The following is a 41,139-nucleotide window of genomic DNA, read 5'->3' on the forward strand; positions in this document are numbered from 1 at the left end:
CAACATGGCGGCGGCCGATGCGCTGACCCCGGAGAGAAGCAAGAGCTCCGCAGGCTCCTTCATCCCTCATCCACTCAGGCCAGGAGCAGCAAATGAGGAGTTGCGCCATGCGCCCCGAATAGAGAAGAAGTTTCCCTGCGCAGCCTCTTTCAGGATCTGCTTGTCGAGCGTCAGCTCCGCCACCGCCCACTTCAACCGCGCATTCTCTCGCTCAAGGTCCTTCAGCCGACGCGCCTGGTCCACCTTCAGGCCACCGTACTCAGATCGCCAGCGGTAGAACGTCGCCTCCGATACCTCGAGCCGGCGGCAGATCTCCCCCACCGTCCGACCCTGCGCAAACTCCACCTCAGCCTGCCGCAGCAGCCCGATGATCTGCTCCGCCGTGTGACGCTTCCTTGGCATCACTGCCCCCTTCCAAGGAGGCCAACTCTCTCATCACAGATGGATCCCAGGCAGGGGGGAAGGTCACTTGGCCGCGGCGAATTGGCCGAGGCCGAAGCCGCGCTGGCGCAGCTCGACCCCGCCGCCCGGCGGAACGAGGTGCCGGCGACCGTCGCCGCCATGCTGCAGCTGGCGCGGCTGCAGTTCACCGAGGCCCGGGCAGGCTTCGAAGCGGTGCTGCGGCAATATCCGGAGAGCGTCAGCGCCCGCATCGGCCTGGCGCGGGTCGGCTTGACCCAGGGCACCGAGGGCGAGCCGGAGCGGCTGCTGGGCGAGGTGCTGCGGCGCCAGCCGGCCCAGCCCGAGGCGCTGTCACGGCTGACCGCGCTGGCGACATCGGGCGGGCCGCGCGCCGTGACCGCAAGGGTGGCGCTGACGGCGGCCCAGGAGGCCTCGCCCGGCGAGCCCGCCCTGGCGCTGGCCCTTGCCCAGGTCCTGCAAGATGCCGGTGACGCCGCCGGCGCGGTGGCGGTGCTGGAGACCGAGCCGCTGCTCACCCCGGGCCGTGGGGCGGCGCTGCCGCTGGCCCGGGCGCGGGCCTATGCCGCCATGGAGAAATGGTCGGAGGCGGAGGCGGCCAGTCGGGCCGCATTGGCCGAGAGTCCGGAGAATGCGGTGGCGCGGCGCCAGCTGGCCTCGCTACTGGTGCGCGGCGGCGACCCTCGCGGCGCGGAGGCGCTGCTGCGGGAAGGGCTGCGCAGCCGCCCCGCCGATCCGATGCTGCAACAGGGCCTGATCGGCCTGGTCAACGAGACCCGCGGCCTGGATGCGGCGCTGGCCGTCGCCGACCAGCTGGCGCAGCAGCCTGAGGCACAGCCGAACGGACGATTGCTGCGCGGCGACCTGCTGCTCGCCAGCCGGCGGCCGGCGGATGCGGCCCGGGCCTATGCCGCCGCCCATGCCGCCGCACCCTCGGCGGGCCTCGCCCTGCGCACCGCCGGGGCCTGGCTCGCCGCCGACCAGCGGGCGGAGGCGGAGAAGGTGCTGAACGCCTGGCTGCAGCGCGTCCCCGAGGAGGTCGAGGTGCTGAACACGCTGGCGCAGTTCGACATCCAGGCCGGCCGGACCCCGCAGGCGGTGCAGCGGCTGACCACGTTGCTGCAGCGCGCGCCGAACAATGCCGTGGCGCTGAACAACCTGGCTTGGCTAACCTCGCAGGAGCCGAACCCGGCAGCCCTGGAGCGGGCGCGGGAACTGTCCGAACGGGCGTATTTCCTGCTGCCCAGCCCGGAAACGGCGGACACGCTCGGCTGGATCCTGGCCCGCCTCGGCCAGACGCAGCGGGCGCTGCCGCTGCTGCGCGCCGCCGTCTCGGCCAGCCGCCGTAACAGCGCGCCGGATTTCGGCGGCGCCTATCGCCTGGCCTTCACCTTGCGGGCGGCAGGCGAGCGCGCCGAAGCGCAGCGGATCATCGACCAGGTCCTGGCCAATGGCGGCGCCTTCCGCGAGCGCCCCGAGGCCGAGCGGCTTCAGGCGGAGTTGCGTGCCGGGCGCTGAAGGCGCCGCAGAGCAGATCGCTGGAAGGCTGTTGGCGTAAATCTGCTCTGAAAGGAAAAGGTTGGAGCGGATCGCGGTCCCGACGGACCGCGATACCCACTGGCAGGCCCGTTCCCGGTGGAAGCCCGGCCCCCCGAGCACATTCCGGCAGGAAATCCGGCACCGAGAGGTACCGCTCGCCGGTGTCATAGTTGAAGCCGAGCACCCGTGCCCCTGGCGACAGCGCCGGCAGCGTCTGGGCGATCGCCGCCAGGGTGGCGCCGGAGGAGATGCCGACCAGCAGCCCTTCCTCTCGGGCCGAGCGCCGGGCGTATTCCTTCGCGTCATCGCCCGAGACCTGGATGGTGCCGTCCAGCAGCGCGACATGCAGGTTGGCCGGGACGAAGCCGGCGCCGATGCCCTGGATCGGATGCGGCGTATGGGTGCCGCCGGAGATGACCGGGGAGGCGCTGGGCTCCACCGCGAAGACTTTCAGCCCCGGCCACGCCGACTTCAGCACCTGGGCGCAGCCGGTGATATGCCCACCGGTGCCGACACCGGTGATCAGCGCATCCAGCCCTTCCGGGAAATCCGCCAGGATCTCCCGCGCCGTCGTCTCCGCATGGATGGCGATATTGGCCGGATTCTCGAACTGCATCGGAATCCAGGCGCCCGGGGTGGTGGCGGCCAGGGCCTCGGCCCTGGCGATGGAGCCCTTCATGCCCCCGGCCCGCGGCGTCAGCTCGAAGCTTGCGCCATAGGCCTGCATCAGCCGCCGCCGCTCGATCGACATGCTGTCGGGCATGACGAGGATCAGCCGGTAGCCCTTCACCGCCGCCGCCATGGCGAGGCCGATGCCGGTGTTGCCCGAGGTCGGCTCGATGATGGTGCCGCCGGGCTTCAGGCGGCCGGCCTTCTCCGCCGCCTCGATCATCGCCAGGCCGATGCGGTCCTTGATCGAGCCGCCGGGGTTCGCCCGCTCCGACTTCACCCAGACCTCGGCCTGGGGGAACAGGCGGCCGAGGCGGATATGCGGCGTATTGCCGATGGTATCGAGGACGCTCTGGGCCTTCATGCGATGTCTCCTGGTGCTTCTCTGTGCGGCGAAGGATCGCTAGCACGACAAGACGCCGGTGTATCGGGTCCGGTGGAACGCCCTGGTGGTGGTCAGAAGGCGATCCGCGTCCCCACGAACAAGCTGCGGCCCTCGCCCGGGTAGAAGACCGTGGTGTTGGTGCCCGGCACCCTGGCATCGGCGATGGTGCCAAGGTCGGAGACATAGCGCTTGTTGGTCAGGTTGCGCGCATCGAGGAAGACCGAGACGCCGGGCGCCAGGGTCAGCCCCACCTCCAGCCCCAGCTTCACATAGCTGTTGGCCCGCAGGGTATTGGCGTAATCCGCCCAGGCGCCCTGCGGCACCCAGTCCAGCACCGGGGTGATGAAGCCCTCCGGCCGCGCATAGGTCAGCGAGGTCCGCAGCACATGCGGCGGCAGGCCGGCGATGCGGTTGTCGCCGAAGCGCGCATCGCCACGGAAGCGGAAGTCGTTCCAGGTCCAAACCTGGCCGAGTGTGACCCGGTCGCCCTCGGCCAGCACGTCGCGCAGCAGATCGACCCGGCCGGCCAGTTCGACCCCCTGGTTCACCGTCTGCCCGGCATTCTGCACCGCGGTCAGCCCGGTGTCCGGGTTGATCAGGAACTGCAGCAGCTGACCGCGGATGTTGGAGCGGAACAGGGTCAGATCCCAGCCGAAGCGGTCCAGCCGGCCGCGGGTGCCGACCTCCACCGTCCAGGCGCGCTGCGCCTGCATCGGCACGAAGCCGGTGTTGATGGCGGTGCTCTGCACCAGATCGGAGAAATCCGGCACGTCGGTGCTGCGGGTGATGTTGGCGAAGGCCTGGATCTCCGGCCGCGGCTGCCACAGTACGCCGATGCGCGGGTTGAAGCCGTCGTAGGTGCGGCCGAGCGTCACCGCGCCGCGGCTGTTCTGCAGGCCCCGGCCGTTGTCCTGATAGTCGCGCTCGCTGCGGAACAGCTTGGCGCCGGTGACCAATGCCCATTCCGGGCGGAGCCACAGCCGGTTCTCGGCGAACAGCTCGTAATTCTGCGCCCGCTGCACCGAGCTCAGCGTCTGCCGGCCGCGTGAGCCGCGGTTGTTGAGGTACTGGTCGGCGTCGTTGGTGCCGGCGAAGTAGCGCGCCCCCACCACCAGTTCGCTGCGCAGCCCGGCCAGGTCGAAGCTGCCGGACCAGCGCGGCGCCACGCCCCAGGTCAGCCCGTCCTGGTCGATCACCTGAAAGATTGGGTGGTACAGCCGCTTGTGGATTAGCCAACTGTCGACGTCGATCTGCCCGACCTCCAGCCGCATGGTGGTGCGGTTGGCGATGCGCTCGGCCCAGACATTGCGTGCCTGGTTGCCGCTGAGCGCCTGGGGATTGGCCATGCGCGGCCGGTTCAGCGCATCCGACAGGCTGAGCGCGCCGGGCAGCTGCTGGCGGACAATATAGGCGCCGGCGAAGAACCGCGTTTCGATATTGTCCGAAATGCGGTAGCCGACATTGGCGTTGAACTGCTCGTATTGGCTGCGGCTGTGCTGCCGCCAGCCATCGGCATGCGCCACCGAGGCGCTGCCCAGCACATCCCAGTCGCCGAACACCCGTGATGCCTGGCCGGAGAGCCGCCAGGTGCCGAAGGTGCCGCCCTCGGCGCGGAGGATATTCTCCGCCTCCGCCGTACGGGCCGTGGGGGTGATGAAATCCACCGCGCCGCCGAGGGTGGAGGTGCCGAAGCGCAGGGCGTTGCCGCCCGGGTAGACCGCGGCGGCGCGCACCGCCAGCGGGTCGATCTGGTAGAAATCGCCGCTGCCATCGGCGAGGTTTACCGGGATGCCGTCCTGCAGCACCTCCACCCCGCGCAGGTGGAAGCCGCGGGAGATGCCGGAGCCGCGGATCGACAGCCGCAGCTCCTGGCCATAGCGGTTCTGCGCGAAGACACCCGGCGTGTCGGCCAGCATGTCGCGCAGGGTGAAGGCGTAGCGGTTGCGGAAATCCTCGCCCTCGATGAAGCGGACCGCCGCCGGGGCCTGCTCCAACGCCCGGCGCTGCTCGGCGATGGACGGGGCGGTGAGGGAGCCGGGCGCCTGGGCCTCCACCTCGATGGGGGGCAAGGTGGCGACAGGCTGAGCGAGGGCGGCGGCCGGCAGCAGGGCCAGCAGGGCGGCGCCGCGGCGGGCGCGCGAAGGCGTGGACATGATGAGCTCCTGACGATTCGGGACCGCGCCGGCGGGATGCGCGGCGCCTTGGCTTCGTCAGGCGAGGGGTGGGGCTCTCGGTTGCTGCGGCGGGGCGCGGGCCGGGGCCGGAGGCAGACCGGCGACCAGCGCCGGCAGGACCCGCGCATAGGCGACCGGCGCCGCCGGCAGCGCCGGGGCCGCGGGTTGCAGCGCCATAGCGCCGGGATGGAGAGGGCAGCTGTCGTGCTGGACGGCGCCGGGGGGCTGCTCCTGCCCCTGGTCATCCAGATGCAGGGTGCGGAGCCCCTCGGCGGTGCAGATTTCCGTGGTCAGCCCGCTGCCGCCGAGTCCCGCCAGGCAATGGCCGAAGGCCGCGGCCCATTGCAGCGCCAGCAGCACGGCAACCAGCGGACCGAGATGCAGGGCGCGGCGGGACATTCAACTGCTATGCCGCAACATTATCGCTGCGTCACCGGCCGCGCGGCAAATTGACCGCAACGCCCCGCCGGGGGAGTGTTCCGCCATGTCCACCGTGACCTCCGGCGACCAGCCCTTGCCCTCCTCCCTCCTCGACCGCCTGGCGGCGGTGCTCGGCCCGCGCGGCATCCTGACCGGGACCGCCGATGTCGAGCCCTACCTGGCCGATTGGCGCGCGCTGTACCACGGCCGCACCCCCTGCGTGCTGCGCCCGGCCAGCACCGCGGAACTGGCGGAACTCGTGAAGCTTTGCGCCGCCGCGGGCGTGCCGCTGGTGCCGCAGGGCGGCAACACCTCGATGGTCGGCGGCGCGACGCCGGATGAGGGCGGGCGGCAGGTCGTCGTCTCCCTTGCCCGGATGAACCGGGTGCGGGACATCGACCCGCTCGACATGACGATGACCGCCGAGGCCGGCGTCATCGTGAAGGCGGCGCAAGAGGCGGCGGAGTCCGCGGGCTGCCTCTTCCCGCTGTCGTTCGGCGGGGAGGGGACGGCGACGGTGGGCGGCGTGCTCTCGACCAATGCCGGCGGCAACACCACCGTGCGCTACGGCAATGCGCGGGAGCTGATGCTGGGCCTCGAGGTGGTGCTGCCGGACGGGCAGGTATGGAACGGCCTGCGGCGGCTGCGCAAGGACAACACCGGCTACGCGCTGCGGCATCTGTTCGTCGGCGCCGAGGGCACTCTGGGCTTCATCACCGCCGCCGTGCTGCGGCTGTTCCCTCGGGCGCGGGAGACCGAGGTCGCCTTCTGCGCGGTGCGCGACGAGGATGCCGCGCTGGCGCTGTTCCGCCGGTTCCGGGACCGCGACGAGGCGGCGGTGCGGGCGTTCGAATACATGTCGGGCACCGGCGTCGGCCTCTACCGGACCCAGATCGAGGGCGGCAATGTGCCGCTGGACGGCGCCGACCACTACGTGCTGGTCGACCTCGCCTCCTCCCGCCCCGATGCCGGTCTGCGCACCCTGCTGGAGGCGGTGCTGGAGGAGGCGCTGGAGGCGGGCGAGGTGCTGGACGCCGCCGTTGCCGAGAGCGAGGCCCAGCGCGCCGCCATCTGGCGCATCCGCGAGGAGCACCCGGAGGCGCAGAAGCGCGAGGGGGCGAGCGTGAAGAACGATGTCTCGGTGCCCGTCAGCCGGACGCCGGAGCTGATGCGGCGGTCCTCCGCCGCGCTGCGGGCGCTGATCCCCGGCAGCCGGCCGGTGCCCTTCGGCCATCTGGGCGACGGCAACATCCACATGAACCTGCAGCAGCCGCCGGAAATGGACCCGGCCGCCTTCCTGGCGCGCAGCCACGACATCATGGATGCGGTGAACGAGATCGTCCGCGACCTGGGCGGCAGCTTCTCCGCCGAGCACGGCATCGGCCGGCTGAAGACCGACATGATGGAGGGCTGGCGCGGCGGCGCCGAGCTCGACGTCATGCGCCGGGTGAAGGCGGCGCTCGACCCGGCGGGGCTGATGAATCCGGGGAAGGTGCTGCCGTAGCTGGCCGCGGCGGGATCTGTCGGGGACGGAGGCCAGCCCGCATGAACGCGCTGCCGCGGCCTGTCCCCGGCCGGATGACCGCCGACGCGTTCATCGCCTGGGCCATCGAGCATGACGCCGGACTGGTGGAGGGCAAGGTCTAGGGCATGGCGCCGGGGCGCGATGCCCAGGCCAAGGGTCGCGCCTACCGCGCCTTCGGCGATGCGATCCGGACCCCGCGGCTCGGTTGCGAGGCGCTGGTGAATGGCATGCTGGTGCGGATCGACGACGGCACCGTCTGTCAGCCGTGCGGGCCGGTCCGCTGCGGCCGCCATTGCCGCCCGATGCGGTGGAGGTGGCCGACCTCGTCATCCTGGTTGAAATCCTGCCGCCCGCCACCCAGGCGATCGATGCCAGCGCCAAGCTCGCCGGCTACTTCCGCCTTCCGTGTGGCATTCCCCAATCCTGCGGCCGGGGAGGGGACCCCTCATCCACCACGCCCGCGGCGGCGATGGCGCCCCACCCGCATCCCGCGGGAGGGCAGCTGACCTGGGGAGGGCCAATCGATCCGCCGACCGGCGCTTTCGCCCCCGGCTCCCCGCCGCTAGGGTGCCGCCGGCACCAGATGACCCGAATCGACACCTACATCTTCCGCCAGCTCGCCCTTGCCCTGCTCGCCGTCACCATCGGCCTGGCGGCGCTGGTCTGGCTGACCCAGTCGCTTCGCTTCATCGAGCTGGTGCTCGACCGCGGGCTGTCGTTCCTGGTGTTCATCGAGCTCACCGGCCTGCTGCTGCCGAGCTTCTTCGCCGTCATCCTGCCGATCACCACCTTCGTGGTGACGCTCTTCGTCTATGTCCGCCTTGCCGCGGACCGGGAGCTGGTGGTGATGCGCGCCGCCGGGCTGTCGCAATGGCGGCTGTCCCGCCCGGCCCTTGGCCTGGCGCTGCTGACGGCGGCGCTGTGCTACTGGTTGAACCTCTCCGTGGTGCCGGCGACCCAGGCTGCCTTCCGAGCCTGGCAGTTCGAGATCCGCAACGAGCTGGCGGCGATCCTGCTGCAGGAAGGCGTGTTCAGCTCGGTCGGCGACGACCTCACCGTCTATGCCCGCTACCGCGACAAGGATGGCACCTTGCGCGGCATCCTGGTGCATGACGCGCGGGAGCGCGGCGCGCCCACCACCATCCTGGCCGAGGCCGGCCGCATCACCCCCACCCCCACCGGGCCCCGTGTGACGCTGGAGAACGGCCAGCGCCAGCAGGTGGAGCGGGTGCCGCCGCCGCCCGGCGCGCCGCCTGGCACCCCGGCGACCACCCGGCTTTCGGTGCTGTCCTTCACCGAGAACAGCGTCGACCTGGCCCGCACCGCTCGGGGCGAAACCGACAGCCGCTACCGCAACGCCCAGGAGCGCACGCTGGGTGAGCTGCTGCACCCCGATCCCGCGGAACGCATCCCCGACCGCGACCTGAAGCGCTTCCGGGCGGAGGCGCATCAGCGGCTGACCAGCCCGCTGAACGCCATCTCCTACTGCCTGGTGGCGCTGGCGACGGCGCTGACCGGGCAGTTTCGCCGGCATGGCGGCGGCCTGCGGCTGTTCACCGGCATTGCCGTGGTGGTGGTGTTGCTGGCCGCCGGGCTGATCACCGGCAACCTCGCCGCCCGGCAGAATGCGATGATCCCGCTGCTCTGGGTGAATGCGGTGCTGCCCGGGGTGCTGGCCGTCTGGGCGATCGCCGGCCTGCCCGGCCTGCCGCGGGGCCGCCGCCGGCCCCTGCCGGGCCCGCGGTAATGCCAGGCATCCCGGCATGACCCTGGCGACCACGCTGACCATCTACGTCGCCCGCCGCTTCCTTGGCGCGACCTTCGCCATGCTGGCCGGGCTGACCCTGCTGGTGGCGCTGTTCGACTTCATCGAGCTGCTGCGCCGGGCGGCGACCCGGCCGGATGCCGGCTTTGCCCTGGTGGCGCAGATCGCCGGGCTGCGCGTGCCCTTCGTGGCGCTGCAGATCCTGCCCTTCGCCATCCTGCTCGGCGGGTTGCTGGCGTTCTGGCGGCTGACCCGCTCCTCCGAGCTGGTGGTGGCGCGGGCGGCGGGGATTTCCGCCTGGGGGTTCCTGTCGGGGCCGGTGCTGGTGGCCTTTGCCTTCGGCCTGCTGGGCACGGTGGCGATCTCGCCGCTGTCCTCCGCCATGCTGGCCCGGGCGGAGCGGCTGGACTACGCCTATCTGCGGGCCAGCGCCGGCATCACCGCGCTGGCCGGCGGCCGGCTCTGGCTGCGCCAGGCGGATCGGGGGCTGGAGCCGCAGGGGGTGGCGATCCTGTCCGGCCGGCCGGTGTCGGAGCGTGCCACCGGCCGGGTCGCCGTCTTCGCCATGACCGATGTCAGCCTGTGGCGGCTGTCCGCCAACGACCGGCCACTGGCGCGGATCGAGGCGCCGCGCGCCCGGCTGCTGCCCGGCCGCTGGGTGCTGGAGGATGCCGTGACCTTCAACGCCGACCGCACCGCCGGGCCGCGCCAGGAGCTGAGCTTCCCCACCGACCTGACCCCCGCCCGCATCGAGTACAGCTTCGCCTCGCCGGATACGCTGAGCTTCTGGGCGCTGCCGGGGTTCATCGCGGTGCTGGAGCAGGCCGGCTTCTCGGCGGTGCGCCACCAGCTGCATTTCCAGACCCTGCTCTCCCTGCCGGTGCTGGCCATCGCCATGGCGCTGCTGGCGGCCGGCTTCTCCATGCGCTCCTCCCGCCGCGGCGGCACGGCGCAGATGATCGCCGCGGGGGTCGCCGCCGGCTTCGCGCTTTTCGTCCTGGACAAGATCAGCGGCGAATTCGGCGAAGCGGGAACGCTGCCTGTGCAACTGGCCGCCTGGGCGCCTACCATTGCCGGTCTGCTGCTCGCCCTCGCCCTGCTGCTGCACCTGGAGGATGGATGAGACGTCACGCCCCGTGCGGCCTGCCGGTGCTGGCCCTGGCCGGCCTGTTCGGCCTGGTCCTGGCGCCGGGCACGGCCCGGGCGCAGATCGACCAACCGTCGCTGACCCCGCGCGACGCGGGCCCCGGCCTTGCCACCACGCCGCAGCGGCAGGAGCCGCTGGGCGGCATCGGCGGCGGGCCGCAGCAGGATCCCAACGCGCCGGTGACCTTCACCGCCGATGAGGTGGAGTACGACCGCGACCGCGGCCTGGTGATCGCCCGCGGCCGGGTCGAGGCCTGGCAGGGCGAACGCCTGCTCCGCGCCGATGAATTCACCTATGACCGCAACACCGGGGTCGCCACCGCCCGCGGCAATGTCCAGCTTCTGGAGGCCGACGGCACCGTGCTCTTCGCCGATGAGGCGGAGCTGAAGGACCGCTTCCGCGACGGCGTGCTGACCGGGGTGCGGGCGCTGCTCGCGGCCAATGCCCGGCTGGCGGCCAATGGCGCGCGGCGCACCGGCGGCACCATCAACGAGCTGGGCCGGGTGGTCTATTCGGCCTGCGATCTCTGCGAGGACGACCCGACCGCGCCGCCGCTGTGGCAGGTTCAGGCGCGCCGCGCCATCCAGGACAAGGACGCCCGGCGGATCACCTACCGCGACGCGACGGTGCGCTTCGCCGGCGTGCCGCTGCTGTACACGCCCTACCTCTCGCACCCCGAGCCCGGCACGCCGCGCGCCTCGGGCTTCCTGTTCCCCACCATGGGGATCACCCGGTTCCTCGGCGCCTTCGTCGGCTTCCCTTACTACTGGGCGATCGACGACAGTTCCGACCTGATGATCACGCCGATGTTCTCGGCCCGGCAGTACCCGAACCTCGGCCTGGAATACCGCCGGCGCCTGAACAGCGGCGAGATCATCGGCAGCGCCTCAATCGGCGGCTTCAACGGCAACGACACCGGCGGCAAGGACGATATTGCGGGCCACGTCTTCCTGAAGGGCCGCTTCACCGTCGACGAGAATTGGCGCGCCGGCTTCGACCTCAACCGCGCCAGTAACGAGCTGTACCTGCGCACCTTCCGCTACGAATACCGCCGGGTGCTGACCAGCCAAGTCTATACCGAGGGCTTCTTCGGCACCGAGGGCTACGCCCGCGCCGATGCCCGCGCCTATCAGGGGCTGCGCAGCTCGGACGACACCAGGCAGGTGCCCTATGTCCTGCCGAACCTCTATTACGAGCACGCGCCGCACGGGAAGGTGCTGGGCGGCTTCGTGACCGCCGACGTCAACGCGCTGGGCATCTACCGCGACATCGGCAGCATGAGCCAGCGGCTGGCCACGCGGGTCACCTGGGAGCGGCCGGAGGTCGGCCCGCTCGGCGATCTCTGGACCTTCCGGCTGCAGGGCGACGCGCTCGGCTACCGCGCCAGCGGCCAGCAGGAGCCGCCGACGAACCTGCCCGACGCCAATGGCAACAACGCCGTCGGCAACATCCGCGCCGCCATCGACTGGCGGATGCCCTTCGTGCGTTCGGCCGGCGAATGGGGCAGCCAGACGATCGAGCCGCGGGTGCAGTTCGTCACCGGCCCGCGCATGGGCCCGCAGCGCCGCATCCCGAATGAGGACAGCGTCGATTTCGAGTTCACCGACGCCAACCTGTTCCAACTCAACCGCTTCACCGGGCGGGACCGGCAGGAAGGCGGGACGCGGGTCGATACCGCCATCCGCGCCGCCTGGGACTTCCCGAACGGCGGTCAGGTGGAGGGGCTGGTCGGCCGCTCCTTCCGCTTCGACGACAACAGCTTCAACCCCTATCCGGGCTCCGGCCTCGATCGCCGTGCCTCGGATTACGTGGCGCGGCTGCGGGTGGCGCCGACCAGCTGGTTCGAGGTGCTGGGGCGGGTGCGGACGGATAGCGAGAACCCGTTCGACCGACGGCTGGTCGATACCGTGGCGACCCTCGGCCTTGGCAATGTGACGCTGAATGCCGGCTATCTCTATTCGCCGCCGCTGCCCTACCTCCTCCCAGTGCGGGCGCGGGACGAGGTCTCGGTCGGCGTCTCCGCTCGGATCGGCGAGTACTGGCGGGCGAATATCTCCGGCCGCTACGACCTCGGCATCGAGCGCCCGGTGCTGATCGCCGGCAGCGTGGGGTACGAGGATGAGTGCTTCATTCTGGAGGGCCGCTTCATCAAGCGTTTTGCCCAGGATCCGACGACCCAGAGCAATTATCCGGCCGATACCGTGGTGCTGGTGCGGATCGGGCTGAAGACGATCGGCGACTACTTCCTCCGGGCGATCTGAGCCAGGCGATGGCCGCCGATCGCGTGATCGACGGCCAGGCGATCAGCGCGGCGGGCGGGCGAAGCCGCGCGGCTTCGGCAGCGGCTTCGGGCCCATCACCGCGTCGATCTCCGCCTTGGCCCGGTTGAGCGTGTCCGCCAGGGTCACCGTCAGCGAATCCCGCGTCACCTCACGCGGCGCACCGCGGTTGGCCGGCGGATGGATCACCACGCTGAAGCCGGCCTTGCCGTTATCGACCACTTCCATCCGATGCAGGCGGTATTCCCGCACCTGGACCACCATGAGGTTGGGCATGCCATGCTCCGTCTTTTCGGAGCGGTTTCCGTTCGCCTCGGCGCACGGAAGCCGCTTCAGCCTTCTGTTTGGGCGATAAACTCCGATCCAGCGCTTCCGCCTGACCGGAGTTTGCTCTGGGCATGGTTTAGGGCATCCATGCTGCAATGCAACATGAGCGTGGCGGAGCGCCGCACGCTTCCACCCTTCGGGGCGGGTTGTGGTTGCGGGCGAATACCCTGACGATACGACAGAAGCCGGTCGCGGCAGATTGGCATGGGCCGCGTCACCAGACGCCGGATCTGCATGCGTCCGGATCGAATCACAGGGAGAGAGTTCAAGGCAGACCCACAGCTTCGGCCGCCGCGCCGCCCTCGCGCTCGGCCTGCTTCCCGCGCTTGGCCCACTGGCGCGCCCGGCAGTCGCCCAGGCGGGCTTCCCCAACTGGCCGATCCGGCTGGTGGTGCCCTGGCTGCCCGGCGGCTCCTCCGACACCCATCCGCGGGTGCTGGCCGACATCGCCGACCGTAAGCTCGGCCAACCGGTGATCACCGAGAACCGCCCCGGCGCCACCGGCACCCTGGGCGCGCTGATGATGGCGCAGGAAGCCAAGGGCGACGGCCACTTGGTCGGGCAGATGCCGATCAGCGTGTTCCGCATCCCGGCCATGTCACGCCGGCCGACCTTCGACCCGGCCACCGACTTCAGCTGGATCATCCACCTGACCGGCTATGTCTTCGGCGTGGTGGTCCGCGCCGACCAGCCCTGGAAGAGCTGGCAGGAGCTCATCGCCTTCGCCAAGGCGAATCCCGGTAAGGTCACCTACGGCACCCCCGGCGTCGGCAGCACGCTGCACATCACCATGGAGCGCATTGCCCAACAGCTTGGCATCGAATGGCTGCACGTGCCGTTCCGCGGCGGCGCCGACAACATCCAGGCGGTGCTCTCCGGCCAGACCATGGTGAACACCGACAGCACCGGCTAGGCGCCGCTGGTGGATGACGGGCGGCTGCGGCTGCTGGTGGTCTGGACCGCGGAGCGCGCCAAGCGCTTCCCCAACGTGCCCACCCTGCGCGAGGTCGGGATCGATATCGTCGCCGACAGCCCCTTCGGGCTCGGCGGGCCAAAGGGCATCGACCCCGGCGTGGTGCGGGTCCTGCACGACGCCTTCAAGGAGGCGCTGTTCGACCCGAAGCATGTCGAGACGCTGGATCGCTTCGACATGCCGCTGCGCTACATGGGCAGCGAGGAGTACGCCACCTTCGCGCAGCGACTCTACGCAGAGGAGAGCGCCATCATCCGCAAGCTGGGGCTGCGAATGGATTGATGGCTGCGACGGGCGCAGCCCGGCCGGGGCCGCGGCCCGCTTCCATGGCCGCGCCGTCAGGAGGGCAGGCCGGCGCCATGGCGCGGGCTGGAGGCCCGCCCCGCGGTTTCCGATGCGGCCGGCAGGCCCCTGCTGCGGCTGGCGCGGCGGCACGGTCGAGGGCATGCTTTCCGGCAGATCGGCTTCCCAAGCCGGCACGTCCGAGGAGGTAACCATGCCGAAACCTGGCTTCCACCGCCGCAGACTGCTCGCCGCCGCCGCCCTGGCGCCGCTAGGCCGGCCCGCCCTGGCCCAGCCGCGCTTCCCGGACCGGCCGATCCGCGTCTTCGTGCCCTGGACCCCAGGCGGGGCCACCGATGTACAGATGCGCTCGGTCTGCGAGATCGCCCAGCGCCACCTCGGCCAGCCGGTGGTGGTGGAGAACCGCCCGGGCGCCAGCGGCACCATGGGGGCGATGGCGATCAAGGAGGCGAAGCCGGACGGCTACACCCTGTCGCAGATGCCGAACGGCGTGTTCCGGATGCCGGCGATGCAGGCCCGGCCGCAATGGGACCCGGTAAAGGACTTCACCTGGATCGTCCGGCTGGTCGGCTACATGGGTGGCGTGGTGGTGCGGCCCGACGCGCCGTGGAAGACCCTGCCGGAACTGGTGGAACACGCCCGTGCCAACCCCGGCAAGCTGAGCTACGGCACCCCCGGCGCCAATACCACCGAGGTTCAGATGCAGCGGCTGGCCAAGGCCGCCGGCATCGACTGGGTGCCGGTGGCGTTCCGCGGCGCGGCGCCCAACCTGCAGGCGCTGCTGTCGGGCGACATCCATTTCTCCGCCGAGACCTCCGCCTGGTCCGACATGGCGCTGGAGGGGCGGCTGCGGCCGCTGGCGGTCTGGATGAGCGAGCGGGCGAAGCGCTTCCCCGATGTGCCGACCTTCCGCGAATGCGGCTACGACGTGCTGGGCGAGAGCACCTACGGCATCGCCGGCCCGCGCGGCATGGACCCCGAAGTGGTGCGTACCATTCATGACGCATTCAAGGAGGCGGTGCACGATCCGGCGCATCTGGCGGTGCTGGCGCGCTTCGACATGCCGGTGCGCTACATGGATTCCGAGGATTTCGCCAATGACGCGGCGGCACTGGTCGAGGAGGCAAGGCGAATCGTCCAGGAACTCGGGCTGCGTATCGGCTGATGCAGCCGCGGCTGCACCTGCGCTGCGGCGACGATCTGCGGGTGCCGTTGCAGCGCGCCGGCATCGCCGGCGAATACCTCTGCTTCTCCGACCCCGTCTGCCAGGGGCCGGCGCGGGACGAAGGCGACCTGATGGCCTGGCTCGGCCTCCGGGCGCGCTTCGTCGCGCTGCATGCCGGCCAGGATGTCGGTGCGGTGCGGCTGCGGCTGGGCCGCGAATACACCGCGCTCTCGGCGCTGCACCGGCATGACGCGGTGTGGCTGTGGTTCGAGCACGACCTCTGGGACCAGGCGGCGCTGATCCGGGTGCTGTCGCTGCTGGCGGAGAAGCGGCTGCTGCGGGGCCGGCTCTGGCTGCTGCCGGCGGATGGGGTGCGCTGCTTCCCGGAGCTGTCGGACGTGGAACTCGGCCGGCTGCAGCCGGCGCCGCTCACCGAATTGCAGATCGAGCAGGCGGCCGAGGCCTGGGCCGCCTATTCGGCGCCGGATCCGACCGCGCTGGATGCCCTCAGCCGGCGGGAGCTGGCGCTGCCCTTCCTCGGCGCCGCGCTGCGCCGCCACCTGCGCGACCTGCCCTGGACCACGGATGGGCTGGCGGAAACCGAGCGGCTGGTGCTGCGCGCGGTGGCCGAAGGCGTCACCGATGAGGCCGGGCTGCTGCGCGCGCTGCGCACCGCCGATGCGGTGTTCCACCAGACCGACCTGATCCTGCGGGATGTGGTGGGGCGGCTGCGGCTGGGGCCGCGGCGGCTGCTGCACCAGGCGGAGCCACTGGGCCTGACCCCGCGCGGGGCGGCGGTGCTGGCGGGGCGGGAGAGGCATCGGCCGCCGCCGCGCAGCGAAGGCGGTGTCAGCGTGCTGCCCGACCCGCCCTGGCTGTACGATCCGGCACGGGCCGGGGTGGTGCGTGGCGCCGAGCCGGGCGAGCGTCGGACCTAGAGCCCGACCGCTTTGGCCTGAAGCGATCGGGCTCCACGGCGGAGTGCGTTCATGTCCGAACGCCGATCCGCTGTAGGCTGCTGTGTGTGGAGTGGCTTCACGCTTCAGCCGCATCGGATGGCCGCGTGATCGCCCTCTGGTGCTCCAACCTTGGGCGATCACACCCTTCAGCCGTGCGGCTGCAGCGTAACGCGCTCCGCCATGACCGGCGTGGCGGGCGCGGCTCGGTAGACCACCTCGGCGTTCTCGCCGCCGCCCACCAGCGCGGCGGCCGGGGCGCGCAGCGCACTCACCGTGCCGTAGCTGTAGCTGCGGTCCAGCCCGCCGCCGGTAACCTGGGCGACGCCGCCGCCCACGACATTCTGCGGCGTGCCGGCATAGGCGATCGCCACATCCTCGCCGCCGCCGATGAGGCGGGCCGAGGATTCCGCCCGGGCCGCGCCGGCGGCGCCGAGGACGAGGACGGAAGCGAGGATGATGTTGCGGACCATGGTGTGTCTCCTTCGGGGTGTTGCAGTGCGCCGCTAGATGCCAGCGCCGTGACCCGAAGTATGTGCGCCACGTCACAACACGCCCAATGCTGGGTACGGATGCAGCCGATCCGTCTGATGGATTACGCCGCTGGCGCTGCAATGCCGGAGCAACCGGCGGATGGCGCAGTCGCGGCGGCGGCGCAAGCCTGCGGGCCGATGAGGGAGCCCGCCATGACCGCCTTTCGCTGCATCGCCATCCCGACCGCAACCGCCGAACGCTTCCGCCGCACCGGCCGCGATGACCGCGGCCAGACGCTGCACCGCCGCGTGGTGGATGGCCCCGGTTTTCCCTGCCGCCACTGCCTGCAACTCGGCGAGCCGGGCGAGGTGATGCTGCTCGGCAGCTACGATCTGCCGCATCCGCAGGGTGTCTACTGGACGCCGAGCCCGATCTTCCTGCACGAGCGCGACTGCGCCCGCTTCGCTGCGACGGACAGCATCGCGCCCATTGTCCTGGCGAACGGCATGGTGTCGGTCCGCGCCTATGATGCCGAGGAGATGTGCCTCTACGACCTCGGTGCGGTGAGCGAGGGCGGCGCGGTGGCGCCGCTGCTGCAGCGCGCGCTGGAGGATCCGCGGGCGCGCTACGTCAACATCCATACCGCGCGGCCGGGCTGCCTGCTGACGGCGGTGGAAAGGCTGTGAGAGGTGCCGCGTCTCCGTCATGCGCGGGCACGTCCACGCATCCAGACATCCGGTGAACAGGGGCGGCCAGATGGCCGGATCAGGTCCGGCCGTGACGAAGGGGCGGTGCTACGGGGCCGCTTGCGACGCCATCGGCCTCAGGCGGCTTCCAGCTTCTCCTGCAACTCTAACCATTCGGCTTCGAGCGTCGGCAGCACCTTGCCGATGACGGCGCGCCGCGTGGTGGCGCGGTTGATCAGGTCGGATTTGTTGCCGGCGTAGAGGCGCGGGTCGGCCAGCGCCTTGTCGATGGTCGCCGCCTCGTCCTGCAGCTTGGCGATCTGCGCCTCGATCTGCTTCGCGCGCTCCTTCAGCGGCGCCAGCGCGGCACGGCTTTCGGCCTTGCCGCGGCGGTCGTTGCCGCGCGGCGCGGTGCCCGGCTCGTTGCGCGCAGCGCGGCGGTTGCCGCCGCCGAGCAGGGCGCGGTAGTCGTCCAGGTCGCCATCGAAATTGGTCACCGCGCCATTGCCGACCAGCCACAGCCGATCCGCCACCAGCTCCACCAGATGCGGGTCATGGCTGATGAGGATGACCGCGCCATTGTAGTCGGCCAGCGCCTTCACCAGCGCGTCGCGCGCATCGATGTCGAGGTGGTTGGTCGGCTCGTCGAGGATCAGCAGCTGCGGCGCCTCCCGCGTGCAGAGCGCCAGCAGCAGCCGCGCCTTCTCGCCGCCCGAGCAGGCCGAGATCTTCGTCGTCGCCCGCTCGACGTCGAGGCCGAAGCGGGCGAGCTGGGCGCGGCATTGCGTCACCGTCGCCTGCGGCAGCGCCGCCTGCATATGGCTCAACGGCGTGCCGTCCATGTCCAGCTCATCGGTCTGGTGCTGGGCGAAGTAGCCGACCTTCAGCTTCGGCGAGCGGAATTGCGTGCCTGACATCAGCGGCAGCCGCCTGGCGAAGAGTTTTGCCAGGGTCGATTTTCCGTTGCCATTGGCGCCGAGCAGGGCGATGCGGTCGTCCTGGTCCAGCCGCAGGTCGAGACCCTTCAGCACTACCCGCTTGTCGTAGCCGATGCTGCCGCCCGAGATCGACAGCACCGGCGGCGCCAGCTCGGCCGGCTCGGGGAAGGCGAAGCGGGTGGCGTGGTCTTCCACCACGCTCTCGATCGCCGGCATCCGTTCCAGCGCCTTGATCCGCGACTGCGCCTGGCGGGCCTTGCTGGCCTTGGCGCGGAACCGGTCCACGAAGGACTGGATATGCGCCCGTTCGGCAGCGAGCTTCTCGTTCTGCGCCTGCTGCTGCGCCTGGCGCTCGGTGCGGACGCGGACGAAATTGTCGAAGGCGCCGGGGTAGAGCGTCAGCTTGCCGCGGTCGAGATGGGCAATGGCGTCGACGCAGCGTTCCAGCAGCCCACGGTCGTGGCTGACCACGATGGCGGCGCCGGAGAAGCGCTGCAGCCAGCCCTCCAGCCACATCGTCGCTTCAAGATCGAGGTGGTTGGTCGGCTCGTCCAGCAGCAGCAGCTCGGGCTCGAGGAACAGCACCCGCGCCAGCGCCACGCGCATCCGCCAGCCGCCGGAGAACTCGGTGCTCGGCCGCGCCTGGGCGGCGGCGTCGAAGCCGAGGCCGGCCAGGATGGTGGCGGCGCGGGAGGGCGCGCTGTCAGCCTGGATGGCGATCAGCCGCTCATGGATCTCGGCCATGCGGTGGGAGTCGGGGTGGCCCTCGGCCTCGGCCAGCAGCGCCGCGCGCTCGGTATCGGCGGCGAGCACCGTCTCCAGCAGCGTCTCCGGCCCGCCCGGGGCTTCCTGCGCCACATGGCCCATGCGGGCGCGGGCGGCGAGGCGGATCTCACCGCCATCCGGCTGGATCTCCCCGGTGATGGCCTTCAGCAGGGTGGATTTCCCGGCGCCGTTGCGGCCGACCAGCCCGACCTTGCGGCCGGGGTCGACCACCAGGTCGGCGCCTTCCAGCAGGGCGCGGCCGGCGATGCGGAGCGTGAGGTCGCGGATGGTGAGGACGGTCATGGCGGGGCTTTCCTAGCCCCTGGAGGCGCCCGCCGCCACCGCTTTGCTGCGGTTGCTCAGCCCGCCGGGCGTTCAGGCTCCGGCGGGGGGTCGCCCGTCCATTCATCGGTCACCATGCCCTGCTGGCTGCTGATCAGGTCGATGTCGGCCTGGGTCGGCGGGCGTGGGACGCCGGGCGGCAGGGGGGTGCCCTCGGGCTTCGGTTCGGGTTTGGTCATCCTGGCGCTCCTGGCATGGTATGGACGCCAACGCCCGGGCCGTCACCGGGTTGGGCTTGCATCCGGCCCGCGCCCCGCCTATCCGGCCGCAACCGTCACGCCCCCCTTCGCAAAGGAATGCCCCATGGCCGTCGAGCGCACCCTCTCCATCATCAAGCCGGATGCCACCCGCCGGAACCTCACCGGCAAGATCAACGCGAAATTCGAGGAGGCCGGGCTGCGCATCGTCGCCCAGAAGCGGCTGCAGCTCTCCGAGGCCCAGGCCGGCGCCTTCTACGCGGTGCATGCGGCGCGGCCGTTCTACAAGGATCTGGTCAGCTTCATGATCAGCGGCCCGGTGGTGGTGCAGGTGCTGGAAGGCGAGGGCGCCGTCCAGAAGAACCGTGACATCATGGGCGCCACCAACCCGGCCAATGCGGCGCCGGGCACCATCCGCAAGGAATTCGCCGAGAGCATCGAGGCGAACAGCGTCCACGGCTCGGACAGCGCCGAGAATGCCGCCACGGAGATCGCCTTCTTCTTCGCCGGGACCGAGATCGTCGGCTGAAGCTGCCCGGCAGCCTGCCGGAGGCGGCGTCGTAGCGCCGCCTCCCCGTCCTGGCCGGGCTTGACCCGGCCATCCCTAACTTGCTGTTTTTGCTGGGGGCGAGATGCGCGGGTCAAGCCCGCGCATGACGAGAGGACGGATGCGCGTTCCCGGCTCTCCTCAGCCCTCCGCCAGGATCGTGTCAGCCATCTTCTCCGCCGTCATCAGCACCGGGAAATTGGTGTTGGCGCAGGGCACCACCGGGAAGATCGAGGCATCCACCACCCTGAGCCCGGCGACGCCGCGCACCCGGCTGCTGGTGTCGACCACCGCCATCGGGTCGTCCTCCCGGCCCATGCGGCAGGAGCAGGAGGCATGCCAGACGCCGATCGTTGCCTTGCGGATGAAGGCCTCCAGCGCCTCGTCATCCTGCATCACCTGCTGGAAGGTGAAGCCTTCCACCACGTAGCGATCGATCAGCCAAGACCGCAGCGCCTGCGGCCCGTCGAGCATCGTGGCGATCGCCCGGGTCAGCCAGCGGTTCTTCTCGTTTACCACGCCGATCTGCCGCACCTTGTCGCTGTAGCTGGCGGGGAAGGGGTCGGTGGTGACGGCCGCCAGCGGCGGGCTCATCTGCATCGCCGCCATCATCTTGAAGCAGTTCATCAGCCGGTCGAGGTCGCGGCGGTCGCTCAGCAGGTTGAACTCGACGACCGGTTCTGATCGCCAGTCGCGGGAGGCGAGCCGTACCTGGCCGGTCTCGGAATAGGTCTTGTTCACGAAGGCCAGCATCGAGGCGATCTGCACCCCCACCGCATGCCAGGCGGATTTGCTGGCGACGGCGACGAACATGTCGCCCTTCGGCGCTTCCGGCAGATTCGAGGAATAGCGCAGCCCGACCAGGATGTGCCGGCGCGACGGGTCGCTGTCGCGCATCCGCGCCGAGCGGCGGATGAAGGACGACAGCGAGATGGAGGGGTGGTCCATCAGCCGCTGCCCGACCCCTTCCACCGCCGCCAGCACCGGGATGCCCATGTCGCGCAGATGCCCCACCGGGCCGATGCCGGCGCGCAGCAGATGCGCCGGGCTGTGGATGGCGCCGCAGGAGAGGATGACCTCCTTCGCCCGGAATTCCTGTTCCTGCCCGTCCACCACGGCGACCACGCCAACGCAGCGGGTGCCCTCGAAGACCAGCGACTTTGCCTGGGTATTGGTGGAGATGGTGAGATTCCGGCGCGCCCGCGTCGCGGCATCGAGGTAGCCGAGGGCGGCCGAGACGCGCTTCTCCTCGGCGTTCGAGATGGTGACGGGGAAGTAGCCGTCGGTGAACTCGCCGTTCTGGTCGGGCAGGTACTTGAAGCCGGCCAGCTCGAAAGCCGCGGCGGCGGCCTTGGCGTGCGCGTTCCAGTGCTGCTGCGGGATGCGGCGGACCGGGATGCGGCCCTCCTTCCCGTGCCACTCGTCCTCGAAGTCGAGATCGCGCTCGACCTTCTTGAAATAGGGCAGGACGTTCTTCCAGGACCAGCCCTCGGCGCCGCGGGCCTCCCATTCGTCGTAGTCGGTCGGGGCGCCACGATTGGCCATCTGGCCGTTGATCGAGGAGCCGCCGCCCAGCACCCGCGCCTGCTCGTACTTGCGGAGCGGCGGGCGCTCGGCATCCGGGTTGTTGTGGGAGACGATCTGGGTGTGGACCTTGAGGTCGGTCCAGTGGAAGCGCGGGTCGAAATAAGCGGTGCCGGGATAGGTGTCGGAAATCTCCTTCGGCACATTGTCAGGCGGCGTGTCCTGCCCGGCTTCCAGCAGCAGGACGCGGTGGGCGCTGCGGGCCGAAAGACGGTTGGCGAGGACCGAGCCGGCCGAGCCACCGCCGACGATGATGGTGTCGTAGTCCAAGGATTCTCCCCCCAGGGATGCTTTGCGACACAGCCTGCGGGAAAATCCGCCAGGGCGGAAGCCCACCGTGGGCGCTGGCTTCGTCCGGCGGGCGCCTCTATGCTTGCCGCCGCATGCCACCGGCCCCGGCCGCCCGCGCCCGCCGCCGCCCCGCCCCCCCCGCGGAGCCGCGCGCGCCGCGCCGGCCCGCCCCTTCCGCCGCCCGCCCCGCCCCCCCGCGGCCGGACCCCGCCCGCTCCACCGCGCCCCGCCGCGGCGGCTGGCGCTGGCTGCGCTGGGCTGTGCTGCTGCCAGTCTGGGGGCTGGTCGCCCTCGCCGCGCTGCTGCTGGTCTTCGCCTGGGACCTGCCACGGCCGGACAGCATGCCGGCCGCCACCCGCCGCCCCTCCGTTACCCTGCTGGCCGCCAATGGCGGCATGCTGGCGACCCAGGGCGATCTGTACGGGGAGACGGTGCGGCTGCGCGACCTGCCGGCGCATCTGCCGGCCGCCCTCATGGCCGTCGAGGACCGCCGCTTCCGCAGCCATTGGGGCCTCGACCCGATCGGCCTGGCCCGTGCCGCCTGGGCGAATTGGCAGGCCGGGGAAGTGGTCCAGGGCGGCTCCACCCTCACCCAGCAGCTTGCCAAGAACCTGTTCCTCTCGCCCGAGCGCAACTTCCGCCGCAAGGTGCAGGAGGCGCTGCTGGCGCTCTGGCTCGAACGTCGCTTCACCAAGGACGAGCTGCTCGAGATCTACCTCAACCGGGTCTATCTCGGCGCTGGCGCCTATGGGGTCGATGCGGCCGCCCGGCTGTTCTTCGGGGTGCCGGCGCGGCGGCTGGTGCTGTGGCAATCGGCGCTGCTCGCCGGGCTGCCCAAGGCACCCTCCCGTTACAATCCGCGCGCCTCGCCTGACATCGCGGTGGCCCGCGCCGCCGAGGTGCTGGAGATCATGGTGGCCGCCGGCGCCATTTCCCTGGCGCAGATGAATGCCGAGCTGGACCGCATCCGCCTGCCGCCGCCGCAATCCCGCCAGGCGGGCTGGTTCGCCGATTGGGCGCTGGAGGGGGTGGCGGAGAGCTTCCCCGGCAATGCCGACCTGACCCTGCGCGGCACCTTGGAGCCGCGGCTGCAGGCGCTGGTGGAGGCGCGGCTGGAGGCGCTGCTGGCCGGCCCCGGCGCGCGGGCCGGCGTCACCCAGGGTGCGGTGGTGGTGCTGGAGGCCGGCAGCGGCGCGGTGCGCGCCATGGCCGGCGGCCGTGACTACCGCGCCAGCCAGTTCAACCGCGCCACCGACGCCCGCCGCCAGCCGGGCTCCGCCTTCAAGCCGGTGGTCTTCCTGGCGGCGCTGGAGCATGGGCTGGGGCCGGAGGATGCGGTGGCGGACGGGCCGCTGAACCTCGGCGGCTGGTCGCCCGGCAACGGCCAGTGGCGGAGCCGCGGCGAGATCAGCCTGGAGGAGGCGCTGGCGCACAGCGTCAATACCGCCGCCGTCCGGGTGCTGCTGCGCGGCGGCGGGGCCCGCGCGGCGGCGGCGGTGGCGCGCCGGCTCGGCATCGAGGGGCGCTTTCCGAACGATGCCTCCCTGGCGCTCGGCACCGGGGAGGTGACCCTGCTCGACCTCACCGCCGCCTATGCCGCCTTCATCAATGGCGGGGTGCGGGTCACCCCCTTCGGCATCGCCGCCGCCCGGGCCGAGGGCAGGGCGGTGCCGCTGCCGCGCCGCACCGCCGAGCGGGTGGTGGCGCCGGAGCATGCCGCGGCGCTGCGACGGATGCTGGAGGCGGTGGTGGCGCGCGGCACCGGGCGGGCGGCGGCGATCCCCGGCCGCACCGTGGCCGGCAAGACCGGCACCACCCAGGATTTCCGTGACGCCTGGTTTATCGGCTGGGCCGGCCAGGCGGTGATCGGCGTCTGGCTCGGCAACGACGATGCCCGGCCGATGGATGACGTCCGCGGCGGTACCCTGCCGGCGCGGCTGTTCCGCGAGGTGGCGGAGGCGGCCGCCGGCGGCGCGCGGTGAGCCGCCGGGTAGCGTTTGGATGCCGAATCGGCCGGCTGACATCTACGGCAGAACATCGTGACCGCCCGGCCGCCCCGCCCGAAGCCACGCCAAATCGCCGCAACCGGTGGCCGAAGCCAGGCAAACCTGGGGGAGGGGGCTTGCCAGGGCCGCAAACACCGCCTAGGCCCGCTCCGGGTTCCGTGTTAACCCCCGCGCCCGCCCCCGGGTTATCCCGTTGGCGCCTTCAGCACTGTCTGGGCGTTGAGGTAACCGGGACAAGCGCCGCAGCATGGAGACTGGTACCCGATGAGCGAGACCGCCGAGAAGGTTAAGAAGATCGTCGTCGAACACCTCGGCGTTGACGAGGCCAAGGTGACCGAGGACGCATCCTTCATCGACGACCTGGGCGCCGACAGCCTCGACACCGTCGAGCTGGTCATGGCCTTCGAGGAAGCCTTCGGGGTTGAGATCCCGGATGATGCGGCCGAGAAGATCACCACGGTAAAGGACGCCATCGCCTATATTGAAGGCCAGAAGGGCTGACGGTGGCGGCGGGCGGATCCCTGGAACGACGGAGAGGCTGAGCGTGTTCCCGAACGACGCCGCACCGCGGCGAGTGGTCGTCACCGGCATGGGCATCGCCTGCCCGCTCGGGCTGGGAGTCGAGAATGTCTGGAAGCGCCTGCTGGCAGGCGAAAGCGGCATCTCGGCCATCCAGTCCTTCGACGTGAAGGATCTGCCGGCCAAGATCGCCGGCCAGGTGCCGATCGGCTCCCGCGCCGAGGGGAAGCTCGACCTCAACGAGTGGATCCCGGTCAAGGACCAGAAGAAGATGGACCGCTTCATCCAGCTTGCCGTGGTGGCGGCGGTGGAAGCGGTGGAGGATTCGGGCTGGCTGCCCAAGGCGGAGGAAGACCAGGCCGCCACCGGGGTGATGATCGGCTCCGGCATCGGCGGTCTGACCACCATCTACGAGGCGTCGCAGCAGATCGCCGCCGGCAAGGCAAAGCGCGTCTCGCCCTTCTTCATTCCCTCGGCGCTGATCAACCTGGCCTCCGGCCATATCTCCATCCGCTACGGCTTCAAGGGGCCGAACCATGCCGTCGTCACCGCCTGCGCGACCGGGGTCCATGCGCTGGGCGACGCGGCGCGGCTGATCGCCTTCGGTGATGCGGATGTGATGGTCGCCGGCGGGGCCGAGGCCGCGGTCAGCGAGATCGGCATGGCCGGCTTCTGCGCCTCCCGCGCCCTCTCCACCGCCTTCAACGGGACGCCGCAGCAGGCCTCCCGCCCCTGGGACGAGGGGCGCGACGGTTTCGTGATGGGCGAGGGCGCTGGCGTCGTGGTGCTCGAAGAATACGAACACGCGAAGAAGCGCGGCGCGAAGATCTATGCCGAGGTGATCGGCTACGGCATGTCGGGCGATGCCTATCACATCACCGCTCCCTCCGAGACCGGTGACGGCGCCTACCGCTCCATGCGCGCGGCGCTGCGGAGTGCCGGCGTGGCCCCGGCCGAGGTGCAGTACGTCAACGCCCATGGGACTTCGACGCCGCTCGGCGACGATCTGGAACTGGGGGCGGTGGAGCGGCTGTGGGGCGACGATGCCCGCGGGCTGGCGATGTCCTCGACCAAATCGGCGATCGGGCATCTGCTGGGCGCGGCCGGGGCGGTGGAGGGCATCTTCTCCATCCTGGCGATCCGCGACCGGGTGGCGCCGCCGACCCTGAACCTCGAGCAGCCGTCGCGCGAGAGCCCGATCGATCGGGTCGCCAAGGTGGCGCAGGAGCGGCCGATCACGGTGGCGCTGTCGAACAGCTTCGGCTTTGGCGGCACCAACGCCAGCATCGTCTTCCGCGCCGCCCCCTGACGGCCATACCCCGAGGATGAGCCTGGGGCGCAGGATGCTCCGCTGGTTTGGCGGGGCCGTGCTCGCCCTGGCGGTGCTCGGTGGTCTGGGTGCATGGCAGGCGTGGGAATTCTACCGCGCTGCCGGGCCGCTGGCGGCGCCAGCGCAACTGGTGGTGCCGCGCGGCGGCACCGAGGCCATCGCCGCCGCCCTGACTAGCGCCGGCATCATCGACCAGCCCCGCCTCTTCCTCGCCGCCGCCTGGCTGACTCGCGACCAGGGGGCGCTGCGGGCGGCTGAATTCGCCTTCCCGGCTGGCGCCTCGATGGCCGAGGTGCTGGGCATCCTGCGCCAGGCCCGCCCGGTGCAGCGCCGACTGACCATTCCGGAAGGGCTCACTGCCCGGCAGATCCTGGCGCTGCTGGATCGTGCCGAGGGGCTGACCGGCACCGCCACCGCCCCGGCCGAGGGTATGGTCCTGCCGGAGACCTACGCCTATCAATGGGGCGACGACCGCGCCGCGCTGCTGCGCCGGGCCGAACTGGCGATGCAGGCGGCGCTGTCCGAGGCCTGGAACACCCGCGGCGAGGGGCTGCCGCTGGCCACCCCGCGGGAGGCGCTGATCCTGGCCTCGATCGTCGAGCGGGAGACCGGGGTGGCGGCGGAGCGGTCGCGGGTGGCCGCTGTCTTCCTCAACCGGCTGCGGCGTGGCATGCCGCTGCAATCCGACCCCACCATCGCCTATGCAGCGGCCGGCGGCGGGGTGCTGGACCGGCCGCTGAGCCGCGCCGACCTCGACCGCGACCACCCCTTCAACACTTACCGCAACCGCGGTTTGCCGCCGGCGCCGATCGCCGCCCCCGGCTTGGCGGCGTTGCGCGCGGTGCTGCGCCCGGCCGAGACGGATGAACTGTACTTCGTCGCCGACGGCAGCGGCGGCCATGCCTTCGCCCGTACGCTGGAGGAGCACAACCGCAACGTCGCCCGCTGGCGCGACCTGGAGCGGCGCCGCGCCGAGAACCCGTAGCCGCTGTCCCGCTGAGACGGGCGGCTCCTGATCCTGCCAGGTTCCGGCGCCCTGGAATGCCGGATGCCGCGGCAGCCAGCCCGGCTCGTCGGTATGTCCCGCCACCATTCCGCTGCCGCGAAGGCAACCCGGCCGCGGCTGCCGGTTTGCCATTCGCGCAAGCGAAGGAGGACAGGTGGATGTGGCAGTTTCGAACAATCCTGATGGTGGCGGCGCTCGGGCTCGGGGCCTGCACGGGGCAGGGCAGCCCCTCGCTGTCGTCGGCGGACAACAATTTCATCATGCAGGCCGCGGCCGGTGGCATGAGTGAGGTGGCGCTCGGCCAGATGGCGCAGCGCTATTCCTCCAACCCCGCAGTCAAGCAGTTCGGCGAGCACATGGAACGGGACCATAGCGCGGCGAACCAGGAGCTGATCGCCATCGCGGGCCGGAAGGGGGTGATCCCGCCGACCACGCTGGACCCCGGACGGGTTAACGCCAACCGGCAGCTCTCGATGCTGAGCGGGACGGCCTTCGACCAGCAGTACATGATCCAGCAGGTGCAGGATCATGAGCTGCAACTGGCGTTGTTCCGGCAGCAGGCGCAGTCCGGCTCCGACCCTGATCTGAAGGCCTTCGCTGCGAAATACCTGCCGGTGGTGCAGGCACATGCCAATGCGGCGCAGCAGCTGCTGGATAGCGTCTCCCTGCCTGCCGCCCCGGTCGCGCCACCGGCGCCGCGGACGCGACGCTAAACCGGGCCGCTGCCGCGGCAGGGCGAGACACGCCCTGCCGCGGCCCGTGCTGCCGCATCAGAAGCTGCTCATGAACGGCAGCCGGGCGAGGGCGTAGTCGATCGCCGCGATGAAGCTGCCGATATAGGCGAGAGCCGCGGCGAACAGGTCGCGCCATTCCACGCCGTACAGCCGAATTCCGAATGCCATTGCCGTTCTCCCGCTGAATGCCGTGGCGAGGGGAGTTCGGCAGGAATGGTGGGCCTGGCCGGTGACGCCGCGTATCAGGTGGCAATTGCCCGGTCGCTCGGGCCAATCGGTCCTGGCGCCGGTGGCCCGCACCGCCGCGCGTCACATCGACCACGCCGCCTCCGGCGTGCTCGTGCGGTCGACACCGCCGCCATCCCCGGGCAGGCTGCGCCCCGCCCCATGCGCCGCCGCAAAGGAGTCCGGGATGACGACGACCGCACCCAGCCCGCACCTGCCCGTCCGCCCGGACTGGCTCGCCTCGCGGCCAGAGCCGGTGCTGGAGCCGGCGCTGCCGATCGTCGATCCGCACCACCACCTCTGGGACCGCGAGGGCAATCCCTACCTGCTGCCGGACCTGCTGGCCGATATCACCAGCGGCCATGCGGTGCGGGCCACCGTCTTCATCGAATGCAAGGCGCGCTACCGGCAGGGCGGCGACCCATTTCTGGCGCCGCTGGGCGAGACCGAATTCGCCGCCGCGGCGGCAGCCGAATGCGCCGCCGGGCCACAGGCCGCGGCCGGCGCCTGCGCCGGCATCGTCGGCCATGTCGATCTGCGCGCCGGGCCACGGGCCGATGAATTGCTGCGGGCGCAGATCGATGCCGGCGCCGGGCACTTCCGTGGCATCCGCCACAGCGCCGCCTGGCACCCGGATCCGGCGGCCAAGGGCTCCTCCACCTCGCCGCCGCCCGGCCTGTACCTGGACCCGGATTTCCGCGCCGGCTTCGCTTGCCTGGCGCCGCTCGGCCTGAGCTTCGACGCCTGGATGTTCCACACCCAGCTGGCGGAGCTGCGCGACCTGGCGGATGCCTTCCCGGAGACCACCATCATCCTCGATCATGTCGGCGGGCCGCTGAACATCGGCCCCTATGTTGGCCGGCAGGCGCATGTGATGGCGGAATGGAGCGCTTCCATGCGCAGCCTGGCCGCTTTCCCGAACGTCCATGTGAAGCTCGGCGGCTTCGGCATGCGGCTGTTCAACTGCGCCTGCTATGGCCAGGCGCTGCCGCCCTCCTCCGAGGAGCTGGCCGAGGCCTGGCGGCCCTATATCGAGACCTGCGTCGCCGCCTTCGGCGCCAAGCGCTGCATGTTCGAGAGCAACTTTCCGGTCGACAAGGGTGCCTGCAGCTATGTCGCGCTGTGGAACGCCTACAAGCGGGTCACCGCGGGCTGGTCGGCGGAGGAACGGACGGCGCTGTTCTCCGGCACCGCCAGCCGGGTCTACCGGCTGGGGCAGTAATTCCCGCAGCCCTTCAAGCGGCTATCCCGGCGTTCGCCGCCGCGCTTATGCTCGGCCGCAACGAAGGGAGGTACACCATGACTGGACGCCGCAGGCTCATCGTCACCATGGGCGCCGGCGCGCTGGCCGGCTCCACCATCGCCCGGCCGGCCCGCGCCTCTTGGCAGCCCAGCCGGCCGGTGCAATGCATCATCGGCTTCGCGCCGGGCGGCGGTGCCGACCAGATCGCCCGCGCCATCTGCGAGGATGCCGGGCCGCTGTTCACCCAGCCGCTGGTCGTCACCAACCGGCCCGGCGCCGGCGGTTCGATCGCCGCGCAATTCGTCGCCACCCAGCCGCCGGACGGCCATACGCTGTTCATGGCGGGCGGCAGCGAGACCACCAGCCTGCCCGCCTTCCGCGACCTGCCCTATGACCCGAAGCGCAGCTTCCGCGCCATCATGCGGCTGATGCGGCAGCGGCTGTTCATCTTCACCCGCACCGACAGCCGCTTCGCCACCTTGCCGGATGCCATCGCCGCGGCGCGCGCCAGGCCGGGCACGGTGAGCTATGGCACTTCCGGCATCGGCTCCATCCCGCACGCCGCCTTCCTGGTGCTGGAGCGCCAGGCGCAGATGGAGATGCTGCACTCGCCCTACACCGGCGGCGCGCCCTCGGTGCAGGCGGTCGCCGCCAGGCAGATCGATCTCGCGGCTGCGCATCCGGAGGAGTTCCGCGGCCTCGCCGATGCCGGGCTGATCCGCGTGCTGGCGGTCGCCTCAACCGAGCGGGCCCCGCAATACCCGGATGCGCCGACCCTGAAGGAACTCGGCTACGATGCGGTCATCGAGAACATGAAGGGCTGGGTGGTGCCCGCCGGCACGCCGGATGAGATCGTCCGCGCGTTGCATGACCGGTTCCGTCAGGCGATGACGGGCCCGGCCTGGCGCAATTTCCTGGAACGGGCCGGGGATACCGACGGCTACCTGCCGGGGCCGGAGTTCCAGGCGGCGATGGACCGGCTGCTCGATACCGTCCGGGTGGTGGCCCGGCCGGGGTGATCCGCGCAGGCGCTCAGAAATCGTAGAGCCGGGCCGGGTTCTCCACCAGGATCGCCTGGCGCGTCGCCTCGCTCGGCGTCCAGGCGGCGAGCAGGCCGAGCAGCGCCGCCTCATCCGGCTTTGGCTCCGGCGCGTTGGGATGCGGCCAGTTGGAGCCCCAGACCACGCGCTCCGGCACCGCCGCGATCACCGCCCGGGCGATGGCGGCGACGTCGGCATACTCTGGCGGGCCGCGCCGCGACACGCCATAGGGCGAGGAGGCCTTCACCCAGGCCCGTCGGCTCTCCAGCAGCCGCAGCAGCACGCGCACCGCCGGCGCCTCCGGGGTCACCGGCGCATGGAAGCGGCCGATGTGGTCGATCACCACCGGGCAGGCCAGGTTGCGGATCAGTGCCTCCCGCATCGGCAATTCGCCGCCGTCGAACTGCAATTGCACATGCCAGCCGAGTGGCGCGACATGCGCCGCCAGCGCGCCCAGCCGGTCCCAGGGCAGGATGCCGCCGCGCAGCATGACGGCGCGGGCGCCGCGGGCGCCGGCGGCGTGGAGGCGGTGGAGCTCCTCCATCGGGGTCTCCGGCGTGACCGCCACCACCGCCCGTGCCGCCTGCGGCCCCAGGGCCGCCACCGCGTCCAGGGTGCAGCGGTTGTCGGTGCCATAGGCCGCCGGCTGGACCACCACCATGCGGCTGAGGCCGAGCCGCGCCTGGACCTTCCGATAGGCCACCAAATCGCTGGCGAAGGGCACCGGCGAGGGGTTGGTCGGCGCCACCGGATAGCGGTCCGGCGGGCCGTAGATGTGCATGTGGCAATCCGTTGCGCCGATCGGCGCGACAGGCATCGGCGTGGCCGGCATGGCGTTCCTCCTCGGTCGAGCCGCAGCCTGTACCCTGACCCCGCAGATGGTCCCGCCGCAATGGCCTGCACCCCAGGCGAGGCCGGCCGATGTCCTGCCGTGCTCGCGCCGATGCTCCGGCTAGGCTTGGCGATGCGCGCCTCATCCCGCGGCGGGCACCGCGCAAGCTGCCAGTCAAAGGCGTCCGGGTGACCGCTGCTGCTCCCGCTTTGGCGGATAACAGTCTTCAAGCTTCCGGGAGTAGGCGGCAACGGCATGGAAACTGCGCTGTTCTTGCTGGATTACTTGGAAGCGTAGTGAGAGCGCCTGACGAACAGCAGACGAGGGACGCCCCATGGACCTCACTCTGAGACTGGAACGGGCTTTCGAACAGGTTGAGCTGGTCAGTGGAACCATCGGCAATCCGGGCGAGCGCAGGATGTGCCTGATGTCCCTCGTCGCCTTCTTGGCGGGTGAGGATCACTCGGACGCGCCGCGAACCGCCTCGCCGCTGATCCAGACCTTCGCGGTGTCGATCAACGATCACATGCCGCACCGGGTGCGCCAGCGCCTCAAGGCCTTTGCGCCGCGAATCATCGGCACCAACGATGGGCTGGATGAGGAGCGCGCCCGCCTGCTGCGCCAGCTTCTCGCCGAGGAGGTCCTTGCCCGGGCGCCCGGCCAGGATACGCTTCAGCCGGCGGTCCCCGCTACGGGCGGGTTCCTGAACCTCCGGCGCCTGTGGCGCTGGTTCGGCAAGGACGCGCAGCACCACCTGTTCGAGGTCGCGCTGTCCAGCGGCGACGACCGCAGCATGGCAAGCGAGGCGGCGCGACTGATCGCGCGGCGCGCCCGCAACGCCGTCGATGCGCGGGAGCAGGAATGGTACTGGAATGCTGCCATCGGCGTGCTCGACCGGCTCTGCGACGTCGGCGCGCAGTGGCGGCAGGCACCGGGCATCCCGGCCGAGCGCCTGGCGCAGCTGGAAGCCCTTTCGGCGCAGCACCAGGATCGCGGCCGGCGAAAGGAAGCCCGCTCGGCACTGGACCTGCTGCACTGGTAGGGCACGGCCCGGCATCCGACCGGGGCAGGTGACGCCACGGGCGCCGGGCGTGGGCCCGGCGCCCGTGAGCTGCGGTCACCCGGCGGTTGACGGCTCCTCATCGGCGCCGTCGCGCAGTCGTGCCAGCAAGTCACGACGCACCGGCTCCGGCGCCGCCTGCAGCGCCGCGCTCAGCCGCCGCAGCGCGTGCCGCAGGCCATGCACCTGATCGAGCAGATCGAGCGCGATGGCGACCCCTTCGTCGTTCACGCCCATGGCCTCCCGCATCTCATGGATCAGCCGGGCCCTGGCGAGGTCGAGCTCGGTGAATTTGCGCTCCGGCCCCGCCTCCTGCGGCAGCAGCCAGCCGGCCTCGATCCAGCTCTCCAGCGAGGCGGCGTCGAGCCGCGCCCGCAGCAGGAATTCGCGGCTCTCGAGCATCTACCCCTCCATCCCTGCCCTCGGTTTATGCGCCTTCCCGGCCGTCCAGCGCTCGGCGAATGCCCCGAGCTCAGGGTCCGGCTGATCCGGCAACACGATCCTGAGCGTGACATAGCCATCGCCGCGGGTGCCATCCGGCCGCAGTACGCCGCGCCCCTTCAACCGCAGGACCGTGCCGGAGTTCGACCCTTTGGGCACGGTCATGGTGACTGGGCCGGTGGGCGTCGGCACCTCGATCTTGCCGCCGAGCACGGCCTCGGTCAGGCTGACCGGCAGGTCGAGGTGGATGTCGTCGCCCTTCCGGGTGAAATGCCGGTGCTGGCCGACCTCGATCTCCACCAGCAGGTCGCCCGGCGGGCCGCCGCCGCGCCCGGCGCTGCCCTTGCCGCGCAGCCGCAGCACCTGGCCGTCGCGCGTCCCGGGCGGCACGGTGACGTCGACGGTCGAGCCATCCGGCAGGCTCAGCCGCTTCGTCGTGCCGTTGACCGCTTCCAGGAACTCCAGCGTCAGCCTGCCCTGCAGATCGCCGCCGCGCATCCGGATGGTGCCGCCGCCGCGCCCGCCGGCGGCCCGGCCGAACAGCTGGGACAGCAGGTCGTCGGCATCCGCCATGTCCGCGAAGCCGGCATCGCTTGCATAGGAATAGGGCCCGCCGGCGGCGCCTTCGGCGAAGTCGCGGTAGTAATGCTGCTGCGGGCGTTCGGCGCCCGAGGCGTCGATCTCGCCGCGGTCGTAGCGGGCACGCTTCTCGGCATCGCCGAGCAGGTCATAGGCCGCGCCCACCTCCTTGAACCTCTCCTCCGCCGCCCGGTCGCCCGGGTTCAGGTCGGGGTGGAGCTTCCGCGCCAGGCGGCGGTAGGCGCTGCGGATCTGCTCGTGCGAGGCGTCGGGCTGCACGCCCAGGATTTCATATGGGGTCTTGCTCATGCTTGCTTGCCTCATGGGCCGAGCCCAGGCTTACGGGGGCTGCCTCGGTGGAGGCGGGCCGCATCACCCGGCAGATGGCCGTCGCTCTGGCTTGGTTCCAGCCCGGGGTGCCGATCATCTCGTGGTCCAGCAGGAAGCGAGTTCGGGTCGTTCCGGCATGAGAATCCCTGGCGAGGCGGCCTGGGCGCATCGCGAGGGCGGCGGCGGATTGCGCCGCGGCTGCACGCCACGACGCTGCGCGCACCACCGTTGCGCGCAGCGGCATCATGCCGATTGTCGCAACGCTGCATGTCGCGCGATGGTGGTTACGATGCGTTGACATTGCTCCCAGCGGCCGCCATCGATGCCCGCTCATGCTATCGAAATCGCCACGCAGCTGGCGCCCGGGAGGAAGACATGCCGCTCAGTGTCAGGATTTCGCGCCGTGCTGCGCTGCGCGGCGCCCTTGCCACGCCATTCCTGGCGGCGCCGGCCCTTGCCGAGACCTGGCCGAGCCGCCCTGTCCGCCTGGTCATCCCCTTCGGCGCGGGCGGTTCCGTCGATGTCGTCGGCCGGCTGCTGGCGGAGAAGCTCGGCAGCTTTCTCGGCCAACCGGTAATGATCGACAATCGCCCAGGCGGCGCGACCTCGATCGGTGCCGTGCATGTCGCGCGCTCCGCGCCCGATGGCTACACGCTGTTCTACGGCACGCCGGCGACGCAGATCATCAACCCGTCGCTGCTGCCGAATCTGCAGTACGACCCGGACAAGGATCTGGTCGCCACCGGCAGCGTGATGCGGGCACCGAACCTGCTGCTGGTGCATCCCTCGCTCGGCGTGCGCGACATCGCCGGCCTCGTCGCTCTGGCGAAGCAGCGGCCGGGCGCGCTGACCTATGCCAGCAGTTCCGTCGGCTCCTCCAACCATCTCTCGGGCGAGATGCTGTGCCGGCTGGCCGATATCCAGATGCTGCACGTGCCCTATCGCGGCATCAGCCAGTATGGGCCGGAACTGCTGGCCGGCCGGGTGCACATGTGCTTCGGCACCATCTCCGATATGCTGAAGCTCAGCGAGAATGGCGGGCTGCATCGGGTTGCCGTCACCTCGGAAAAGCGCAACCCGCTGCTGCCCGATGTGCCGACGGTGGGCGAGACGGTGCCGGGCTTCGAGGCGACCGCCTACAACTACATCGCCGTGCCCTCCGGCACGCCGCGGCCGATCATCATGGCGGTGAACGCCGCCTTCAACCGCGCGCTGGCCGATCCGCATGTGGCGGGACGGATGGTCGAGACCGGCCTCGAGCCCCTCGCCACCGATACGCCGGAGCAGGCATCTGCAACCATCCTCAGCGAGCGGGCGCGCTGGAAGCAGGTGATCGAGGCGGCGGGGATCAAGCTGGAGGGGTAGCGCTTCGGCAGCGCCACCCCGTCCCCCTTACCAGCCCAGCGCCCCGCGCATCATCGCCGCCAACCGGTCCAGCACCCTGGCCGAGGCGGCGATGGCCTTGCCCATCGGCAGGAAGCCGTGGATCTGCCCCGGCACGCGCCACAGCGTGACCGGCACGCCGGCTTCGGCCAGCCTTCGCCCATAGGCCTCGCCCTCGTCGCGCAGCGGGTCGTGGCTGGCGGTCAGCACCAGTGCCGGCGGCAGCCCGGCGACGCTTGCCGCGCGCAGCGGCGAGGCGCGCCAATCCGCGGCCTCCGCCGTGTTGTTCAGGTAGTGGTCGCGGAACCACAGCATGCTCTCGCGGGTCAGCAGATGCCCGTCCTCGAAGCGGCGGTGGGACGGTGTGTCCATGGCGAAATCGGTGGCCGGGTAGAGCAGCATCTGCCAGGCGATGGCCGGCCCGCCGGCGTCACGCGCCATGAGGCAGAGCGCCGCCGCGAGGTTGCCGCCGGCACTGTCACCGCCGACCGCGATTCGCGCCGGATCCAGCCCAAGCGCCCCGGCCTGCGCCGCGACCCAGGCGGTGGCGGCGCCGGCATCATCCAGCGGCGCCGGGAATTTACGCTCCGGCGCCAGCCGGTAGTCCACCGCCACCACCACGCAGCCGCTGCGCTCGGCGAGGTGCCGGCACATGCCGTCATGGGATTCGAGATTGCCGAGCACCCAACCCCCGCCGTGGAAGAACACCAGCGCGGCCGCACCTGCTGCGGGTGCCGCTGCCGGCCGGTAGAGCCGCAGCGGGATGGGGCCGTGCGGGCCGGGCGCGACGAGGTCCTTCACCACCGCGACCGGCATCGGCTCCGGCGCGGTTGCCTGGCGGCCCGCCATGTAGGAGGCGCGCGCCTCGTCCGGGCTCAGCGTGTGCCAGGGCGGCCGGCCGGCGGTGCGGATCATCTCCAGCACTGCGGCGGCGTCGCGGTCCAATTCCATGCGCGTTCCTCCATGGTGGTTGCCGGTCCAGCCTGGGCCCGGTGGCTGGCGCCAAGGTTGCGGGCCGCCCCGGCCGGTTGCAAGCCGTCACGGCGCGAGACGCACCCTTCCATCCGGCGCACATGCCCAACGACGAGGTGCTGCGCGAGGCGGCGCCGGCCACCTTCGGTCGTGCCCCATTGCGTGGTGTAAGAAGCGATGATCCCTGGCGGGCCGGGTCGCCGCGTCATTTGGCCAGGGCGGGCAGGCTGACGGGTGCGGTATCGCTGGCGGTGTGGATTGCTTCGAGAATTATGTAGCGGGATTGCCGGGTGGCCCATTCGTCGGATTGCTCAAGGAGAATGGCGCCGATCAGCCTGGTGAGGACGGCTTCGTTCGGGAACATGCCGACCACATCCGTACGGCGCTTGATCTCGCCGTTGAGCCGCTCGGTCGGGTCGCTGGAATGGATCCTGGCGCGGCGCTCGCGCGGGACGTCCCTGTGGGCCAGGACGTCACTCCCGACGGCATCCCTCGGTTTGGCAAGCCTTGGGACTTTCGAGCGGAGCTGGTCGGCAACCCGGCGCCACCGGGCATGGCCGGCCGGAGCATCGGCTTTGACGAAGGCGGTGCCGATCCAAGCGAAGGCCGAGCGGCAGTGGCGCACCGTGGCCGACCAGCGCCGCCCCAAGGTGCCGACGCTCGCTGCGCTGATGGACAGCGCCGAGGAGGAGGTGCTCGCCTACATGCACTTCCCGCCGCGCACCGGACGAAGTTGCACGGCACCAACCTGATCGAGCGTCCGAACGGCGAGATCAAGCGCCGTGCCGACGTGGTTGGCATCTTTCCCAACAAGGCCGCCGTCGTGAGGCTCGCCGGCGCCATCCTCCTTGAGCAATCCGACGAGTAGGCCACCCGGCGCGCGCGCTGTATGAGCCTGCAAACGATCAGTGCCATCAGCAATGCTGGCCACGTCAGCCTGCCCGCCGTGCCAGCCTGACCCCGCGGCACAGCCCGCCAGGAGCCAGCGCTGCTACACCACCGCAGGGGAGGCGACCTCTGCCGGTTACCGACGCTCCGGGCTCAGATGCCGCTCCGCACTCATGAGGTACACGCCGAAGACCCACTCGGCGCCACGGACCATGGTCTCGAAGTCTTCCCCGCGGTAGTCCAACGTCTCGAGCCGCGCCACCAGCCGCGGCCAGGCAACTGCCTCCTCGGGGTGGTGCGCCAGAAACCGCGTCGCGCGTCGTCCAAGGTCATCGCCGTGCTCGGCTACCTTGCCGAGCAGGATCAGATTCCCGAGACGGGAGCCCTCAACCGCGTAAAGCGCTCCCCAAACCTCCTGTTCGCTCTGAAAGAGCCTCTCGATACTCAGGCGGCGCGGCGGATCGGCACGCAACTCGGCCAGATCGGCCTCCAGCGCCAACAGGCGCGAACGGCCGTCCCAGCCCGGAAAGAGGCGAGCCGCACCCGCATATTCAAGATCTGGAACAATAGAGCCGAGGGCCGCGTGGTGGATGATGAGCAGTCGCAGAAGGTGGAGCGGCTCGCCAAGGCAGGACGCCTCGATGATCCGGTCGAGGCGGGCATGCAGGCTCGCGGTTCTGGCACGGAGCCTGAGACGCGTACCGGCCTGGCTCTCCCTCGAGGTCAAGACGTGGCCGGCCACGGCATCAGGCCGACGGCGGCGTGCCGCCGCCGCTCGCCGCACGCCCTTCGGCCGCGACAGCGAGCGGCGCGGTTAGAACAACCCTGGTCCCCGGCCTGTTGTCCTGGAACGCCATTTCGCCCCTCACCTGCGCAACGAGCAGGCGCGTCAGCCGCGACCCGAATCCGCCCGGTCGCTCCGCCCGCTCCATGCCGCCCCCCTGATCCGCGACGACGATGCGGATGCTTCCATTCGGGCCACCGGCGACGATGACATCGACTGGCCCCGGCACGCCTCGGTAGGCGTGCTTGACGACGTTGGTGAGGAGCTCCGTGATGACCAGTGCCAACGAAACCGCCGCATCGGTGGGCACGAGCATGGGCTCCGCACGGATCCGGAAGTGCTCGTCCCAGGCGCTGCCCCACTCCTCGACGAGGTCGTCCCGAAGCTCGCGCAGGTAGGTGTCGAAGCGGACGCTCTGGATCTGGTCCGACCGCCAGAGCCGCCGGTGCGTCGCGGAAACGGCGAGGATCCGACGCCGCGCCTCCGCGAAGCGCGTCGTGACGGCCAGCTCCGTCGCCTCCCCCTCCTGCAGCCGCAGCATGGAGTTGACAAGCTGCAGGCTGTTCTGGACTCGGTGGTGGACCTCGCGCATCAGAAGGTCCTTCTGCGCGATCAGCGCCTCCTTATCCGCCAAGGCCTGCCTGAGCTGCCTGTTTAGCTGCTCCAGCCTCCGCTGCCGGCCGAGTTCCAAAGCCACGCCGTGGAACCGCCGCGCCGCGTCCACCTCGGCCGCCGTCCAAGGTCGCGAGCGCCCGTGCACCGTCTCGCGCCAGAGCTCGAAAGACGCGCGGGGCGTGAGCGTCCCGAGCACGGAACCGGGCTCAGCGGGCTTGTGCGGGTTGCCGGCCCACTCGATCACCTGGGCCCGCTCCGCCCGGAACCAGAGCACCACCAGCGGCTCCTCGCGCGACACCATGGTCGCCAGCAGCCCGCTTGCCAGGGTGCGGTAGGCCAAGGCCGGAGCGTGGCATCCGGACAAACGGTCGGTGGCGAACGGGTCCTGCGCGCCGCCGTCGCGCAGCAGCCAATCCGCCAACCCCCGGACCTCGTCATCGGACGGGCGGTGGCCGGCGCCGGTGACCTGCCCGCCGCAGCAGACTGCCACGCCGTCCGAAGGGACGATCGCGAGCAGCTCCGGGGCGTGTTCGGCCAGCGCGCCTTCGATCGGCCCCTCCGCGCGCGCCAGTGTCACCAGGAACTCGTCTCGCGCGTCCGCAAGGCGCCGTGCCTGGGTGTAGGCCTCAGCCTCCTCTCGCGCGGCGATCTGCTGGGAGAGGATCTGGCCGACGCGCTTGCACGCTTGGCGCAGCTCGTAGGGCACCGGCATTGGCGTGCGGTGGTGGCATGCGATGAGGCCCCAGAGCACGCCGTCGCGCACGATGGACACGGACATGGAGGCGCCGACGCCCATGTTCTTCAGATACTGAATGTGGATCGGCGACACGCTGCGCAGTGCACAGTTGCTCATGTCGAGCGAACGGGCCGTGGCCGGGCAGACCGGCGGCCTCAGCGGCGACGGCATGTAATTCACGTCAGGGATGACGCGGATGACGTTGCGGAGGTAGAGCTCGCGCGCCTGCTTGGGAATGTCGGAGGCCGGGTAGTGGTGGTTCAGGAACGACGGCAGCTCGGCGGCCCTGTCCTCCGCAAGCACGTAGCCCGAGCCGTCCTCGAGGAAGCGATAGACCATCACCCGATCGAAGCCGGTCAAGCGGCGCAGCTCATGCGCTGCGGTCTGACAGGTGCGCGGCAGATCGGGCGCCGCCTCCAGCGCAGCCCCGATCGCCTGCATCTCTCCTAGCAGATGAGCGGCCGAGAGCCGGGCCGCCGGAGCGCGCTCGAGTTCGAGGATGACAACGCGGTCCCGCCGGTGGGCGATGACGTCGACTTCATCGCGGGCGGACAGCCTGACCGAGCCGACATAAACCGGCTCAGCGCGCAGCTCGACGCCCGCCGCCCGGACAAAGTCCTCAAGGGGAAGGCCCAGAACCTCGCCGACCCGCCGACTGAGCGGCGGCGGCGCATGGCCGAGTATGCCCTTCATGTCCCCCGCAGCCTGGACGATCTCCTCCGAGGCCGGATCCACCACGAGCAGAACGCCGTGCGGCTGAACGGCACCCGGGATGTGGATCGGCTCCCGGTCGCAGTCGTTGAGATCAATGGATTGCACGCACCTGGTCCGGTATTGGTTTCTGCCAGTCTATCGTAAGAATTCTAGCCGCGTAGACGTGGGAGCATTCGGCTGCCTTTTCGGCCCAAACCGCGCTTAGTTGCAATTTCGAAGCAAGTACAGAGAGCCTGTTGCTCGGTTGAAGGCCTGATCGGTCCTGCTGATTGGGTTGCCGCTTTGGGACGGGCATTCCTGAGGTGAGCGATGCGAGGGATGTCGAAGGCGGCACTGAGTGTTGCCCGTGAGGCGCTGGCGGTCGGGCAGGCAGCGCTGCCGCCCTATGGCAGCCGCTTCTCGCGGCATAACTATACTCATACCAAATCCTGCTGATCAGAACCCGTGAGCCCAGTCGCGCAGGCCGATGGACATGATGGTTGAGGGCTGTTCGACGAGCCGGTTCCAGGCGTGGCAGCAGTGGTCGACGATGTCGTCATAGCAGCGGAAGATGCGGTTCGAGAGCCAGTTGTCGCGCATGAACTGCCAGGTGTTTTCCACCGGGTTGAGCTCGGGGCATTTCGGCGGCAGCGGGATGAGGGTGATGTTGGGCGGCACCTCGAGCTTCTCCGACAGATGCCATCCGGCCTGATCGAGCAGCAGCACGGCATGCGCGCCCGGCGCCACGGCCGCCGAGATCTCGGCCAGGTGCAGGCTCATGGCTGCGGTGTTGCAGTAGGGAAGGACGAGGCCCGCGGCCTTGCCTGCCTTGGGGCAGATGGCGCCGAAGATGTAGGTCGAGGCCGTCCGCTGATCCTGCCGCGCCACGGGCCTGGTGCCGCGTCGGGCCCAGCGCCGGGTGATCTTGTTCTTCTGGCCCACTCTGGCCTCATCGGCGAACCAGATCTCTAGGGCGCTGGCGGCAACGCCCTTCTCGCGCGCGACTTCCTCCAGGCGGGCGGAGAAGCTGTTTTAAAAAGATCGACCGCGCCCTCCGCCTGCGCATGGTGGCGCGGCCGGGCCGAGAGCTTGCGATAGCCGAGCGCGCGCACCTCGCGGCTCATCGTCTGCTTGGCCACCGTGACCCGGAACTCCTCCCACAACCACTGGCAAAGGTCGATCAGCCGCCACCGCACCACCCCGTGGATGGCCGGCATCGGGCCGCTCTCCAGCACCGCAGCCAGGGCCACCCGGTGACTGTCGTTCAGCCGTGGTGCCTGGCCTGGCGCCTTGCGGCCGGCCAGCCCGGCCGGGCCTTCGGCGTTGAACCGCAGGACCCAATCCCGCACGATCTGCAGCGTCACCCCGCTGATCCGAGCGGCCTCGGTGCGTGATGCCCCATCGTAGATCGCGGCCAAGGCCAGTAGGCGGCGAGCCTGGGCCGCGTTCTTCGTCTGCCGCGCTGCGGTGCGTAGTCCGCCCGCATCGAAATCAGCCCGGAGTGGGATGGGCATGGCGAACCTCCGCTGGCCGCCATGTTGAATCAGCGCGCCGCTCGTACGGGAATCCTCGACGAGTCACGCTCTCGGGGACTTGGTACCACGAGACCTGTGCGCGGAAGTGCTTGAGGCGACGCGGCGTACTCTGATTCCATGGCGGCACCGGTAGGAGGTGACGATGGCGCGTCGGCGGATTGGCCAGGAGGATCTCATCGCGCGTCCGGAACCTCGGGCGGCGTCTTCGTTGGCGGAGCTTGCTGCGCTGCTCGACTGGACCGAGATCGACCGCCATCTGGCTGGCATCTCGGCGGCGGTGAAGGGCGAGCCTGGATGGCCGCCGCTGGCCCTGTTCC

The 41,139-nt window shown here is 70.7% G+C and carries 34 protein-coding genes and 4 pseudogenes; 20 read left to right on the forward strand and 18 right to left on the reverse strand.

Annotated elements, in window-relative coordinates; translation table 11 throughout:
- Positions 1–120 precede the first annotated feature (120 nt).
- Positions 121–402, reverse strand: a pseudogene (locus H7965_RS22370) (transposase); the annotation flags it as partial.
- 39 nt (positions 403–441) lie between these two features.
- On the opposite strand from H7965_RS22370, the gene H7965_RS22375 reads away from it, so the two are divergent.
- Positions 442–1,938, forward strand: a complete 1,497-nt coding sequence (locus H7965_RS22375) for a tetratricopeptide repeat protein (RefSeq protein ID WP_186772807.1) — start codon at positions 442–444, stop codon at positions 1,936–1,938.
- On the opposite strand, the gene cysK is transcribed toward H7965_RS22375, so the two are convergent.
- The 3 genes from cysK to H7965_RS22390 all read right to left on the reverse strand — a co-directional run bounded on the left by cysK (position 1,850) and on the right by H7965_RS22390 (position 5,586).
- Complete coding sequence (cysK, locus tag H7965_RS22380; protein ID WP_261394341.1) at positions 1,850–2,992, reverse strand: cysteine synthase A; 1,143 nt, start codon at positions 2,990–2,992, stop codon at positions 1,850–1,852. The two genes, H7965_RS22375 and cysK, sit on opposite strands and share 89 nt — an antisense overlap.
- 92 nt (positions 2,993–3,084) lie before the next feature.
- Positions 3,085–5,166: a TonB-dependent receptor family protein gene (locus H7965_RS22385; RefSeq protein WP_186772808.1), complete on the reverse strand. Its 2,082-nt coding sequence runs from the start codon at positions 5,164–5,166 to the stop codon at positions 3,085–3,087.
- A gap of 57 nt (positions 5,167–5,223) precedes the next feature.
- On the reverse strand, positions 5,224–5,586 hold the full coding sequence (locus H7965_RS22390; RefSeq protein ID WP_186772809.1) for a DUF2946 family protein: 363 nt from the start codon (positions 5,584–5,586) through the stop codon (positions 5,224–5,226).
- An 85-nt stretch (positions 5,587–5,671) separates the two neighbouring features.
- Between H7965_RS22390 and H7965_RS22395 the strand changes: the two genes are divergently transcribed.
- From H7965_RS22395 to H7965_RS22410, 4 genes are all read left to right on the forward strand, one after another.
- Complete coding sequence (locus tag H7965_RS22395) at positions 5,672–7,111, forward strand: FAD-binding oxidoreductase (protein ID WP_186772810.1); 1,440 nt, start codon at positions 5,672–5,674, stop codon at positions 7,109–7,111.
- Positions 7,112–7,715: 604 nt separating this feature from the next.
- Positions 7,716–8,879, forward strand: coding sequence for an LPS export ABC transporter permease LptF (gene lptF, locus H7965_RS22400; protein WP_186772811.1), 1,164 nt, complete (start codon positions 7,716–7,718; stop codon positions 8,877–8,879).
- 16 nt (positions 8,880–8,895) lie between these two features.
- Positions 8,896–10,020 carry an LPS export ABC transporter permease LptG gene (gene lptG / locus H7965_RS22405; RefSeq protein ID WP_186772812.1) on the forward strand — a complete coding sequence of 375 codons (1,125 nt, stop codon included), beginning with the start codon at positions 8,896–8,898 and terminating at the stop codon, positions 10,018–10,020.
- Entirely contained in the window at positions 10,017–12,305 is a 2,289-nt protein-coding gene (locus H7965_RS22410; RefSeq protein ID WP_222440753.1) for an LPS-assembly protein LptD, read from the forward strand. The genes lptG and H7965_RS22410 overlap by 4 nt, the downstream gene beginning before the upstream one ends.
- 42 nt (positions 12,306–12,347) lie before the next feature.
- Here the strand turns inward: H7965_RS22410 and H7965_RS22415 are convergent, their stop codons facing one another.
- A complete protein-coding gene (locus tag H7965_RS22415) occupies positions 12,348–12,599 on the reverse strand; it encodes a hypothetical protein (RefSeq protein ID WP_186772813.1) in 252 nt (83 codons plus the stop codon).
- 484 nt (positions 12,600–13,083) lie between these two features.
- On the opposite strand from H7965_RS22415, the pseudogene H7965_RS22420 reads away from it, so the two are divergent.
- The 3 genes and pseudogenes from H7965_RS22420 (at position 13,084) to H7965_RS22430 (ending at position 16,029) form a co-directional block, all read left to right on the forward strand.
- A pseudogene (locus H7965_RS22420) lies at positions 13,084–13,905 on the forward strand (tripartite tricarboxylate transporter substrate binding protein).
- 214 nt (positions 13,906–14,119) lie between these two features.
- Entirely contained in the window at positions 14,120–15,091 is a 972-nt protein-coding gene (locus H7965_RS22425) for a tripartite tricarboxylate transporter substrate binding protein (protein WP_186772814.1), read from the forward strand.
- Positions 15,091–16,029, forward strand: a complete 939-nt coding sequence (locus tag H7965_RS22430) for a hypothetical protein (protein WP_186772815.1) — start codon at positions 15,091–15,093, stop codon at positions 16,027–16,029. The genes H7965_RS22425 and H7965_RS22430 overlap by 1 nt, the downstream gene beginning before the upstream one ends.
- 167 nt (positions 16,030–16,196) lie before the next feature.
- On the opposite strand, the gene H7965_RS22435 is transcribed toward H7965_RS22430, so the two are convergent.
- A complete protein-coding gene (locus H7965_RS22435) occupies positions 16,197–16,520 on the reverse strand; it encodes a hypothetical protein (protein ID WP_186772816.1) in 324 nt (107 codons plus the stop codon).
- 213 nt (positions 16,521–16,733) lie between these two features.
- Here H7965_RS22435 and H7965_RS22440 point away from each other — a divergent pair, with 213 nt between their 5' ends.
- Positions 16,734–17,207 carry a DUF1203 domain-containing protein gene (locus H7965_RS22440; protein WP_186772817.1) on the forward strand — a complete coding sequence of 158 codons (474 nt, stop codon included), beginning with the start codon at positions 16,734–16,736 and terminating at the stop codon, positions 17,205–17,207.
- A gap of 137 nt (positions 17,208–17,344) precedes the next feature.
- Here H7965_RS22440 and H7965_RS22445 read toward each other — a convergent pair whose 3' ends face one another.
- Both H7965_RS22445 and H7965_RS22450 read right to left on the reverse strand, forming a co-directional pair.
- Positions 17,345–19,213 (reverse strand): ABC-F family ATP-binding cassette domain-containing protein, encoded by a 1,869-nt coding sequence (locus H7965_RS22445; protein WP_186772818.1) that lies wholly within the window; start codon positions 19,211–19,213, stop codon positions 17,345–17,347.
- Positions 19,214–19,269: 56 nt separating this feature from the next.
- Positions 19,270–19,431: a hypothetical protein gene (locus H7965_RS22450; protein WP_186772819.1), complete on the reverse strand. Its 162-nt coding sequence runs from the start codon at positions 19,429–19,431 to the stop codon at positions 19,270–19,272.
- Positions 19,432–19,555: 124 nt separating this feature from the next.
- On the opposite strand from H7965_RS22450, the gene ndk reads away from it, so the two are divergent.
- The gene (ndk, locus tag H7965_RS22455) at positions 19,556–19,978 is read left to right on the forward strand and encodes a nucleoside-diphosphate kinase (RefSeq protein WP_186772820.1); all 423 of its coding nucleotides are present in this window, start codon (positions 19,556–19,558) and stop codon (positions 19,976–19,978) included.
- A gap of 159 nt (positions 19,979–20,137) precedes the next feature.
- Here the strand turns inward: ndk and H7965_RS22460 are convergent, their stop codons facing one another.
- The gene (locus H7965_RS22460) at positions 20,138–21,850 is read right to left on the reverse strand and encodes a GMC family oxidoreductase (protein WP_186772821.1); all 1,713 of its coding nucleotides are present in this window, start codon (positions 21,848–21,850) and stop codon (positions 20,138–20,140) included.
- Between the two features lie 113 nt (positions 21,851–21,963).
- Between H7965_RS22460 and H7965_RS22465 the strand changes: the two genes are divergently transcribed.
- The 5 genes from H7965_RS22465 (at position 21,964) to H7965_RS22485 (ending at position 27,445) form a co-directional block, all read left to right on the forward strand.
- Positions 21,964–23,853: a transglycosylase domain-containing protein gene (locus H7965_RS22465; protein ID WP_186772822.1), complete on the forward strand. Its 1,890-nt coding sequence runs from the start codon at positions 21,964–21,966 to the stop codon at positions 23,851–23,853.
- 288 nt (positions 23,854–24,141) lie between these two features.
- Positions 24,142–24,378, forward strand: a complete 237-nt coding sequence (locus H7965_RS22470) for an acyl carrier protein (protein WP_186772823.1) — start codon at positions 24,142–24,144, stop codon at positions 24,376–24,378.
- Positions 24,379–24,421: 43 nt separating this feature from the next.
- Positions 24,422–25,705, forward strand: a complete 1,284-nt coding sequence (gene fabF / locus H7965_RS22475; protein ID WP_268239771.1) for a beta-ketoacyl-ACP synthase II — start codon at positions 24,422–24,424, stop codon at positions 25,703–25,705.
- A gap of 34 nt (positions 25,706–25,739) precedes the next feature.
- Positions 25,740–26,711 carry an endolytic transglycosylase MltG gene (mltG, locus tag H7965_RS22480; RefSeq protein ID WP_186772824.1) on the forward strand — a complete coding sequence of 324 codons (972 nt, stop codon included), beginning with the start codon at positions 25,740–25,742 and terminating at the stop codon, positions 26,709–26,711.
- A 179-nt stretch (positions 26,712–26,890) separates the two neighbouring features.
- Complete coding sequence (locus tag H7965_RS22485) at positions 26,891–27,445, forward strand: DUF4142 domain-containing protein (RefSeq protein ID WP_186772825.1); 555 nt, start codon at positions 26,891–26,893, stop codon at positions 27,443–27,445.
- Positions 27,446–27,502: 57 nt separating this feature from the next.
- Here H7965_RS22485 and H7965_RS31175 read toward each other — a convergent pair whose 3' ends face one another.
- Entirely contained in the window at positions 27,503–27,634 is a 132-nt protein-coding gene (locus H7965_RS31175) for a hypothetical protein (RefSeq protein WP_261394342.1), read from the reverse strand.
- Between the two features lie 244 nt (positions 27,635–27,878).
- Here H7965_RS31175 and H7965_RS22490 point away from each other — a divergent pair, with 244 nt between their 5' ends.
- On the forward strand, positions 27,879–28,913 hold the full coding sequence (locus H7965_RS22490; protein WP_186772826.1) for an amidohydrolase family protein: 1,035 nt from the start codon (positions 27,879–27,881) through the stop codon (positions 28,911–28,913).
- Between the two features lie 77 nt (positions 28,914–28,990).
- Complete coding sequence (locus H7965_RS22495; protein WP_186772827.1) at positions 28,991–29,953, forward strand: Bug family tripartite tricarboxylate transporter substrate binding protein; 963 nt, start codon at positions 28,991–28,993, stop codon at positions 29,951–29,953.
- Positions 29,954–29,966: 13 nt separating this feature from the next.
- On the opposite strand, the gene H7965_RS22500 is transcribed toward H7965_RS22495, so the two are convergent.
- Positions 29,967–30,806, reverse strand: coding sequence for an amidohydrolase family protein (locus H7965_RS22500; protein ID WP_186772828.1), 840 nt, complete (start codon positions 30,804–30,806; stop codon positions 29,967–29,969).
- 427 nt (positions 30,807–31,233) lie between these two features.
- Here H7965_RS22500 and H7965_RS22505 point away from each other — a divergent pair, with 427 nt between their 5' ends.
- On the forward strand, positions 31,234–31,848 hold the full coding sequence (locus tag H7965_RS22505) for a hypothetical protein (RefSeq protein WP_186772829.1): 615 nt from the start codon (positions 31,234–31,236) through the stop codon (positions 31,846–31,848).
- Between the two features lie 75 nt (positions 31,849–31,923).
- On the opposite strand, the gene H7965_RS22510 is transcribed toward H7965_RS22505, so the two are convergent.
- Positions 31,924–32,268 (reverse strand): chaperone modulator CbpM, encoded by a 345-nt coding sequence (locus H7965_RS22510; protein ID WP_186772830.1) that lies wholly within the window; start codon positions 32,266–32,268, stop codon positions 31,924–31,926.
- A complete protein-coding gene (locus tag H7965_RS22515; RefSeq protein WP_186772831.1) occupies positions 32,269–33,195 on the reverse strand; it encodes a DnaJ C-terminal domain-containing protein in 927 nt (308 codons plus the stop codon).
- 396 nt (positions 33,196–33,591) lie between these two features.
- On the opposite strand from H7965_RS22515, the gene H7965_RS22520 reads away from it, so the two are divergent.
- Entirely contained in the window at positions 33,592–34,581 is a 990-nt protein-coding gene (locus tag H7965_RS22520) for a Bug family tripartite tricarboxylate transporter substrate binding protein (RefSeq protein WP_186772832.1), read from the forward strand.
- 27 nt (positions 34,582–34,608) lie between these two features.
- Here the strand turns inward: H7965_RS22520 and H7965_RS22525 are convergent, their stop codons facing one another.
- Positions 34,609–35,550: an alpha/beta hydrolase gene (locus H7965_RS22525; RefSeq protein ID WP_186772833.1), complete on the reverse strand. Its 942-nt coding sequence runs from the start codon at positions 35,548–35,550 to the stop codon at positions 34,609–34,611.
- A gap of 226 nt (positions 35,551–35,776) precedes the next feature.
- Positions 35,777–36,184: pseudogene (locus H7965_RS22530) on the reverse strand (transposase); the annotation flags it as partial.
- Between H7965_RS22530 and H7965_RS22535 the strand changes: the two are divergent.
- Positions 36,162–36,529 (forward strand): annotated as a pseudogene (locus tag H7965_RS22535) (transposase); the annotation flags it as partial. The pseudogenes H7965_RS22530 and H7965_RS22535 overlap by 23 nt on opposite strands.
- A gap of 66 nt (positions 36,530–36,595) precedes the next feature.
- Here the strand turns inward: H7965_RS22535 and H7965_RS22540 are convergent.
- The 3 genes from H7965_RS22540 to H7965_RS22550 all read right to left on the reverse strand — a co-directional run bounded on the left by H7965_RS22540 (position 36,596) and on the right by H7965_RS22550 (position 40,834).
- The gene (locus H7965_RS22540; protein ID WP_186772835.1) at positions 36,596–37,201 is read right to left on the reverse strand and encodes a biliverdin-producing heme oxygenase; all 606 of its coding nucleotides are present in this window, start codon (positions 37,199–37,201) and stop codon (positions 36,596–36,598) included.
- Positions 37,202–37,205: 4 nt separating this feature from the next.
- The gene (locus tag H7965_RS22545; RefSeq protein ID WP_186772836.1) at positions 37,206–39,413 is read right to left on the reverse strand and encodes a histidine kinase dimerization/phosphoacceptor domain -containing protein; all 2,208 of its coding nucleotides are present in this window, start codon (positions 39,411–39,413) and stop codon (positions 37,206–37,208) included.
- A gap of 330 nt (positions 39,414–39,743) precedes the next feature.
- Positions 39,744–40,834, reverse strand: a protein-coding gene (locus tag H7965_RS22550; protein WP_390624590.1) for an IS630 family transposase whose coding sequence is annotated in 2 segments (ribosomal slippage) — positions 39,744–40,297 and positions 40,297–40,834 — 1,092 coding nt in all. Because the reading frame shifts where the segments join, the coding sequence is not laid out codon by codon here.
- Positions 40,835–41,139 lie beyond the last annotated feature (305 nt).

It is taken from the genome of Siccirubricoccus deserti (assembly GCF_014283215.1).
Classification (GTDB): domain Bacteria; phylum Pseudomonadota; class Alphaproteobacteria; order Acetobacterales; family Acetobacteraceae; genus Siccirubricoccus; species Siccirubricoccus deserti.

What these genes read in the sequence shown, in the direction of transcription:
- H7965_RS22375 (WP_186772807.1), top strand. Translation starts at nt 442, where the DNA reads ATGGATCCCAGGCAGGGGGGAAGGTCACTTGGCCGCGGCGAATTGGCC.
- cysK (WP_261394341.1), bottom strand. Translation starts at nt 2,992, where the DNA reads ATGAAGGCCCAGAGCGTCCTCGATACCATCGGCAATACGCCGCATATC.
- H7965_RS22385 (WP_186772808.1), bottom strand. Translation starts at nt 5,166, where the DNA reads ATGTCCACGCCTTCGCGCGCCCGCCGCGGCGCCGCCCTGCTGGCCCTG.
- H7965_RS22390 (WP_186772809.1), bottom strand. Translation starts at nt 5,586, where the DNA reads ATGTCCCGCCGCGCCCTGCATCTCGGTCCGCTGGTTGCCGTGCTGCTG.
- H7965_RS22395 (WP_186772810.1), top strand. Translation starts at nt 5,672, where the DNA reads ATGTCCACCGTGACCTCCGGCGACCAGCCCTTGCCCTCCTCCCTCCTC.
- lptF (WP_186772811.1), top strand. Translation starts at nt 7,716, where the DNA reads ATGACCCGAATCGACACCTACATCTTCCGCCAGCTCGCCCTTGCCCTG.
- lptG (WP_186772812.1), top strand. Translation starts at nt 8,896, where the DNA reads ATGACCCTGGCGACCACGCTGACCATCTACGTCGCCCGCCGCTTCCTT.
- H7965_RS22410 (WP_222440753.1), top strand. Translation starts at nt 10,017, where the DNA reads ATGAGACGTCACGCCCCGTGCGGCCTGCCGGTGCTGGCCCTGGCCGGC.
- H7965_RS22415 (WP_186772813.1), bottom strand. Translation starts at nt 12,599, where the DNA reads ATGCCCAACCTCATGGTGGTCCAGGTGCGGGAATACCGCCTGCATCGG.
- H7965_RS22425 (WP_186772814.1), top strand. Translation starts at nt 14,120, where the DNA reads ATGCCGAAACCTGGCTTCCACCGCCGCAGACTGCTCGCCGCCGCCGCC.
- H7965_RS22430 (WP_186772815.1), top strand. Translation starts at nt 15,091, where the DNA reads ATGCAGCCGCGGCTGCACCTGCGCTGCGGCGACGATCTGCGGGTGCCG.
- H7965_RS22435 (WP_186772816.1), bottom strand. Translation starts at nt 16,520, where the DNA reads ATGGTCCGCAACATCATCCTCGCTTCCGTCCTCGTCCTCGGCGCCGCC.
- H7965_RS22440 (WP_186772817.1), top strand. Translation starts at nt 16,734, where the DNA reads ATGACCGCCTTTCGCTGCATCGCCATCCCGACCGCAACCGCCGAACGC.
- H7965_RS22445 (WP_186772818.1), bottom strand. Translation starts at nt 19,213, where the DNA reads ATGACCGTCCTCACCATCCGCGACCTCACGCTCCGCATCGCCGGCCGC.
- H7965_RS22450 (WP_186772819.1), bottom strand. Translation starts at nt 19,431, where the DNA reads ATGACCAAACCCGAACCGAAGCCCGAGGGCACCCCCCTGCCGCCCGGC.
- ndk (WP_186772820.1), top strand. Translation starts at nt 19,556, where the DNA reads ATGGCCGTCGAGCGCACCCTCTCCATCATCAAGCCGGATGCCACCCGC.
- H7965_RS22465 (WP_186772822.1), top strand. Translation starts at nt 21,964, where the DNA reads ATGCCACCGGCCCCGGCCGCCCGCGCCCGCCGCCGCCCCGCCCCCCCC.
- H7965_RS22470 (WP_186772823.1), top strand. Translation starts at nt 24,142, where the DNA reads ATGAGCGAGACCGCCGAGAAGGTTAAGAAGATCGTCGTCGAACACCTC.
- mltG (WP_186772824.1), top strand. Translation starts at nt 25,740, where the DNA reads ATGCTCCGCTGGTTTGGCGGGGCCGTGCTCGCCCTGGCGGTGCTCGGT.
- H7965_RS22485 (WP_186772825.1), top strand. Translation starts at nt 26,891, where the DNA reads ATGTGGCAGTTTCGAACAATCCTGATGGTGGCGGCGCTCGGGCTCGGG.
- H7965_RS31175 (WP_261394342.1), bottom strand. Translation starts at nt 27,634, where the DNA reads ATGGCATTCGGAATTCGGCTGTACGGCGTGGAATGGCGCGACCTGTTC.
- H7965_RS22490 (WP_186772826.1), top strand. Translation starts at nt 27,879, where the DNA reads ATGACGACGACCGCACCCAGCCCGCACCTGCCCGTCCGCCCGGACTGG.
- H7965_RS22495 (WP_186772827.1), top strand. Translation starts at nt 28,991, where the DNA reads ATGACTGGACGCCGCAGGCTCATCGTCACCATGGGCGCCGGCGCGCTG.
- H7965_RS22500 (WP_186772828.1), bottom strand. Translation starts at nt 30,806, where the DNA reads ATGCCGGCCACGCCGATGCCTGTCGCGCCGATCGGCGCAACGGATTGC.
- H7965_RS22505 (WP_186772829.1), top strand. Translation starts at nt 31,234, where the DNA reads ATGTCCCTCGTCGCCTTCTTGGCGGGTGAGGATCACTCGGACGCGCCG.
- H7965_RS22510 (WP_186772830.1), bottom strand. Translation starts at nt 32,268, where the DNA reads ATGCTCGAGAGCCGCGAATTCCTGCTGCGGGCGCGGCTCGACGCCGCC.
- H7965_RS22515 (WP_186772831.1), bottom strand. Translation starts at nt 33,195, where the DNA reads ATGAGCAAGACCCCATATGAAATCCTGGGCGTGCAGCCCGACGCCTCG.
- H7965_RS22520 (WP_186772832.1), top strand. Translation starts at nt 33,592, where the DNA reads ATGCCGCTCAGTGTCAGGATTTCGCGCCGTGCTGCGCTGCGCGGCGCC.
- H7965_RS22525 (WP_186772833.1), bottom strand. Translation starts at nt 35,550, where the DNA reads ATGGAATTGGACCGCGACGCCGCCGCAGTGCTGGAGATGATCCGCACC.